The sequence below is a fragment of the Desulfovectis peckii genome (genome assembly GCF_055391705.1).
The window spans coordinates 1,150,634-1,207,863 of sequence record NZ_AP042409.1; the positions used below are offsets into that span (position 1 = coordinate 1,150,634).

General features: G+C 43.1%; 59 protein-coding genes, 1 other RNA gene, 1 pseudogene, 1 CRISPR repeat array and 2 riboswitches (2 of these 64 running past the window's edge). Of the genes and pseudogenes, 15 read left to right on the forward strand and 46 right to left on the reverse strand.

Annotation, left to right across the window (positions count from 1 at the left end; translation table 11 throughout):
* From ACZ5NG_RS05755 to ACZ5NG_RS05770, 4 genes are all read right to left on the reverse strand, one after another.
* A protein-coding gene (locus ACZ5NG_RS05755; RefSeq protein WP_464253030.1) for a glucose-1-phosphate adenylyltransferase crosses the window boundary here: on the reverse strand, positions 1-162 show its 5' end (the start). Its footprint begins 1,017 nt before the window's first position; 162 of the gene's 1,179 nt are visible here — the first part of the coding sequence; it begins with the start codon at positions 160-162; its stop codon lies beyond the left edge, outside the window.
* 18 nt (positions 163-180) lie between these two features.
* Positions 181-2,094 carry a 1,4-alpha-glucan branching protein GlgB gene (gene glgB / locus ACZ5NG_RS05760; RefSeq protein ID WP_464253031.1) on the reverse strand — a complete coding sequence of 638 codons (1,914 nt, stop codon included), beginning with the start codon at positions 2,092-2,094 and terminating at the stop codon, positions 181-183.
* 295 nt (positions 2,095-2,389) lie between these two features.
* Entirely contained in the window at positions 2,390-2,650 is a 261-nt protein-coding gene (locus ACZ5NG_RS05765; RefSeq protein WP_464253032.1) for a small, acid-soluble spore protein, alpha/beta type, read from the reverse strand.
* A gap of 159 nt (positions 2,651-2,809) precedes the next feature.
* A complete protein-coding gene (locus ACZ5NG_RS05770) occupies positions 2,810-3,289 on the reverse strand; it encodes a hypothetical protein (RefSeq protein ID WP_464253033.1) in 480 nt (159 codons plus the stop codon).
* A 283-nt stretch (positions 3,290-3,572) separates the two neighbouring features.
* Between ACZ5NG_RS05770 and ACZ5NG_RS05775 the strand changes: the two genes are divergently transcribed.
* The 3 genes from ACZ5NG_RS05775 to ACZ5NG_RS05785 all read left to right on the forward strand — a co-directional run bounded on the left by ACZ5NG_RS05775 (position 3,573) and on the right by ACZ5NG_RS05785 (position 4,443).
* Entirely contained in the window at positions 3,573-3,941 is a 369-nt protein-coding gene (locus ACZ5NG_RS05775; RefSeq protein WP_464253034.1) for a hypothetical protein, read from the forward strand.
* Between the two features lie 63 nt (positions 3,942-4,004).
* On the forward strand, positions 4,005-4,190 hold the full coding sequence (locus ACZ5NG_RS05780; protein WP_464253035.1) for a hypothetical protein: 186 nt from the start codon (positions 4,005-4,007) through the stop codon (positions 4,188-4,190).
* A gap of 85 nt (positions 4,191-4,275) precedes the next feature.
* Positions 4,276-4,443 (forward strand): hypothetical protein, encoded by a 168-nt coding sequence (locus ACZ5NG_RS05785; protein WP_464253036.1) that lies wholly within the window; start codon positions 4,276-4,278, stop codon positions 4,441-4,443.
* A gap of 516 nt (positions 4,444-4,959) precedes the next feature.
* On the opposite strand, the gene ACZ5NG_RS05790 is transcribed toward ACZ5NG_RS05785, so the two are convergent.
* Entirely contained in the window at positions 4,960-6,612 is a 1,653-nt protein-coding gene (locus ACZ5NG_RS05790; RefSeq protein WP_464253037.1) for an AMP-binding protein, read from the reverse strand.
* Positions 6,613-6,799: 187 nt separating this feature from the next.
* Between ACZ5NG_RS05790 and minC the strand changes: the two genes are divergently transcribed.
* The gene (gene minC, locus ACZ5NG_RS05795) at positions 6,800-7,441 is read left to right on the forward strand and encodes a septum site-determining protein MinC (RefSeq protein WP_464253038.1); all 642 of its coding nucleotides are present in this window, start codon (positions 6,800-6,802) and stop codon (positions 7,439-7,441) included.
* Positions 7,442-7,664: 223 nt separating this feature from the next.
* Here the strand turns inward: minC and ACZ5NG_RS05800 are convergent, their stop codons facing one another.
* Positions 7,665-8,189 (reverse strand): NUDIX domain-containing protein, encoded by a 525-nt coding sequence (locus ACZ5NG_RS05800; protein WP_464253039.1) that lies wholly within the window; start codon positions 8,187-8,189, stop codon positions 7,665-7,667.
* Positions 8,190-8,348: 159 nt separating this feature from the next.
* Here ACZ5NG_RS05800 and ACZ5NG_RS05805 point away from each other — a divergent pair, with 159 nt between their 5' ends.
* The 5 genes and pseudogenes from ACZ5NG_RS05805 to ACZ5NG_RS05825 form a co-directional block, all read left to right on the forward strand.
* On the forward strand, positions 8,349-9,335 hold the full coding sequence (locus tag ACZ5NG_RS05805) for an acyl-CoA dehydratase activase-related protein (protein WP_464253040.1): 987 nt from the start codon (positions 8,349-8,351) through the stop codon (positions 9,333-9,335).
* A complete protein-coding gene (locus ACZ5NG_RS05810; RefSeq protein ID WP_464253041.1) occupies positions 9,328-10,434 on the forward strand; it encodes an acyl-CoA dehydratase activase-related protein in 1,107 nt (368 codons plus the stop codon). Before ACZ5NG_RS05805 ends, ACZ5NG_RS05810 begins: the two co-directional genes overlap by 8 nt.
* A gap of 22 nt (positions 10,435-10,456) precedes the next feature.
* A complete protein-coding gene (locus ACZ5NG_RS05815) occupies positions 10,457-11,419 on the forward strand; it encodes an acyl-CoA dehydratase activase (RefSeq protein WP_464253042.1) in 963 nt (320 codons plus the stop codon).
* An 88-nt stretch (positions 11,420-11,507) separates the two neighbouring features.
* Positions 11,508-11,882 (forward strand): DUF2680 domain-containing protein, encoded by a 375-nt coding sequence (locus ACZ5NG_RS05820; RefSeq protein WP_464253043.1) that lies wholly within the window; start codon positions 11,508-11,510, stop codon positions 11,880-11,882.
* Between the two features lie 574 nt (positions 11,883-12,456).
* Positions 12,457-14,014: a CRISPR direct-repeat array (repeat unit 30 nt; unit sequence GTTTCAATTCCTCATAGGTAGGCTACAAAC).
* Between the two features lie 745 nt (positions 14,015-14,759).
* A pseudogene (locus ACZ5NG_RS05825) lies at positions 14,760-15,164 on the forward strand (cupin domain-containing protein); the annotation flags it as partial.
* A gap of 44 nt (positions 15,165-15,208) precedes the next feature.
* Here the strand turns inward: ACZ5NG_RS05825 and ACZ5NG_RS05830 are convergent.
* The gene (locus ACZ5NG_RS05830; protein WP_464253044.1) at positions 15,209-16,585 is read right to left on the reverse strand and encodes a phage-shock protein; all 1,377 of its coding nucleotides are present in this window, start codon (positions 16,583-16,585) and stop codon (positions 15,209-15,211) included.
* A gap of 286 nt (positions 16,586-16,871) precedes the next feature.
* Here ACZ5NG_RS05830 and ACZ5NG_RS05835 point away from each other — a divergent pair, with 286 nt between their 5' ends.
* Entirely contained in the window at positions 16,872-17,558 is a 687-nt protein-coding gene (locus ACZ5NG_RS05835) for a GNAT family N-acetyltransferase (protein ID WP_464253045.1), read from the forward strand.
* Positions 17,559-17,625: 67 nt separating this feature from the next.
* Here the strand turns inward: ACZ5NG_RS05835 and guaB are convergent, their stop codons facing one another.
* The 8 genes from guaB to cobU form a co-directional block, all read right to left on the reverse strand.
* The gene (gene guaB, locus ACZ5NG_RS05840; RefSeq protein ID WP_464253046.1) at positions 17,626-19,083 is read right to left on the reverse strand and encodes an IMP dehydrogenase; all 1,458 of its coding nucleotides are present in this window, start codon (positions 19,081-19,083) and stop codon (positions 17,626-17,628) included.
* Between the two features lie 112 nt (positions 19,084-19,195).
* Positions 19,196-19,591: an FxsA family protein gene (locus ACZ5NG_RS05845; RefSeq protein WP_464253047.1), complete on the reverse strand. Its 396-nt coding sequence runs from the start codon at positions 19,589-19,591 to the stop codon at positions 19,196-19,198.
* Between the two features lie 51 nt (positions 19,592-19,642).
* Positions 19,643-19,867 carry a helix-turn-helix domain-containing protein gene (locus tag ACZ5NG_RS05850; protein WP_464253048.1) on the reverse strand — a complete coding sequence of 75 codons (225 nt, stop codon included), beginning with the start codon at positions 19,865-19,867 and terminating at the stop codon, positions 19,643-19,645.
* 67 nt (positions 19,868-19,934) lie between these two features.
* Positions 19,935-20,420: a hypothetical protein gene (locus tag ACZ5NG_RS05855; RefSeq protein ID WP_464253049.1), complete on the reverse strand. Its 486-nt coding sequence runs from the start codon at positions 20,418-20,420 to the stop codon at positions 19,935-19,937.
* Positions 20,417-20,740 carry a YtrH family sporulation protein gene (locus ACZ5NG_RS05860; RefSeq protein ID WP_464253050.1) on the reverse strand — a complete coding sequence of 108 codons (324 nt, stop codon included), beginning with the start codon at positions 20,738-20,740 and terminating at the stop codon, positions 20,417-20,419. The genes ACZ5NG_RS05855 and ACZ5NG_RS05860 overlap by 4 nt, the downstream gene beginning before the upstream one ends.
* 62 nt (positions 20,741-20,802) lie before the next feature.
* The gene (eam, locus tag ACZ5NG_RS05865; protein WP_464253051.1) at positions 20,803-22,065 is read right to left on the reverse strand and encodes a glutamate 2,3-aminomutase; all 1,263 of its coding nucleotides are present in this window, start codon (positions 22,063-22,065) and stop codon (positions 20,803-20,805) included.
* A 129-nt stretch (positions 22,066-22,194) separates the two neighbouring features.
* Positions 22,195-22,331, reverse strand: a riboswitch (cyclic di-AMP (ydaO/yuaA leader).
* 148 nt (positions 22,332-22,479) lie between these two features.
* A complete protein-coding gene (gene cobC / locus ACZ5NG_RS05870; RefSeq protein WP_464253052.1) occupies positions 22,480-23,088 on the reverse strand; it encodes an alpha-ribazole phosphatase in 609 nt (202 codons plus the stop codon).
* 28 nt (positions 23,089-23,116) lie between these two features.
* Positions 23,117-23,698, reverse strand: a complete 582-nt coding sequence (cobU, locus tag ACZ5NG_RS05875; protein WP_464253053.1) for a bifunctional adenosylcobinamide kinase/adenosylcobinamide-phosphate guanylyltransferase — start codon at positions 23,696-23,698, stop codon at positions 23,117-23,119.
* A 186-nt stretch (positions 23,699-23,884) separates the two neighbouring features.
* Here cobU and ACZ5NG_RS05880 point away from each other — a divergent pair, with 186 nt between their 5' ends.
* A complete protein-coding gene (locus tag ACZ5NG_RS05880; RefSeq protein WP_464253054.1) occupies positions 23,885-24,412 on the forward strand; it encodes an HD domain-containing protein in 528 nt (175 codons plus the stop codon).
* A gap of 113 nt (positions 24,413-24,525) precedes the next feature.
* On the opposite strand, the gene ACZ5NG_RS05885 is transcribed toward ACZ5NG_RS05880, so the two are convergent.
* From ACZ5NG_RS05885 to rimO, 15 genes are all read right to left on the reverse strand, one after another.
* The gene (locus tag ACZ5NG_RS05885; RefSeq protein ID WP_464253055.1) at positions 24,526-24,807 is read right to left on the reverse strand and encodes a translation initiation factor 2; all 282 of its coding nucleotides are present in this window, start codon (positions 24,805-24,807) and stop codon (positions 24,526-24,528) included.
* A 67-nt stretch (positions 24,808-24,874) separates the two neighbouring features.
* A complete protein-coding gene (locus ACZ5NG_RS05890; RefSeq protein ID WP_464253056.1) occupies positions 24,875-25,699 on the reverse strand; it encodes a PHP domain-containing protein in 825 nt (274 codons plus the stop codon).
* A 25-nt stretch (positions 25,700-25,724) separates the two neighbouring features.
* Positions 25,725-26,690, reverse strand: coding sequence for a dipeptidase (locus ACZ5NG_RS05895; protein WP_464253057.1), 966 nt, complete (start codon positions 26,688-26,690; stop codon positions 25,725-25,727).
* Positions 26,691-26,801: 111 nt separating this feature from the next.
* Complete coding sequence (locus tag ACZ5NG_RS05900; protein ID WP_464253058.1) at positions 26,802-27,062, reverse strand: stage V sporulation protein S; 261 nt, start codon at positions 27,060-27,062, stop codon at positions 26,802-26,804.
* Positions 27,063-27,242: 180 nt separating this feature from the next.
* A complete protein-coding gene (locus ACZ5NG_RS05905) occupies positions 27,243-28,022 on the reverse strand; it encodes a TIGR00282 family metallophosphoesterase (protein ID WP_464253059.1) in 780 nt (259 codons plus the stop codon).
* Positions 28,023-28,034: 12 nt separating this feature from the next.
* Positions 28,035-28,556, reverse strand: a complete 522-nt coding sequence (locus ACZ5NG_RS05910) for a hypothetical protein (protein WP_464253060.1) — start codon at positions 28,554-28,556, stop codon at positions 28,035-28,037.
* 171 nt (positions 28,557-28,727) lie between these two features.
* On the reverse strand, positions 28,728-30,224 hold the full coding sequence (rny, locus tag ACZ5NG_RS05915; RefSeq protein ID WP_464253112.1) for a ribonuclease Y: 1,497 nt from the start codon (positions 30,222-30,224) through the stop codon (positions 28,728-28,730).
* A gap of 330 nt (positions 30,225-30,554) precedes the next feature.
* Positions 30,555-31,019, reverse strand: coding sequence for a regulatory protein RecX (locus tag ACZ5NG_RS05920; protein ID WP_464253061.1), 465 nt, complete (start codon positions 31,017-31,019; stop codon positions 30,555-30,557).
* 59 nt (positions 31,020-31,078) lie between these two features.
* A complete protein-coding gene (gene recA / locus ACZ5NG_RS05925; protein ID WP_464253062.1) occupies positions 31,079-32,113 on the reverse strand; it encodes a recombinase RecA in 1,035 nt (344 codons plus the stop codon).
* Between the two features lie 126 nt (positions 32,114-32,239).
* Positions 32,240-33,475, reverse strand: a complete 1,236-nt coding sequence (locus tag ACZ5NG_RS05930; RefSeq protein ID WP_464253063.1) for a competence/damage-inducible protein A — start codon at positions 33,473-33,475, stop codon at positions 32,240-32,242.
* Positions 33,476-33,656: 181 nt separating this feature from the next.
* Positions 33,657-35,135, reverse strand: a complete 1,479-nt coding sequence (locus ACZ5NG_RS05935; protein WP_464253064.1) for an AAA family ATPase — start codon at positions 35,133-35,135, stop codon at positions 33,657-33,659.
* Complete coding sequence (locus ACZ5NG_RS05940; RefSeq protein WP_464253065.1) at positions 35,119-35,703, reverse strand: hypothetical protein; 585 nt, start codon at positions 35,701-35,703, stop codon at positions 35,119-35,121. Before ACZ5NG_RS05940 ends, ACZ5NG_RS05935 begins: the two co-directional genes overlap by 17 nt.
* Before the next feature lie 239 nt (positions 35,704-35,942).
* An RNA gene (rnpB, locus tag ACZ5NG_RS05945) (RNase P RNA component class B) lies at positions 35,943-36,284 on the reverse strand.
* 65 nt (positions 36,285-36,349) lie between these two features.
* On the reverse strand, positions 36,350-36,886 hold the full coding sequence (pgsA, locus tag ACZ5NG_RS05950) for a CDP-diacylglycerol--glycerol-3-phosphate 3-phosphatidyltransferase (protein ID WP_464253066.1): 537 nt from the start codon (positions 36,884-36,886) through the stop codon (positions 36,350-36,352).
* Positions 36,887-38,221: a 30S ribosomal protein S12 methylthiotransferase RimO gene (rimO, locus tag ACZ5NG_RS05955; protein WP_464253067.1), complete on the reverse strand. Its 1,335-nt coding sequence runs from the start codon at positions 38,219-38,221 to the stop codon at positions 36,887-36,889.
* Between the two features lie 137 nt (positions 38,222-38,358).
* Here rimO and ACZ5NG_RS05960 point away from each other — a divergent pair, with 137 nt between their 5' ends.
* Entirely contained in the window at positions 38,359-38,592 is a 234-nt protein-coding gene (locus ACZ5NG_RS05960; protein WP_464253068.1) for a zinc ribbon domain-containing protein, read from the forward strand.
* Here ACZ5NG_RS05960 and ACZ5NG_RS05965 read toward each other — a convergent pair.
* From ACZ5NG_RS05965 to ACZ5NG_RS05975, 3 genes are all read right to left on the reverse strand, one after another.
* Positions 38,589-39,356 carry a helix-turn-helix domain-containing protein gene (locus ACZ5NG_RS05965; protein WP_464253069.1) on the reverse strand — a complete coding sequence of 256 codons (768 nt, stop codon included), beginning with the start codon at positions 39,354-39,356 and terminating at the stop codon, positions 38,589-38,591. The two genes, ACZ5NG_RS05960 and ACZ5NG_RS05965, sit on opposite strands and share 4 nt — an antisense overlap.
* A 13-nt stretch (positions 39,357-39,369) precedes the next feature.
* Positions 39,370-40,422 carry a tRNA 2-selenouridine(34) synthase MnmH gene (gene mnmH / locus ACZ5NG_RS05970; protein WP_464253070.1) on the reverse strand — a complete coding sequence of 351 codons (1,053 nt, stop codon included), beginning with the start codon at positions 40,420-40,422 and terminating at the stop codon, positions 39,370-39,372.
* Between the two features lie 313 nt (positions 40,423-40,735).
* Entirely contained in the window at positions 40,736-43,006 is a 2,271-nt protein-coding gene (locus ACZ5NG_RS05975) for a DNA translocase FtsK (protein ID WP_464253071.1), read from the reverse strand.
* Between the two features lie 140 nt (positions 43,007-43,146).
* Between ACZ5NG_RS05975 and ACZ5NG_RS05980 the strand changes: the two genes are divergently transcribed.
* Both ACZ5NG_RS05980 and ACZ5NG_RS05985 read left to right on the forward strand, forming a co-directional pair.
* A complete protein-coding gene (locus ACZ5NG_RS05980; RefSeq protein WP_464250914.1) occupies positions 43,147-43,347 on the forward strand; it encodes a ferritin family protein in 201 nt (66 codons plus the stop codon).
* A 14-nt stretch (positions 43,348-43,361) separates the two neighbouring features.
* Positions 43,362-43,718, forward strand: coding sequence for a spore coat protein (locus ACZ5NG_RS05985; protein ID WP_464250915.1), 357 nt, complete (start codon positions 43,362-43,364; stop codon positions 43,716-43,718).
* Between the two features lie 387 nt (positions 43,719-44,105).
* Here the strand turns inward: ACZ5NG_RS05985 and ACZ5NG_RS05990 are convergent, their stop codons facing one another.
* The 11 genes from ACZ5NG_RS05990 to ACZ5NG_RS06040 form a co-directional block, all read right to left on the reverse strand.
* Positions 44,106-44,321 (reverse strand): YlzJ-like family protein, encoded by a 216-nt coding sequence (locus tag ACZ5NG_RS05990; RefSeq protein ID WP_464250916.1) that lies wholly within the window; start codon positions 44,319-44,321, stop codon positions 44,106-44,108.
* Positions 44,318-45,175 (reverse strand): ClpP family protease, encoded by an 858-nt coding sequence (locus tag ACZ5NG_RS05995; RefSeq protein ID WP_464250917.1) that lies wholly within the window; start codon positions 45,173-45,175, stop codon positions 44,318-44,320. The genes ACZ5NG_RS05990 and ACZ5NG_RS05995 overlap by 4 nt, the downstream gene beginning before the upstream one ends.
* Before the next feature lie 201 nt (positions 45,176-45,376).
* Complete coding sequence (locus ACZ5NG_RS06000) at positions 45,377-45,856, reverse strand: hypothetical protein (RefSeq protein ID WP_464250918.1); 480 nt, start codon at positions 45,854-45,856, stop codon at positions 45,377-45,379.
* A gap of 571 nt (positions 45,857-46,427) precedes the next feature.
* Complete coding sequence (locus tag ACZ5NG_RS06005; protein WP_464250919.1) at positions 46,428-47,129, reverse strand: hypothetical protein; 702 nt, start codon at positions 47,127-47,129, stop codon at positions 46,428-46,430.
* Positions 47,129-48,424 carry a sulfite exporter TauE/SafE family protein gene (locus ACZ5NG_RS06010; protein ID WP_464250920.1) on the reverse strand — a complete coding sequence of 432 codons (1,296 nt, stop codon included), beginning with the start codon at positions 48,422-48,424 and terminating at the stop codon, positions 47,129-47,131. The genes ACZ5NG_RS06005 and ACZ5NG_RS06010 overlap by 1 nt, the downstream gene beginning before the upstream one ends.
* A 180-nt stretch (positions 48,425-48,604) precedes the next feature.
* On the reverse strand, positions 48,605-48,970 hold the full coding sequence (locus ACZ5NG_RS06015) for a sigma factor-like helix-turn-helix DNA-binding protein (protein ID WP_464250921.1): 366 nt from the start codon (positions 48,968-48,970) through the stop codon (positions 48,605-48,607).
* Between the two features lie 769 nt (positions 48,971-49,739).
* Positions 49,740-50,507 (reverse strand): Rossmann-like domain-containing protein, encoded by a 768-nt coding sequence (locus ACZ5NG_RS06020; RefSeq protein WP_464250922.1) that lies wholly within the window; start codon positions 50,505-50,507, stop codon positions 49,740-49,742.
* 33 nt (positions 50,508-50,540) lie between these two features.
* Positions 50,541-51,323, reverse strand: a complete 783-nt coding sequence (locus tag ACZ5NG_RS06025) for a hypothetical protein (protein WP_464250923.1) — start codon at positions 51,321-51,323, stop codon at positions 50,541-50,543.
* Between the two features lie 21 nt (positions 51,324-51,344).
* Positions 51,345-52,133, reverse strand: coding sequence for an ABC transporter ATP-binding protein (locus tag ACZ5NG_RS06030; protein ID WP_464250924.1), 789 nt, complete (start codon positions 52,131-52,133; stop codon positions 51,345-51,347).
* Positions 52,133-53,173 carry a FecCD family ABC transporter permease gene (locus ACZ5NG_RS06035; protein ID WP_464250925.1) on the reverse strand — a complete coding sequence of 347 codons (1,041 nt, stop codon included), beginning with the start codon at positions 53,171-53,173 and terminating at the stop codon, positions 52,133-52,135. Before ACZ5NG_RS06035 ends, ACZ5NG_RS06030 begins: the two co-directional genes overlap by 1 nt.
* On the reverse strand, positions 53,170-54,309 hold the full coding sequence (locus ACZ5NG_RS06040) for an ABC transporter substrate-binding protein (protein WP_464250926.1): 1,140 nt from the start codon (positions 54,307-54,309) through the stop codon (positions 53,170-53,172). The genes ACZ5NG_RS06035 and ACZ5NG_RS06040 overlap by 4 nt, the downstream gene beginning before the upstream one ends.
* Positions 54,310-54,476: 167 nt before the next feature.
* Positions 54,477-54,593: riboswitch (molybdenum cofactor riboswitch) on the reverse strand.
* A 219-nt stretch (positions 54,594-54,812) separates the two neighbouring features.
* Here ACZ5NG_RS06040 and ACZ5NG_RS06045 point away from each other — a divergent pair.
* Positions 54,813-55,718, forward strand: coding sequence for a DUF2935 domain-containing protein (locus tag ACZ5NG_RS06045; protein WP_464250927.1), 906 nt, complete (start codon positions 54,813-54,815; stop codon positions 55,716-55,718).
* A gap of 75 nt (positions 55,719-55,793) precedes the next feature.
* Here ACZ5NG_RS06045 and ACZ5NG_RS06050 read toward each other — a convergent pair whose 3' ends face one another.
* Both ACZ5NG_RS06050 and ACZ5NG_RS06055 read right to left on the reverse strand, forming a co-directional pair.
* A complete protein-coding gene (locus ACZ5NG_RS06050) occupies positions 55,794-56,039 on the reverse strand; it encodes a hypothetical protein (RefSeq protein ID WP_464250928.1) in 246 nt (81 codons plus the stop codon).
* Between the two features lie 88 nt (positions 56,040-56,127).
* Positions 56,128-57,230, reverse strand: the 3' portion of a protein-coding gene (locus tag ACZ5NG_RS06055; protein WP_464250929.1) for a copper amine oxidase N-terminal domain-containing protein. 301 nt of this gene lie beyond the right edge of the window; only the last 1,103 of its 1,404 coding nucleotides appear in the window; its start codon lies beyond the right edge, outside the window; the stop codon is at positions 56,128-56,130.

Genomic DNA, 57,230 nt, shown 5'->3' on the forward strand with positions numbered 1-57,230 from the left:
CGTATCTATACCGGAATTAAAGCAGTTGCTTAAGGTGAAATCAATAATGCGGTATTTGCCGCCAAAAGGCAGAGCGGGTTTAGCCAGTTGCTTGGTCAGTACCCCCAGCCTGCTCCCCTGACCGCCGGCAAGCAACATGGCAATACATTCCTTTTTGCGCAAATATCCCACCTCCTCACCTTAACCGTTTGTTTCCATATTTTGGGGTTTAACTGTCCGCTTTAAACAAATTACCGCCAACGGGGGAAGTTTAATTACCAGCGAATACTGCCGGTTATGCCAAGGCAGCGGTTGAGAGGGTAAAAGTCTTTCATTTTGCTGCCCCGATCCCCCGTATACCGTTAAATCGCTGTTCCAAACTTCTTGATAAATTCCCGGCCGGGGCACGCCAATGCGGTAATTTTCGCGTACAACCGGCGTAAAATTGGCTACCACCACTAAAAAGTCATCCGGGTCATAGCCTTTTCTCATAAATGTAATCACACTTTGGCTGTAATCCTGCGGATCTATCCACTCAAAGCCCTGCCATTGGTGATCCAGCTGCCAAAGGGCTTTTTCTTTTAGATAAAAGGCATTTAAATCCCGCACATAACGATACAGCCTGTAGTGCATTTCATAATCCAACAGCTGCCAATCTAATTCTTTCTGGTACTGCCACTCACTGAACTGACCGAATTCTGCGCCCATAAACAAAAGCTTTTTGCCCGGGTGCGTGTACATGTAGCCGTAAAGCAGGCGTAAGCCGGCAAATTTCTGCCAGTAATCTCCCGGCATTTTAGACAAAAGGGATCTTTTCCCCTGCGTGACCTCATCGTGTGACAGCGAAAGAATATAGTTTTCTGAAAAAGCATAGGTAAAGGAAAAAGTCAATAAATTATGATGCCACTTGCGGTGAATGGGATCCATTTCCATATAGCGCAGCACATCGTTCATCCAGCCCATATTCCATTTATAATTAAACCCCAGCCCGCCCACATAAGTAGGTTTGGTGACCTGCGGCCAATTAGAAGACTCCTCCGCAATCATTAAGGTGTGGGGAAATTCCTTAAAAACAACTTCATTCAGCTTTTTTAAAAAGGCTATTGCTTCTAAGTTTTCATTGCCGCCATAAACATTGGGCAGCCACTGCCCGTCATGCTTATCAAAGTCAAGATAAAGCATTTGGCTTACCGCATCTACTCTTAAACCGTCTACATGGTAAACGTCCAGCCAAAATATGGCATTGGAAATTAAAAAGCTAACTACATGCTGCTTGCTAAAATCAAAGCTCAAGGTTCCCCACTGCCGGTTTTCACTGCGCAAAGGGTTTTCATGTTCGTAGAGGGCCTCGCCGTCAAATTTAATTAAACCATGGGCGTCTTTGCAAAAATGCCCCGGCACCCAATCCAAAATGACACCGATGCCATGGCGATGACAGGTATCAACAAAGTACATAAAATCTTGCGGATCGCCATATCTACTGGTGGGGGCAAAGTAACCGGTAGTTTGGTAGCCCCATGAGCCGTCGTAGGGATGTTCGGTTATCGGCAACAGTTCTACGTGAGTATAGCCTAAGGCCGACATTTCTTTAACCAATTGATTGGCCAGTTCGCGGAAGTTTAAAAAATCTCCGTTGCTTTTTCTCTTCCAGGAACCTAAATGCAGTTCATAAATATTCAGCGGTTGATCATACAGGGCGGAAGATTTCTTCTGCTGCCACAAGTCGTCATGCCATTGATAGTCAAGTGTCGCCACCCGGGAGGCGGTTGCCGGTCTTACCTCGGCATGAAAGGCATATGGATCTGCCTTTAAAAAGGCCTCACCGCTATGGGGATGAATTTCGTATTTATATAAACAGCCGGGCTTTAACCCGGGAACAAATATTTGCCATACACCGCTGGAGCCAATTTGCCGCATCGGATGATGTTTACCCTGCCAATGGTTAAAATCACCGACTAAATTAACTGCCCGGGCATGGGGGGCATACACCGCAAAGCGCACCCCATACTGACCCTTATATATTTGCGGATGTGCCCCAAACAATAAATAGCTGCGGTAATTATTGCCTTGTAAGAATAATTTGATCGCTTCGATGATATTATTATTAACATCCATCTTTTATGCCTCTCAATGATTTAAGTACTACTTGAATAGTTACGATATTTTCCATAATTTTCCTCTAATAAAATTTTTAAATTTTTCTGCAAAAGGCAGTATAATTTTACATAATTTTGAGATAATGTTAATATCAACGGCCTAATTGTTTGAGAAACAAATTAGCCTTATCATTTACCCTTCCATACAAAAAGTAAAACCGTCCTCAAAGATTTGAGGACGGTTCCGCTGCAGTTAGGGTTCATTAACCATCTGCCCGTTGCTTTATGATTAATGCCCTTAGCGTATGAGGATGCTATTGCTGTTGAGGAGTTTCTAACTGAACATTTTGGTTGGTAACTTGAGAAATTTGGCCGTTGCTTAATGCTTGTTCAGCATATGCAACCAGTCTCTTGGTCATATTACCGCCAACATAACCGTTTACGCGGCTGGGAAGCTGACCTTTGTCCATTTGTGCATAGTTAGTAATTCCCAGTTCGCTGGCAATTTCATACTTCATTTGTTCAAGAGCACTGGATGCAGCTGCTTTTACAGGTTGATTACTGCTACGAGCCATTTAAAAAATCCCTCCTTTTTTTATTTTTTTATTTTGTTATGCGGCTCTGTCTTTATTATGGCTGTACAGATAAATATAATGTGTGAAAAAATCTAGCATTGATGTCATAACCAAACATAAAAACCTCTGTTTGCATAAACAGAGGTTTTTACAAAACTTTTAAACTACGCGTTTGATAAACTTTTTTTGCCACTTTTTTTTGATGCGATACAACATTAAGTTCCATCGCGTATCATCTATAACAACCTTCTGCACAACGGTAGCAAAGATAATGTTACCGATGCGGCAGGCTGACTTAAGATCTTGCCTGTTTTCCCGGGCGCTGGTCATTACATAGCGATACTCATCCCGCTCCAATAAGGGTAGTAAATCCATCGGCTCAATAAATTCAGAAAAGTCATAAAATAAGTTTTGCAATTCAAGCAGCTTTTTTTTGACGAGCAAAAATGACAAGGCTCCGTTTTTGCCGGCAAAGGGGATTTCTTTATTTTTTGCGGCATTAACAATTTTTTCCGGCTCCAACTCAATGAGCTTGACCACACTTATCTGTTGTAGAATATCTTTGTAATCTCTATTTAATGCAAGCGCAGCCTCTTTAAACTGATGGGCTTTTTCCTGCACGTCTGAAAGAAGTAACACTAATCTCTCACCTTCTTTGGCAGTTAAATTTTATATTACTTCTTCAATGGAAAGTTATTTTTTTCCTTTGGAGAAGCTGACTAGTTTTGTCGCTTGCCTCTACAAAAAAAGTCTAATTATCTTACCCCGGCCGTAACCGGGGTTTTTGTCTTATCACATCATATGAAACAGCTGTAAAACTGCCACTACTTGTATTTAATAGCAATTATTAAATTCAAGTAACAACTTTTTAAAAATTTCGTATCATATAGCATGGCATAAACTGGCGAAAGGAGGTTATTAAGTGAAAGAAAACCAAGATCCACGAGCCGGGCATCGCTATCCACCGCCACCACCCCCGATAAACATAGAACCTCTGATTCAATCCTTAACTATGATGGCCTTGATGAATCACCCGCATCTGGAAAAACAACTGGAACAGGTGCTGAATATAGTTGATTCGCTGACAAACACCATGCGCACACTGCGCATGGGAATAAACTCCTTCCAAACCAGTGTTCAGGAGGCACAACACTATATGTTCAGTTTGCCCCAAACACCTAATTACAACGGATATCAGCAGCAGCCCTTTGGCTATCCACCTGAACAAAATCAGTTCGGGGATGAAAAATTCAACACTAAGCCGGCTAGTGAATCTGAAGCGCAAGAATAATTATTGTTAAAGTATAACATCACACCCAAGCGGAAAAATAATAAAAAACTTGGGAGTGATGTTATGTTTAGTCTGCCGGATAACTACAAATCGCCCTTCGGCCTGCTATTGCATATAGGCAGTATAATTTTGCTGTTAATTTTTATTATCAAAATATTCGCTGGGAAAAATACAGACAGCGGCATAGATAATAAAGCTCATCCGGAGCAGATGCCGATTGATAAAGAGCCAATCACCAATATTAATTAATGTTGGGGTCGGTAAATCCGACCCCAACATTTTCACAGAACCTCTGTAACACTAGCGGCATATGATGCCCTCAGGAGGTGTTTTTATGGATAATTGCAAAGGAATGGATAAAACGGTATTAGATAAAATTGAAATATATATACCACCCAGAGTAACCATAAAAATTGCCACTTTAGCGGCGGAACAGGGAAAAACCCTTAATGAGATTATTGAAGAAGCGATTTGTGATTATATAAAACTCACTCAGCAATGACTTTACTATTGTAAAATTATGGTGTATAATTAGTTAATTAAGTAACAAACTATCCCGAGGTGATATTATGAGGACTAACGCAACACAAAAAATACCATTACCGCAATGCTACTATCCGGTTAAAATCGGCACTCGGGGAAGCATTTGTCTGCGCTTTGGTTGCTCGCCGGTATGTGTAAAATGCAGCTATGCCAAGCCGGCTAACACTCCTGCCTGCTATGCAGCACTGCCCGGCTATCCGGAAGATTGTGTATCATCGTACTATTCACCTAGCTGCAAAAACTTTTGCCTTTACGCTCGGAATGATTAATGAAAATGTGCGCGTAATTAATTATGAATTTTAGATTTGGGCATGCAAAGCAAAATTAATGAATTTTTCTGTTTTTACTATTATTAGCGGCAGCCGATTAAATTTAAAGTTCATAATTAAGAATAAAGAAATATATGGGCTGAAGTACTGCAAACTAAATTCTCGCAGTGCTTCAGCCCTTTTTTGTGTCAGTGGTCAATGAAAAGTTATCTTAGGGGCGGCAGACCTTTTTTCAGCCGCTCCATTTGCCTTAGCTGGACGCGGAGTATTTTACCGCTTACCGTTTTGGGCAGTTCATCCATAAACTCAATTTCTCTGGGGTATTTATAGGGCGCGGTAGTCTTTTTCACATGATTTTGCAGTTCTTTAATTAACCCTGCTGACGGTTCATGCCCCTCTGCCAAAACTACAAATGCTTTGACAATCTCACCGCGCAGTTCATCGGGGCTGGCTACTACTGCCGCTTCGGCAACTGCCGGATGTTCCAAAAGCGCACTTTCCACCTCAAAGGGGCCAATGCGATAACCGGAAGATAAAATTACGTCATCGGCACGGCCGACAAACCAAAAATAGCCGTCTTCGTCTTTAACACCCCTGTCTCCGGTAACATACCACTTGCCGCGGCGGGTAGCCAGTGTTTTCATGGGATCCCGCCAGTATTCCTTAAAAAGACCTGCCGGCGGTTCCGGTTCTATTTCAATGGCAATATCGCCTTCCTTGCCGGGCGGCAGTTCATTGCCCAGATGATCAATAATGGCCACTTTGAAGCCGGGTGTGGGTTTACCCATTGCCCCCTGGCGTACCGGCAGACACAAGAAATTGCCAACCACTACCACCGTTTCCGTTTGACCGTAGCCGTCTCTAATGGTTAAACCGGTATGTTTTTTCCAGATATTAATCACTTCAGGGTTAAGCGGCTCCCCTGCCCCCACACAGTGCCTTAAATGTGGAAACTTATAGCTTGCTAAATCTTCCAGCACCAGCATGCGGTAAATTGTCGGTGCGGCACATAATGTGGTAATGGGGTACTTGGCCAGTAATTCTAACATCCGTTTGGGGTTGAATTTTCCTACTTCATGATGTACAAAAAGACAAGCCCCCTGGTGCCAAGGGCCAAACAAGCTACTCCATGCTGCTTTGCCCCAGCCGGTATCCGACAAATTCCAGTGCAAATCATTTTCTGTCAAATCCAGCCAATACTTGCCTGTTACTTTATGGGCAAAGGGATAGCTGACATGCGTATGCAGTGTCATTTTGGGCTGGCCGGTAGTACCGGAGGTGAAAAACAATAAAGCGCCGTCATCCCCTTTGGTGTTTACTTTGGGAAATTCCGGTGAAGCTGCATTAACTGCCGCATGATAACTTATCCAACCGGGTTTTTCCCCGACGACAATTTTAATTTTTAATGTGGGGCATGAGCCGGCAATTTGTTCAACTTTATCAGCATTGCTTTGATCGGTGATAATTGCCACTGCCTCACTGGTTTTAATTCTATATTCTATATCTTTGGCGGTAAGCTGCACGGTACCGGGGCTGATAATGGCACCCAGACGCAAACATCCCACCATTGTTTCCCACCATTCAATTAGACGGGGTAAAATAACAATTACCCGGTCGCCCTGTTTTACACCGTTGTCTTTCAATACGTTGGCCACTCGACAGGACTGTTCTTTTATTTGCAGAAAAGTTCTTTTTACCTCATTGCCGTTGTCATCCACCCAAAAAAGTGCCTGTTTATTCGGATCTTCTGCCCACCTATCCACCACATCATTGGCAAAGTTAAAATACTCCGGCGTATTCCATTTAAATTGTTGGTATTCGGCATCATAATCTTCCATGTTGTATCGTTGCTGCTCCATGACAATCCTCCGTTTCCAAAATTGAACTGCAGTTAGATAGTAGTTCGCTAAAAAACGCGACTTTCCTCCGTTTAATTTACAAAAGATTGCGGCATTTTAATGTTTTTTATCCACTAAGAAGGAAATATCCTGCAAAAGTCGAAAAATTACATTTAATAAATGCAATATTTTGGAAGGAGATATAGCGGTGGGTGAACTGGTAAGCATCAAGGGAACCCGGCAGGGCTTGGTAATTATGGTTGATGCCAATGCCGATTATGAGCAGGTAAAAGATTACTTACATAAGAAGATGCAATCGGCCAAAGGTTTTTTTAGAGGAGCCAGGTTTTCTCTGGTACCGGGGGAAAATGTTTCCGAAAGTCAAAAAGCTGAACTGCAGCAAATTTGCTCGCAATATGGCTTAATTCATGACGAAAAAGTAAAACTGCCGTCATTTGAACAAAGTTCGCCTAAAACTAACGAAAACCGGATAAATTATGATAAAGAAACTTTTACCAAGCGACCCGGTGAAAAAACCCTGTTAGTTCGCCGCACGCTGCGCTCGGGGCAGTCTATTCAGTATGACGGCAACGTAGTAATCTTAGGAGATGTCAATGCCGGCTCAGAAGTGATTGCCGGCGGCAGCATCATGGTGCTTGGCCGCATTAACGGAGTGGTTCATGCCGGTGCCACCGGCGATACATCGGCTTATGTTGTTGCCTGCAAGCTTTGCCCCAGTCAGTTGCGCATTGCATCGGCAATTGCCACCTCACCCGATGATGAACCGGAATATCCGGAAATAGCCCGACTTAAAGACAACCAAATTATTGTCAGCAGATACAAACCGTAAACATTAAAAGTAAAAGCACAACGAAATTCTCATCGTTGTGCTTTTTTACGTTAAAGGCCCAGGCAGCATGCCACAAGCCAAATGCGGGTTTTACACACAAAGGAAAGGGCAAAGGCAATTCCCGGCAAATTAATTTTTAATTACCGCTGGAGTGCAGACAAACAGCGGTTTAGTTGCAATTATGCGGCACATTAAGAAGCTGCCGCCGCCCTACTTTTTGCTTCTAGCTACTACATGCCAGTATGCCAATAATGGTTTTGGCGTCTTTTATTTTTCCTTGAATAATCATTTCTTTTGCTTTGTTCAGCGGTATTTTTTCTAATTCTACAAACTCATCTTCATCTAATCGCTGCCCTTGGTAAACCAAGTCTTTGGCAACATAGATATGTAATATCTCATTGCTGAAGCCCGGGCTGCTATAAAAGCTAAACAGTTTTTCAAGGCTGCCGGCTACCATGCCGGTTTCTTCTAAAAGCTCTCTTTTTACACATTCATCCGGCGGCTCATTGGCGTCTAATTTGCCGGCCGGTATTTCCAATAAAATTTCCTCTACCGGGTGGCGGTACTGGCGCACCATCAGCACTTCGCCCTCTGAAGTTATCGGCACTACCGCTACCGCCCCTTTATGTTCAACTACTTCTCTGGCAGCGGTTTTGCCGTTGGGCAGTTCAACCGAGTCAACTCTTAAGTTAACAATTTTACCTTTGTGTAACATCTGGGAAGATATTACCTTTTCCGTTAAGTTCATATTAGATCCCTTCCTAAACGATAGATTGTATTGTTGATCTACTTTGCAACTTACAAAGAAGGATTTAAATTTAATTATGTAGAATATTTGTTACCAACATTATAGCATAACATTCCTTCACTAGCACATTTATACAACGTTAACAGAGGGGGATATTATTTGACCACTAAGATCGGTGTTCCTCGTACTATGTTTTATTATAGGTATTACCCTATGGTAAAAACTTTTTTTGAAGAACTTGGTGTTGAAGTGGTTACTTCGCAAAAAACTTCCCGACAAATTATTGATGCCGGTGTCCGCGAGGCACTGGCTGATGCCTGTGTGCCGGTAAAAATTTTTTTTGGCCATGTTCAGGCATTAAAAAATAAGGTTGATCTTTTATTTATTCCCCGCGTTTACTGCCTTAACGGCAAAACCATCTATTGCCCGAAGTTTCTAGGGGCACCGGACATGATTAAATATGCGCTGGACGGATTGCCGGAAATAATCGATACCAGTATTGATGTGCGCAAAAAACGTTTTGCCATTTGGAAAGCCTTTAAAGAAATTGGCAGCAGATTTACCGATAACAAGTGGGCTATATTAAAAGCTTACCTTAAAGCTAAACATGTATTATCCCGTTATAATAAATATCTGCTTAAGGGGTTCCCTCCCGAGCTGGCAATGAAAAAATTAAAAAACCCTAAACTGGAGCTAAAGCCACAGCCCAAAAGCTTGCGCTTTGCCGTACTGGGCTATCCCTACATAGTTCATGACGGTTATATCAGCGTTAACCTGTTAGATAAGTTACATCGCTTAGATGTTGACACCATAACAATAGAACAGATCCCAAAGCACCTTATTAACAGGCAGCGAAAAAAGTTACACAAAAATATGTTTTGGACCTTTAGTGATTGGGTAATGAGATCGTCATTGCATTTCTTTGATAAAGGCAATATCGACGGCATTATCCATGTTACCGCTTTTGGCTGCGGCCCGGATGCAATGGTAGATAAATTTATGGAACTGGAATCGAAAAAAAATCCCCATATTCCGTATATGAGCATTTGCATTGACGAACACACCGGTGAAGCGGGCGTAGGCACTCGTTTAGAAGCTTTTGTAGACATGGTAAAACGAAAAAAAGAGGCGAAGCGTAATGCGTAAAGTGACATATCCGCATATGGGGCACTCATACATTGCATTTAAAATGCTGCTGGAGGATTTAGGCAACGAGGTAATTGTGCCGCCCCGCCCCAGCAAGCGTACCCTTGATCTCGGTGTAAAGTATGCGCCGGAATTTGCCTGTTTCCCCTACAAGGTTCTTTTGGGAACGTACTTGGAAACTGTCGAAATGGGTGCAGATACAGTAGTTACATCCGGGGGGTACGGTCCCTGTCGTGCCGGGCTTTATGCCAGTTTACACGAAGCTATCTTACACAGTCTAGGCTATCCGGTTGAATTTATAATTTTTGAATCGCCAAAACAGCATCCGATTAACTTTATCAAAAACGTAAAAAAATTAAACAATGCCAAGTTATCCATCCGCGCCATTGTTGACGCCATTAAGCGCGGTTGGAGTAAACTCAAAGCCTTGGATGAAATGGAAAAGTTAAGTCATCGCATCCGCCCAAGGGAATTAAAAAAAGGCACTACTAGCAGAGTATATCTGCAAGCCCAAAAATGGCTGGATGAAGCACGCACGTTTAAACAAATTGAAGAAGCCAGACAAGCCGGTATCAAAGCATTTAATGATATTGAGCAGGATCCGGAAAGACAAATTGTTAAAGTGGGATTGGCAGGCGAAATTTATGTGCTTTTGGAACCGGCCAGCAACTTGGAACTTGAAGAAACCCTCGGTCACATGGGTGTAGAGGTTGAACGCTCAATGTTTCTCACCGGTTGGACGCAAGATCATTTAAACAGCGGCACAGATGAACACCTGACTGTTGCAGAAGCGGCCAAGCCTTACATACCCGATATGATCGGTGGGCACGGGCGTGACACGGTGGGTCATGCCGTGCTTTACGCCAAGCGGGGGTTTGACGGGATGATCCAAATTGCTCCCTTTACTTGTATTCCGGAAATTGTTGCTTGCACGATATTAAATAAAGTGAGCAAAGAGCATGATCTTCCGGTATTAACCTTCTTTCTTGATGAACAAACCGGTAAGGCCGGTATGCTTACCAGATTGGAAGCTTTTGTCGATTTACTGAAAAGAAAAAAATATCAGCAAGGCGGCCGCCTGGCCACCGAAGTATCATAAAGTAAAGAAAGGGACTTGAAAGATGAAAGCATACTTGGGTGTAGATGTAGGCTCTGTAAGTACAAATATAGTAGTAATAGATGAGCATGAACAAATACATGTAAACCTTTACCTACGCACGCAGGGACGGCCAATTGAAACCATTCAAAAAGGCTTTAAAGAGGCCGGTGAATTACTAAAAGGCAAAAATATAGAAATTGTGGGCGCGGGTACTACCGGAAGCGGTCGTTATCTGGCGGGTGTAATGATTGGTGCAGACGTAATTAAAAACGAAATTACCGCCCATGCCATTGCCGCATCAAACAGCATTCCCAATGTGCAAACGGTATTGGAAATTGGCGGTCAGGACTCAAAAATTATTATTATTAGAAACGGCATTGTCACGGATTTTGCCATGAACACTGTTTGTGCCGCCGGAACCGGTTCATTTTTGGATCAGCAGGCAGCACGCTTAAATATTCCTATCTCTGATTTTGGCGCGTTAGCTCTAAAATCAAAGAACCCTGTGCGCATTGCCGGCAGGTGCACAGTTTTTGCTGAATCCGACATGATTCACAAACAGCAGATGGGTCATAAAATCGAAGATATTGTAAATGGCCTGTGTGAAGCCTTAGTGCGCAACTATTTAAATAACGTCGGTAAGGGCAAAGAAATTCTTGCCCCGATATCCTTCCAAGGCGGAGTGGCCGCCAATGTTGGCATTAAAGCAGCCTTTGAGCGGGAACTGGGGCTGCCGGTGATTATCCCTCCCTACTACAATGTAATGGGTGCGATCGGTGCCGCCTATTTAGCTAAAGAAGAAGTAGAAAGAACCGGTCATACCAAGTTCAAAGGCTTTGCCATTACCGATATCGAATATCATACATCAAGTTTTGAATGTGACGGCTGCTCCAATGCCTGTGAAGTAGTGGAAATTCTGGAAGGGGGCAAAGTTATCGGCCGCTGGGGTAACCGCTGCCCGCGCTGGGACATTGTTGAAAATTAAAATTTACTACAATCGCTAAATCGCAACGACACACATTTGCATATTACCAAGATATATTGTAATATATCTGGTAAGGAGGTTTTGAGCTATGAACAAAAAGTTGCTTACAATTATTGCAGTCGTTGCGATTTTTGCATTGGCAATTCCCGCCTTTGCAGCCAATGTAGCCGGCCTTAACAGCGAACAAGCACAAAAAATTAATGCCTTGCATCAACAAATGATTAAATTACGCATGCAGATGATAGATGAATATCAAGCAGCAGGGCAAATTACCGAAGAACAAGCCGCACAGATGAAAAACAACCTGCAAAACCGCTTAAAATACCTTGAAGACAACCCGGATGCATCATTCGGACCCGGTATGGGACGCGGCCCGGGTATGGGCTTTCGTCAACATGGTTTTGGCGGCGGTTTCTGCGGCAACTGCCCTTATAACACCCAACAGCCTGCTGCTCAAAACTAACCTTAAATTAAAACAGGAGTATCGCATTTGGCGATACTCCTTTCTTTTTTCCTTCTACCCTATTCTTCCCTGCCTAATGCCCACCTGCCACGAAAACATATCTTTTGACCGGCCGGCAGCTATAGATGGGCCACAAACCATTTACTTTTACCCGGCAATAACCCCTGAAGAACCGGAATTGTTAGACACCATTAACCAATTCCCCTCCGCCGCCCGAGCCAAAAATACTTATTTGTCCAGTCAGTATCACCGCCTTGCTGCAAGACGCGGAGCGAACGGTGCTGCCGTTGCAGTTGCTCATAGCATTTTAACCATCTTCTACCACATGCTTAAACGCAAGCAACCTTTATATTGGGCTTGGTCCTACTTATTATGAAGAACGCAAAACTATTGTCAATCAATCCATCAAGAAGCTGAAATCCCTTGGATACAAGGTCACCGTCGAATTAAATGCCTAGCCCTTGAGTCAGGCTTGGTACATTATTGTCTTTTTGAGGAGCAGTACATTTTAATTTTCAGGACAGGTAGGCTACAAACGAAGGGTACACCGGGGCAGAATTAGAGGCACTCGTATGTTTCAATTCCTCATAGGTAGGCTACAAACGGAGGGAGAACACTATGAGTGACTGGAAAAGAAAACGTTTCAATTCCTCATAGGTAGGCTACAAACCTAGCCCTCCAACATTCCGGGCTCCATTCGTTTGTAGTTTCAATTCCTCATAGGTAGGCTACAAACGAGGATCTCTTGCGTTGCTGGCCAGCCACTCTACAGTTTCAATTCCTCATAGGTAGGCTACAAACGCTGATGACGGTACGCCGGAGGCGTAATAAATGAGGGTGTTTCAATTCCTCATAGGTAGGCTACAAACCCTAACGCATCTGGGTCATCCAGTTTAGATATTACTGGTTTCAATTCCTCATAGGTAGGCTACAAACAGTCGTTTCTTCTGGTTGTATTTCAGGAATGGCCAAAGTTTCAATTCCTCATAGGTAGGCTACAAACCTTGGGTGTCTGTCAACTTAATTCCAAGCTGTTCCATGTTTCAATTCCTCATAGGTAGGCTACAAACTCGCATTGTTCCACCGAATACCCACCTTGAGTGCAGTTTCAATTCCTCATAGGTAGGCTACAAACTCCTCCATATTGGCACTATAAAAACCAAATACTCTGGTTTCAATTCCTCATAGGTAGGCTACAAACCTCTGCCTGCTGTGGTATTCGCTAATTTAGCTCGAATGTTTCAATTCCTCATAGGTAGGCTACAAACTTGCTCATCTACTCAACCCCGCTTTCAAGGATTCTAAGTTTCAATTCCTCATAGGTAGGCTACAAACTTTAAGTCCAGTGATGAAATATTGTTGTCACCTAAGTTTCAATTCCTCATAGGTAGGCTACAAACGCAACATATTGGAGCGTACCAATCGCCTTATCAGGACGTTTCAATTCCTCATAGGTAGGCTACAAACGCTATTTCAAGCTGGTTTACCAGCATGCCTGGCAAAAGTTTCAATTCCTCATAGGTAGGCTACAAACCTGGTTGAGGAATGGGTTTCGGTTCTGCTTTTTTCTTGTTTCAATTCCTCATAGGTAGGCTACAAACGGCGCCCCACTGGTTGGCCAGTTTTGCCCGTTGGGAGTTTCAATTCCTCATAGGTAGGCTACAAACTCATAATTGATTTGAAGAAAGATTATACACCTTACTTGTTTCAATTCCTCATAGGTAGGCTACAAACGAGCAAGTCAAGCCGTTATCCTTGAAAGATATAGCAAGTTTCAATTCCTCATAGGTAGGCTACAAACGGCTGAGCAGATGCAGGATAACCTCAAAGGCCGACGTTTCAATTCCTCATAGGTAGGCTACAAACGTTGGATGAAAGTTCAATGGTTCAAAATGAAAAAGCGTTTCAATTCCTCATAGGTAGGCTACAAACTATGAAAGAAGATTTGAAAGTTGATATTCAAAATTGTTTCAATTCCTCATAGGTAGGCTACAAACTACTCGTAGTTGTGAATAATGAAAGTTATTTCAGGTCTGTTTCAATTCCTCATAGGTAGGCTACAAACCATAGTTCCCGGCAAGGATATTGACGAGCGCAGCGTTGTTTCAATTCCTCATAGGTAGGCTACAAACCCATTTTTCGGGGTGTTTTAGCTGGTATTTTTCCTTATTAGGGTGTTTTAGCAACAAAAATCACTCATATTTTCTATATAAAACGGCACTCTACATAGAATAATAGCATTTTTTTGGCAATTTTTCTATAGTTGGGGGTATTTTTTTCCGTCGATCGCCTAGGGTTTTTGCGCTACTGCAGGTCGACGGAAATTTATTTTGCTCTTGCGGGCGGTTTTTTCTGCGAATCCACAACCGCAATAAAGGTTCACGAATAGACTATAGATCATTTCCACTACTTCGCATTATTAGTCTAATTCGCAACAAATATCGTTATCCCAGATAAGGTCAAGGTAAATTCACCTATATCTTAGAAACTGTGTTCGTTTCTACACTTGTCGATGCCACCATTAGATCCATCGGATTTAAAAAATAACCCCATCACCTTCCTTCACATTTTCTGCCTAATGTGCACTTTCAATTCCTTATGGTTTCGCTACAAACAATACCCGATTTTTTGTCGTGCACGCATCATATGGCACCCCCTTTTTTATTTTTACCGGAAGGGGCCATAGTTTTGCAGTGTTTTATGAGGTTTTCTCCGACCACGCCGGCCACGGAAACGAACCGGTAGCCTGCCCCAGTAGCCGGTAAAGTAACCGCCATCCCCCACCCTGCACAGTTTCTAAAGCAAAGCATAAAATATTTGATAGATAAAAAACACATGGAAGGAAGATTGATTATGTCTTCAAATTTTTCTCCGTTTAGGGATTATGGGTCACAGCCCTTTGTGATTAACATTGAGGATGCTACTTTACTGAACAATAATTTTCGCACCGCTTTATGGACCGGGCGTTTTTTGCAACTTACCCTAATGAGCATTGACGTTGGCGATGATATCGGTTTAGAGATGCATCCCGATGTCGATCAGTTTATCCGAATCGAGCAAGGTCAGGGTCTGGTGATGATGGGAGACCGCGAAGATGACCTGTATTTCAGGCGACGAGTACATGAAGATGATGTAATATTAATTCCGGCCGGTGTATGGCACAATGTGATCAATGTCGGCTGTACACCGCTTAAATTGTATTCTATCTATGCGCCGCCTGAGCACCCCTTTGGTACGGTGCATAGAACTAAAGCAGATGCCAGAAATCACCACCATCGGTAAGGTACCTTTATTGTGGCCGCTTATGCGGCCACCGGTACCTGTTTTTATCTAAACACGCTGACCAGTTTAATCATTAATCTTACCGGCAGCGGCCGTATCATGTTTTCCAGCTTTTTCTTCTGCTCCTGTAAGCGTTCTATCTGTTGTTGCAGCAGTTTAATTGACTTTTGTAGTTCTTCAACATTTTCCAATGATTCCTTCAATTCATTGGACATTTGGTTAATATCCTGGTATAAGCGGCGTTCTTCATACTCTGATTCTTCCTGCACCCGCTCTAATTTTCTTTTCAGCTCTACAATTTCCGTCTGCAGTTCGGCAATTCGGTTGGTGTAATTATCTTTTAACTCAGCAATTCTGCTTTTATTTTCTCTGTCCCGCTCTTTGTACTGCTGCAGTTTGGTAAACATTGTTTCTAAAGCGCGCTGATTTTTGTCGTTGTATTTTTTCAGGTTTTCTACTTCTGCTTCTGCCTCCCGGGCCCTTTTTACCCACAGGCGGCACTGATGCAGAATGCTGTTGGCTTTTGCTTCCATTTTTTTCAGTTGTTCGCGATAGCGAAGAATTTCTTTTTTGCGCATTGACAGCAGCAGATCTTTTTCAGAAAGCTGGGTAGATAAATGATGGTACTGATCCATAATAGAAACTCTTTCCGCCATGGCCGCTGCAACTTCCCGGTGCATGGCCGTTACTTCCTCCAGCTGCTTTTTAAGGTTGCTTACTTTAATACTCCAGCGTTCCCTATCGTACTGCCACTTTTGCTTTTGCCGCCGCAGTATGACCAAGTAGCGCTTTACCATTTGATCGTGCAAATAATGCAGTTTGGGATCGTATTGATATGTATTTTCATCCACTCTTTCAAAATAAGGATATTTTTTTATAATCTGCTGCACTGCATCAATAGTTGTCGAACGCCATTCCTGCACCTCTTTCAATACCTGCTCTGCTGTAAGGGGAAAATTATTTATTTTAAAGGCTTTGATTACTAAGTGCTTTAATGAATACTGCTGGGGTTCAAGGCACCATTCCGTTAAGCCCCAGTTGCCGTCGTCTAACTGCACAAAACGGCCGTCAGTAAGCAGGCTTGCTTCTTCTGCCAGTTTTTTTGTTTTGCTTTTTTTGCTTGATGAACTTTTGCTTGCGGCGCGCAAGCTCATCGGCTCGTTCTTTTTTAACAGCATTTTATAAAAGCTGTCGTTTTCTTTTGAACCTTTGGTATCTAAATGCCACATTTCATATTCATCCATGATAAAACAAGGATTTTGCTTTAAACACAGCTTTACTTTTTCTTCCACCTGCGCTAAAGTATAATCCTGCAGCATCTTTTGATGTACATAGGGTGCAATATCTGAGGCCGATATACCGTCAAAAAACAGTAATGTCTTTTTTAGTACATCAGTTAAAGAACTAAGTTTGCCCTTCACAGTACCATCCCTTCCTGAGTAGTATATAAATTGCATATTTTCCAAATTTAACCTATTATTAATATTCAATTTCTGCTAAAATATCCCTGCGCCAACCGCTACTTTTTTTCCAAAAATTTCCTACACCTTTTTACATAATTATTTCCCTTTTAAAAATAAAGTATTTGTTTAGTTGCCTAATTTTACTGCCGGCAGGCAAACAGGTATTGTATTTGCCTTAAGATATCGAATATAATAGTAAATAAGTGGGAGAGTATTAAGTTGGCCTGGCAGGGTGTTATTATAGGTGAAAAAATTCACGAAGGTGATGGATTTGAGTACTATTTATGATCCCGGTGAAAAAAATAATGATAAAAGTGATGTGCAGGTTGCCAAAGGAATAGTTTTTACTCCGCAGGGCGTGATTCATTTAGAGGGCCCAGTAACCGGGGAATATATATTAAGATTAAAGATGCATGAGGGGTTAAACAATTTCCGTCCTGCAAAAAGGCAACAGGAAGCTTTGTCGACAATACCCTCCTTACCTAACGGCCGCTTGTTTATTGCCCGTCATGAAAAAGAAATTGTCGGATACGTAACATTTCATCACCCGGATGAATACAGCCGCTGGTGCAAGCATCCGTGGGTTTTGGAATTAGGAGCCATAGAAGTAACTCAACCCTGGCGAAAATATAAGATAGCCAATCACTTGCTTAAGGAGGCTTTTAGTAATCCTTTTGTCGAGGATTTTATCATTATTACAATTGAATACTGCTGGCATTGGGATTTGCAGGGAAGCGGGTTATCGATGTGGGATTATCAAAAAATGTTAACTAGGTTGTTCGGCAGTGTCGGCATGAAAAAGCGGGCTACTGACGATCCTGACATTATTGAGCATCCCGCTAACGTGCTGATGGTCAGGTACGGAAGAAATGTTCCTAAAGAAGCTATCCAGAGGTTTGAGCAGTTAACTTTTCAAAGTAAATACTTCTAACGCTAATTTAATAATCAGGCATACTTAAAAGGGCGCGTCATAAAACGCGCCCTTAATGTTTAACCGCTTATTTGCTGTAGTTTGATGCCTCTTTGGTGATTTGTACGTCATGGGGGTGGCTTTCAACTAAACCGGCTCCGGTGATGCGTACAAATTTAGTGTTGTTTTGCAGTTCTTCAAGGTTTTTGCAGCCGCAATAACCCATACCTGCCCGTAATCCTCCTACTAACTGGAAAATCATTTCTGAAAGCGGGCCACGATAGGGCACGCGCCCTTCTACACCCTCCGGCACCAGTTTTTTGGTATCTTCCTGGAAGTAGCGATCCTTACTGCCTTTTTTCATTGCCGCCAGTGAACCCATGCCACGGTATGATTTGTAGCTGCGCCCTTGGTAGATTTCAATTTCACCGGGGCTTTCCTCGGTACCGGCTAAGATGCTGCCCAGCATTACTACACTTCCACCTGCGGCAATTGCTTTGGTAATGTCACCGGAATATTTTATGCCCCCGTCGGCAATAATCGGTATGTTGTATTTCTTTGCCTCTTGCGCACAATCATAAATGGCCGTTATTTGCGGCACTCCAACTCCGGCAATTACCCTGGTGGTGCAAATTGAACCCGGCCCGATACCTACTTTTACTGCATCGGCACCGGCCTTAATTAAATCGCGGGTTGCTTCCGCCGTGGCCACGTTGCCGGCAACAATGTCAATGTCAGGGTAATGCTGTCGGATGTATTTTACCGTATCCATCACCGCTTTGGAATGACCGTGAGCGGTGTCTACAACAATCATGTCCACGTTAGCCTCAACCAGGGCAGCAACCCGATCAGGTGTATCGTGAGCTACTCCGACTGCCGCAGCAACCACCAACCGCCCACGCTCATCTTTTGCCGAATTGGGGAATTGTTTGTTCTTTTCAATATCTTTTATGGTAATTAAGCCTTTGAGCATGAAGTTTTCATCGACGATCGGCAGTTTTTCCACTTTATGCTTCATGAGAATTTCTTTAGCTTCTTCCAATGTAGTGCCCACCGGTGCGGTAACTAAGTTATCTTTAGTCATGAACTTGCCAATGGGCTGGTTATAATTGGTAATAAACCGCATGTCCCGGTTGGTAATAATACCGATTAGCCTGCCGCTGTCGTCAACAATCGGCACACCGGATATTCTGTAACGGGACATTAACATCTCAGCGTCATTGATGGTATCTTCCGGCTTTAAATAAAAGGGATCCCAAATGACACCGTGTTCCGAACGCTTTACCCGATCCACTTCTAATGCTTGCTCTTCAATGGACATGTTTTTATGAATGACACCAATACCGCCTTCCCGAGCAATGGCAATAGCCAATCGCGACTCAGTAACGGTATCCATGGCCGCACTCATGATGGGAATATTTAACTTTATTTTTTTGGTCAGACGCACCGACACATCTACATCTTTCGGCAGAACCTCAGACGCAGCAGGAATCAGAAGCACATCGTCAAACGTAAGCCCTTCTTTTTGGAATTTTTCCGGATACATATTTATTCCTCTTCCTCCCACCGATAGTTTAGTTTTGTATTTTGTATAATGTTGTATATTATAACATAAATGTCAAGGTGAAAAAGTTAAAAAGAGGTTAAAATTCTATCGTTTACCAACGGCGGATATACCAGCGTCCGGATCTGAAAAATCTGTTGATTAACCACGGAGTGACTGTTTTGCTAATTCGCTTGCGGGTGGCCGGAAACAGCAATAGTAAAGCTGCCACATCGGAAAGCAGGCCGGGAATTATTAGTAATACCCCCCCAATGGCGATGTATAAACCGTCTAACAGCGTCTGTGCCGGGGGCACACCGGTATTGACCTCCTGCCGGATTTTTGCCAACAGGGAAAATCCCTGCATTCTAATCAGCACAAACCCCAGTACGCCAATGAGGATCAGCAGCGCTAACGTAAGCCAAAAACCTAGGTAATCAATTAAACGAATTAAAATAAAGATTTCCAAAAAGGGTATCAGAATGAGTAATAACAGTATGCGGCCAAACATGCATCTCTCTCCCCAATGTTAAAGCATGAAAAAGGGGCACGTGGCCCCTCCCTAATCTTGTCCCATAGTAGAACCTACGCCGTGTGTCATAAAGTGTTCTCGTAAATAGCTAATGGTTTTTTTCGTCACCCCGAATTCTTCCGCCATTTCCGCGTCAGTTTTGTCGTTTTTCAGGCCTTCAATAAATTTGTCAAAGTCGATCCCCACTTCTTCCGTTTTGGTTACCAAACTGGGCTCGGTAGTCCAGGGTACACGTGCACGCAGGTATTCTTCCACAACTATCACTCCTTATCCGGTGTATATCAGATATTTTGTCCAAAGGAATGACAGTTATGTCTAACAGTTAGTTTTCTTTTTGTATGCTGGCAGTGGCAAAAATTTGCAATTCATCGACAATAATTACCACGTCTGTCTTTAATATATATCTTTTACCGTCACAAGTAAATTCCCTGCCGTCGATAATTCGCGGTATCAATTTATAATTTACATTATTGATTTCCTGATAAAGCAGCGGTTCCAGCAGTTCTTGAATTTTTTTCTTTCCGGCTGATTGAATGCTGGCCGCTTCAAAGCTGGGGATATCATTCAGCTGTTGATCAATGTCCACATTGGCGGTGATATTGGTAATCACCTTTTTCTGCTGCTGTTTATACAAATATTTTTTCATTTCCTCCAAATCGGCCTGCTTGCTTTCTAATTCCTCCCGCAGCAAATGATTGTCGGCCGTCAGTTCTTCAAAATCGCGACTGATGTGTAAACTCATGCCGGCACTGCCGATAATTATTCCCATTAGCAGCGCGGAAATAATCTGCAAGACGGTCTTTTTCAACTTTTGCCACCCACCAGATATAAAATGAGGAAATAGCCCAGCTGCGCGCCGGCAAAGCCGCTAAGCAAATACAGCAGTTGTTTGATTACCGCCTTGATTTCACCTTCAAATATGCCGGATTCCAACACTTCAATGGCGGTAAAGGTGCCGCCGATAGCGGCAACTATTGCCCATATCTTTATTTCACCGGCTAAGCGCAGCATGGTGGTCAGCGGCGGCTGGCGCACTAATACGGCAGATGCGGCACCTATAATTGATGCGCCTAATACCACGCCTAAGGCGGTAAAAAAAATGATGACCATTTTTTGTTCAAAGGTCATCGAAACCCCTCCCCAAGCTGCTTTGTAAAATGTTATTAGCCGGGAAGGGGTTTTATGCGGCTTTAGTATTTGTTTTGGTAATGGATAATTCTCTTTTCCCAGGTGCGTAGAACTACTTCGTCTTCATTTTTATTCAGCAGGTATTTCGGTAAAACCGGCGTTTTGCCGTAACCGTTAGGCGCGTTGATAATGTAGGTGGGTACGGCCAAGCCGGAGGTATAGCCGCGCAGTTTTTCCATAATGGCAATTCCTTCGTCAACGGAGGTAATAAAGTGGCCGGTACCGGTAACTTGTTTAGCATGGAAAATATAGTAGGGTCTTACCCGAATGCGCAGCAACTGTTGATTTAATTTTTTCATTACATGGGGATCGTTGTTTATTCCTTTTAAAAGAACCGCTTGGTTTCCTAAAACCACGCCGGCCTTAACTAACATATCGCAGGCTTTTTTAGCTTCCGGGGTAATTTCTCTGGGGTGGTTAAACTGAGTGTTAATATAGATTGGCGGGTGTTTTTCTAAGACAGCGCACAATTCCGGTGTAATGCGCTGCGGCAAGGTGACAATTGTTCTGGTTCCCAGTCTTTTGATTTCCACATGTTCAATCTTGTCCAGTTCACCCAGTAGCCAATCCAGCATTTTGTCCGACAGCATTAGTGCATCTCCGCCGGTAATTAGCACATCTCTGATTTCCGGGTTTGCGCGGATATAATCCAATGCTTCTTCCAGCATTTCTTTCGGTTTGTGCCGGTCCACTTCACCGATGTTACGGCGGCGTTGACAGTGGCGGCAGTACATCGCACATTGATTGGTCACGTTAATAATTAAACGGTCGGGATAGCGGCGGGTAATGCAGGCAGCCGGAGAGGTAAACTCTTCTCCCATTGGGTCGTCCAGCCCGATTTCATCCTTTAATTCCAACTCTGAGGGTACAGCTTGCATCCAAATCGGGTCTGCCTCATCTGTATAATCCATCAAACTGGCATAATAAGGGGATATTGACCAGCGAAACCTTTCCCCTACTTTGGCAATTTTTTGGGAGGTTTCTTTATCTAAATCAAAAATCGCACTTAGAACTTCCGGTGTCTTTATGCGGTTAGCCATCTGCCATTTCCAGTTAGCCCACTGTTCTTCATCGGCATTAAAGTAGTTGAGTATCCTTTCTTTGCGCTTTTGGATCTGCTCTTGCAAATCAAAGCCCGTGTATATTGTATCCTTATCTTTTAGGTAGTCGCTGATTCTGCTACGAAGCTCAGCAGCACGTTGCAAAGCAATTAATCGCTTGTCCCTTTGGTCTAAGTATTTGCCTGGCACCGAAAATATTGCCATCTACAAATCCCCCCTTAATAGTTTTTTTACCAAAGTTTGTCAATCAAACGAAATAAAAAAACACCTTCCCGCGTGTGAGAAGAAGTGTTTTTAGGCATCACTAACTATAAGTACCCTTTTAGGTACCTTCAGTTTTTCTTCCCACGCTTGCGAAGTTAGCTGACGGGTTAGGGTTGGAAGATAACCCCTCCTTGCTTACAAGGATTCACCCCATTTAATTGGTTCCTCCGCTTCTTAATTAAATAAGAATTCAGCGTTTTTGATAATATTTAGTTATACTTTAAGCAAATGAATTATATCATATTTTTTAGCTAATTACCAGTACTAATTAACAGTATATGTAATTTTTTTGCGCTAATTATAAGTCACACTTAAAAAAAGGAAAGAAAGGCAAGAAAAAAGGGCTTAAAGCCCTCAATATACGGCGTTATACAGTTGTAAAAGGCCGTTATTAATATTATTGTCCGGAAAATGAATAATGCTCAGCGAACAATTATCAAGATACATGCGCCACAGTTTATTTAAGTCTATGCCCATAATACTGCAGATAATTGCTCTGATTGCCGCACCGTGGGAAACAACCAGCACATTTTTATTTGGGTATTGATCAATAATTTTTTGCACCGCCGCCGTTGTTCTTTCCGCCACCTCACTGAATACTTCCCCGCCGGGAATACGCGTGTTTAACGGTTCTTTACGCCACTTTTGCAGTATTTCCCCGTATGAGGCATTGATTTCATCATATGTTAAGCCTTCCCAATGGCCAAAATTGATTTCTCTCAAATTAAGGTCAGTGATTATTTCATCAGCCGGCTTTCCGCTGACAATTTGCGCTGTTTCCAGTGCCCTTTTTAAGTCACTGGCCAGCACCACATCTATCTTTATGTTTTTTAAATACTGAGCCAAGCGGGCCGCTTGCCTGCGCCCCACCTCCGATAAGGGCACATCACTGTGTCCTTGAAACTTTCCGACTGCATTCCAGTTAGTTTCGCCGTGCCTTACTAAGTACAGTCTTAGTCCCATATGTTCCTCCTAAGTTAATTATCTTCATTTACAAATTCAGTTTTTTAGCAGCCAGTGATTTAATTTCAATCGGCAATCCGGCCACCGTAAGATAAACTTCATCGGCAGCCTTGGCGATAATTTGATTGGCCACCCCCGCTACATCACGAAATGCCCGACCGATGCGGTTATCCGGCACTATGCCAAGGCTTACTTCATTAGCCACGATAATTACCGTTGCCTCAACTTCACCGGTTACTTCCGCCAGTCTCTTTACCTCATTGATAATAAAGCTTTCTTTTTTCGCCCACGGAATACTTGATTTCAAACGGTTTTCGTCCAGCAGTAAGTTAGATAACCATAAAGTTAAACAATCTATCAACAAAACATCGGTTTTCGAGCCCCACTCTTTAACGGTATTTACTAAATAAGTAGATTCTTCAATTGTACGCCAATTTTGGGGACGGGCAAAACGATGTATGACAACTCGGCGGAACATTTCATCATCCAGCGTTTCTGCAGTGGCAATATAAGTAACATCTTCACTGATACTGGCGGCCAACTGCTCGGCAAAACTGCTCTTTCCGCTGCGGGCACCGCCGACAATAAATATTAACTTACCTCTACCCATCAGTTTCACCTTCCTGATTTACTTGGTGAGTAGAAAAAACAGTTTGTACCTAAAGTAACTAATTCAAAAGTTCAATATATAAACACAAATTCCTTCTTAATTTGGGAATAATTTTGTTATACAAGCAGAATTATTGTTTTTATTATATAATTAAGTTGTAAACAAAACAGTATTGTGGGAGACATTATGTTTACAACGAGAATAAAACAGTTTATTTCGGCAACTACCGGCAAAATTACTGCTGAAGATAAAAAGTATGTTAACCGATATTTAAATGACGCTGAACAACGGTTATTTTATCAAATGGATATTCCGACACAAAGACATGCGTTAAATGTAAGCTATACCTGCCAAAAGCTGGCAAAGGATTATCCCGAAATAGATGCCGATTTGTTAATTAAAGCCGCCCTGTTGCATGATTGCGGGAAAAAGGCCGGCGAAATTAAAACCATTCATCGGATAATTATTGTTTTGTCACAGGCACTGCTGCCGCCTATCGCCGCTTTTTTAGCTAAAGCCGGTGCTAAGGGTAAATTTCGCAGCCTTGGCAAAGCTTTTTACATCCAAAAAATTCACTGTCGGCGCGGGGCGGCCTTTGCGGAAAATATTGCCGTCGATGAAAAGATTTTATTTTTAATCCGCAACCACCATCAAAAGATTAAAAATCCGCCGGCGGAATTGATATTACTGCAAAAAGCGGATGATTTAAATTGAATAGGGCAGAAAATAAAAAAACCTTGGTTTGGAAATCCAAGGTAAAAAATATGGCAGGTTTTTTTATTATTAACAGTTTTTAACAGAATGTGTATAAATCTGTGGATAAAGTATTAATTGCTGTTTTTTAGTGAAATCTCGGATAATTTAGATTCCAGCTCAACAATCCGTCTGTTCTTATGTAAAATTGACCTGGCATATCGATAGTTTGATTTAGTCAGTTTTTTGTTTTCTCTCTCCAACTTAGATAAAATGCTGTTTTTTTCTCGTTCAATTTTTTCCACTAAATTCATCAGTACACGCCTGCTCAATCTCAATTGATCAACTTTATTTTCTAATTCTTGAATCCGATTCTGCAGGTAGTTGATATACTCAATATATTCTCTTTCGTTCATAACAACGCCCCTTTGCTACCGGCATTTACACAATAGTATATGCGGCAAAACAAAGGAATAGACTTGTTTAGCCTAAGGCATTTTTTATCAGCGTTACTGATTCCATTGGTGCGGTAAATGCCCCCAGGCGATTGCAGGTTTTATGTTTGGCACCGTGATAATCGGAACCTCCGGTGGGAATAAGCCCCATTTCCTTTGTCAGCTTTAAGTAGTACTCGCTTTGCAGCAGTGAGTGGTGCGGGTGCCACACTTCTACCCCCTTTAAGCCCTGTTCGGCAAGTTCCCGCAAAAGCTCAACACTGCCGGCGGCACCCGGATGGACAAATACCGCCACCCCTTTAGCCCGGGAAATTAACTTTATTGCCTCAATTGGGGTTACTTTCTTGCGGGGAACAAAAGCCGGGCAGCCCCGGTCAAGATATTTTTTAAAAGCTTCTTCCCGATTTGACACCAAACCTTTCTGCACCAAAGCATCGGCAATATGGGGGCGACCTACTGAACCTTCGCCGGCAATTTCAATTATTGTCTGCCAGTCGAGCTCAATTCCCATTTGTTTAAGCTTGTCAACAATCAGCTGTCCCCGTGTCACCCGAAAGCGGCGCATCTCCGCCAGCACATGAGTCAACTCCGGGTGTTGAGGCTCGGCAAAATAGCCCAGAATATGAATTTCTTGCTCGTCAGCAAAACAACTTATTTCTACCCCGGCCAGTACTTCTATATTTTTATCCGCCGCCTCATCCTGGGCGAAAAAATATCCGTCAATAATATCATGATCGGTAATGGCTATTGTTTTTAAGCCTAATGCCAGGGCATGATGGACAATTTGCCGCGGTGTTTCCGTGCCGTCCGAAATTGTGGTGTGAATATGTAAATCTGCCGCCAATAGGTTCACTCCTTGTAAACTTTAGTTTTACAACTCATCCGATTACTTCATCCATTACCCGGAGAAAATTACCGCCTAATATACCGGCAATTTCACTGGGCTTAAAGCCGCGTTTAATCAGCCCCTCGGTAATTTTGGGCAAGCCGGAACAATCGCTTATTTCGCAAAGCACGGTGTCTGTGCCGTCAAAGTCACTGCCGATACCGACATGGTGAACTCCTGCCAAATTGGCGATGTGCTCAATGTGATCTAAATATTTTGTTAAGGTCGGCCGGTGATGAGCAATAAATTCCGGCACTAAGGTAACACCAATTACCCCGCCCTTTTCGGCAATGGCCTTAATTTGTTTGTCGGAGAGATTGCGTGGATGTTCACAAAGTGCGGCACAATTGCTGTGGGTAGCAATGATCGGTTGCTCGGATACAGCCACTACATCCCAAAAACCCGCTTCCGCCAGGTGGGATACATCTATTAACATGCCAATTTTGTTCATCTCCTGCACAACTTTCACGCCAAATGACGTTAAACCGCCTTTACTGCGCCTTTCGCCCACACCGTCGGCAATGCTGTTGCGGCCGTTCCAGGTAAGGGTCATACAGCGCACACCCAAACGATAGTATATCGGCAGCATGTATAACTTGCCGCCTAATGCCTCGCCACCTTCAATGGCTAATACGGCCGCTATTTTTCCCTGCTTTACCGTTTGCAATACTTCCTTTATCGAAACCGCTAAACTGATGTGCTGTTGATTGGCGGCACACTGGGCAAAAAATATATTAATTAGTTCCATCGCCCGGGCAATGCCCCGCTCTTCACCGTACTTTGGGTGGATAAAAGCGGCAAAAAACTGTACGTTAACACCGCCGGTTTTTAGCCTGGGCAAGTCGATATGTCCTAATTTTGCTCTATCACCCAAATTCCGTTTTTGTTCCGGCAGTGCAGACAAGGTGTCGCAATGGGCATCAACGACAATTGATTGATCGTGCAGTAATTTGCTCATTAATTCCGCTCCTTTATCGCATCAGTACCATAATATAATAAAACTGCAAATAAAACAAAAACCTGTTCATAAGCACATGAACAGGTTGCTTAGTAACTAATTGATTATCAACTACCTCGGTTCTACAATCAGCTTAATAGCTGTTCTTTCTTCCCCATCAATAATAATGTCAGTAAAAGCAGGTATGCAAATAAGATCGATTCCGCCGGGAGCTACAAAACCTCGCGCTATTGCTACTGCCTTTACTGCTTGATTCAGTGCCCCAGCACCTATAGCCTGTAGCTCTGCACTGCCGTTCTCCCTAAGCACCCCGGCCAGAGCTCCAGCAACAGAATTTGGATTGGACTTTGCTGAAACTTTTAATACATCCATTTTATCAAAGACCTCCCTTAAAGGAAAAATTAATAGAGTTTATAGAATTGCTGATCTATATTTTTATATATTTATATATGTATTTATATTCTATAATTTTAAATTAATTCCTGCTTTTATTTGTTATTTTTTTTACTAAGTCGCTAAGTTGTGGCTTTTTACGGTTAAGGGAAGAATTGATTATTCTATATTAAAAATGCGTTTAATTTCCAGCGCTTCGCCGGTGGTTTCATCAATATCTATAACCACCGCATTAAACTGATAGCTTGTGTTTGCCGTTTCAAAACGCTGTGGCAGGCCGGAAATGAATTTTTGCAAAATAATATCTGTTTTAACGCCAATTACTGAATCTCGCGGGCCGGTCATGCCCACATCGGTGATATAGGCCGTTTTATTGGGCAAAATTCGCTCATCTGCAGTTTGCACATGGGTATGCGTACCCACCACCGCCGATACCCGGCCGTCTAAATGCCAACCCATTGCCACTTTCTCCGAAGTTGCCTCCGCATGAAAGTCAACCAGTATTACCTGGGCTTTATCTTTTATTTCTTCTAATATTTTATCTGCCTCGCGAAAAGGGCAATCCATATCCGGCATAAACACTCTTCCTGACAAGTTAATTACGGCCACACTGACCCGGTTATTGGCGGTATAGATTTGGTAGCCGCATCCCGGTGTGCCCGGCGGGTAATTTGCCGGACGAATAATTCGCTTTTCTGTGGGCAGATAGTTAAATATCTCCTTTTGGTGCCAAACATGATTGCCCATTGTCATCATGTCTATTCCATAAGAGAAAAGCTCGTTGGCAACTGCTTTGGTAATGCCTTTGCCACCGGCGGCATTTTCGCCGTTTGCGACCACGAAGTTCAAATCCAGCTCATCAATCAAACTGGGCAAGCAATCTTTTACGGCACGGCGACCGGCCCGGCCGACTATGTCTCCTATTACTAAAACTCGCAATACCGGTCCTCCTTATTGTATATTATACACCATTACCCGGCCTTCTTCGCGGAAGGCAAAAATGGTTTTATCTTCCTGACACCATTCAGTGTTATTTAATATGCTGTCAATCATATCTTCCTGATACTGCAAATCCTCTTCTTCATAGTGTTGAACATTTTCGGCAATAATTGCCGTGCCCACCGCCTGCTGAAGAGTTTGCACAATTAAAGAAATTTCTTCCTGTACCAGTGTATCCAAGTCTCGTATAATCTCAATCATAATAAACTCCTGGAAATTTATTATTGAAACCACTGCAGTCAGTACAGGGCGTTTTTTCAGTTTATTATATACTTCAATACTGTCTGACAGCAACTTTTTGAGAGTAGACACTTCTTGAGGGCTGATTTGCCTGCTGATTAGAAATTTTAACTTGATTTCATTTTCTGCCGGATTGTATTCCACATTTAATACTTCGGGATAGCGAACTAAAATAGAGGTTACCAGGCTAATACCGTTAATTAAATCTTTACCGTTTTTATAAACCACATTCAACTACAGCCACCACCTAAAAAATACAGTTATATTTTATTGTTAACTTAATAAGTATTCTTTTTTGATATTTTTTCTCCTGCTTATTTGCAACACAATTTTAGCTGTTAAAAATATTCCATTTATGTAAATTAAAAACGACTTCCTTAAGAAGGAAGCCGTTTGTTTTCGATTTTATTTAGCGTATTCTACTACCCGGGTTTCTCTAATAATCGTTACTTTAATTTGCCCAGGGTAATCTAATTCGTTTTCAATCTGCTTAACAATTTCTCTGGCAATTTTTACCGAACCTAAATCATCGACTTTATCCGGCTTAACCATAATGCGAATTTCCCGTCCCGCCTGAATGGCATAAGACTTGTCCACACCTTCAAAAGAGTTAGCAATTTCTTCTAGCTTTTGTAGGCGCTTTATGTATGCCTCTAAGGTCTCGCGTCTGGCACCCGGTCGGGCAGCGGAGACAGCGTCAGCCGCTTGAACCAATACAGCTTCAATGGTTTTTGCCTCTTCATCGCCGTGGTGCGCGGCGATAGCGTGAATGACTTCAGGTGATTCCTTATACTTCTGGCAAAGGTTAACCCCTATGGTGACGTGCGGCCCCTCCACTTCATGGTCTACAGCCTTGCCGATGTCATGAAGCAGCCCGGCACGTTTGGCCAAATGTACGTCTATCCCTAATTCTGCAGCCATTAGCCCGGCCAAGTGGGAAACTTCAATGGAGTGTTTCAGCACGTTTTGTCCGTAGCTGGTACGGAACTTCAGCCGACCTAACAAGCGGATTAATTCCGGATGCAAGCCATGCACACCGGTGTCAAAGCAGGCTTTTTCACCGGCCTCGCGAATTTGGGCATCAACTTCTTTTTGGGCTTTTTCAACCATTTCTTCGATGCGGGCCGGGTGAATCCGCCCATCTAAAATTAGGCGCTCTAATGCAATGCGGGCCACTTCGCGCCGTATCGGATCAAACCCGGACAGAATTACCGCCTCCGGCGTATCATCTATAATTAGATCTATACCGGTTAAAGTTTCAAAAGATCTGATGTTACGCCCTTCTCGCCCGATAATTCTGCCTTTCATTTCATCGTTAGGCAGCGCTACCACGGAAACAGTGGCTTCCGCAACATGGTCGGCCGCACAGCGCTGAATGGCCAGTGAAATAATATCCCTGGCTCTTTTATCCGCTTCTTCTTTGGCCTTTTCTTCGATTTCTTTAATGAGCATTGCTGCATCGTGGCGTATTTCTTTTTCTACATCAGCCAGCAGCTGATTGCGGGCCTCTTCGCTGGTTAATCCGGAAATGCGTTCCAGTTCGGCTATCTGCTGTTGTAGCGTTTTGTTAACTTCATTTCGCAGCTTTTCAAGTTCCTGTTCTTTGCGTTGCAGAGCTTCTTCTTTTTTTTCGTTTTGCTCTGTCTTGCGTTCAAGGATTTCTTCCTTCTGCACCAAACGCCTTTCTAAGCGCTGCAGTTCATTGCGGCGTTCTTTATTCTCCCGTTCCACTTCATTGCGGTATTGGAGAATTTCTTCCTTGGCCTCTAAAATTGCTTCCCGTTTCTTTGCTTCCGCTTGGCGTTTGGCTTCTTGAATAATCTTTTTCGCCTCTTCTTCAGCGGCAGCAATTTTCGCTTCGGCAAAGTTTTTCCGCAGAATATATCCGGCAGCTATACCGATAACAACACCGATTATAGCAGCTAGTATTGTCAAAGCGTCCACTTTCTGTATTCACCTCCTGTACAAATATTTTCTAACCTACAATAAAAAAAAACCGAAAATAAGTTCGGCAGAAAAAAGATGTTTATTTCCTTGTTAAAGAGACATAATAAAACATTATGTCTACTTCAAGGCAAGATAACAATATAATTATTTAAATACAAGTTATTTATAACAAGGAAACCAGAAGTATTAACCTGTAATTTTATTATAAACGCTAAAATAGCGAAAACAATCCTATTTTCTGCCATTTTAAATTGTACAATTTTTTAATATACGTGTCAAGCAGCGTTAAATTAGTTTGAAGTCAGATAATACCTCGCGCACTATATCGTAAGCAAAGCCTCTTCTTTGCAGTAAGCCGGCAACGCTGCGCGCAGATACTTTGCCGCCGCTTTTTATTTTTTTCTCAGCCAGTTTTTTAGCGAGCATAATTTCGGTGTTGCGGTCTAGGGAAGAAATTGCTTCGGCAATAATTTCTTCAGCAATGCCAAAATTTTTAAGCTCCTGTTTAATTAACAGTTTGCCCCGCGGCCGGTTGCCGGTGCGGTATTCTACCCACTGGGCGGCAAAGAGGCCATCGTTAATATAATTATACTCCTTCATTAGGTTGACAACATCATTAATAACCTCATCGGAGTATTTTTTTTGCTTCAGCCTGCTTATCAGTTCACTTTCGCTGCGCATGCGGTAGGTTAAAAGGCGCAGCGCATAGTTTCGCGCTTTGATATATTCTTTATCGTTACTAATGTTCATCACACCCTACGGTTTATTTCGCTAAAAATAAAACCGGGATTTACCCGGTTATTTTTTTCTTATCCTAAATTGTTTTCAGCAGGATTGCCGTTTTCTTCTTCCGGCGGTTGTAGGTTAAGTTTCACCCTTACCTCTTTTTCTATTTTCGCGGCTAATTCCGGATTTTGCCGGAGATATTCTTTAGCATTCTCCCGCCCCTGGCCTAAGCGTTCTTCATTGTAGGAGTACCAGGCACCGCTTTTTTGAATAATACCCAGCTCAACGGCAACGTCAATAATACTGCCTTCGCGGGATATTCCCTCACCGTACATAATGTCAAATTCCGCCTGTTTAAAGGGCGGGGCTACCTTGTTCTTCACTACTTTAGCTTTTGTGCGGTTGCCCACAATATCGGTGCCTTGTTTGATTTGCTCAGACTTGCGCACCTCAATTCTCACAGAGGCGTAAAACTTTAATGCGCGCCCACCCGGAGTTGTTTCCGGATTGCCAAACATCACCCCTACTTTTTCTCTTAACTGGTTGATAAATATAACCGTGGTATTTGATTTGCTGATTACAGCGGTAAGCTTGCGCAGTGCCTTAGACATTAAGCGCGCCTGCAGGCCGACATGGGCATCACCCATCTCACCCTCAATTTCTGCCTGGGGCACCAGTGCCGCTACAGAATCCACAACAATTATATCAACCGCACCGCTTCTTACCAAAGCTTCGCATATTTCTAATGCCTGCTCGCCGGTATCCGGTTGAGAAATAAGCAGATTCTCAATATCAACACCTAAAGCTTGGCAATAGCTCGGATCCAAAGCGTGTTCCGCATCGATAATGGCAGCAATGCCGCCCGCTTTTTGCGCCTCGGCAACGGCATGTAAAGCCAGCGTTGTTTTACCGGACGACTCCGGGCCGAATATCTCCACTATTCTGCCGCGGGGCAGTCCGCCAACTCCTAAGGCTAAGTCCAAAGACAGGCAGCCGGTAGAAATGGTTTCCACTTTAAATTTGGCGTTTGCCTCGCCCAGTTTCATAATTGAGCCTTTGCCAAACTGACGTTCTATATTGGTTAAAGCTAAATCCAAGGCTTTTTGTTTATCTGACAAGAAATTGCCCTCCTTAATATTAAAGGCCGCGCCCTTAACCGGTTTTATTTTAAAAAAAGACCGCACGCACGTTCGCCCTCAGGCTGTAATAATTATAGCCCCGATTTTCGGGGCTTGTCAATAAGTTTATTTATGCTCAAAATAATGACGCACCATTTTTAATGCCGAATTTACCACGCCTTGACGAATGGCCATTCGCCGACCGGGCAGTTTATATTCCCGACAGTACACGTTATCGGGGGTGGCCAGCGCAACGTAGGTTGTGCCGATTGGTTTGTTTTGAAAGGAAATGTGATCAACCACGCCGTTTACCGCCAATCCCAAATCAGCACCCATTATTTCGCGAATTCTTTTCGCCATTTCTATGGTAGTCCAGGCGCTGATGGTGCCGTTGGCTTCAATGTCTTTGGGATCCATCCCCAGCAAGTCTGCCTTTACTTTATTATGTGAGCAAATTATTCCGCCCTTTAAAAAACTGCTGCAGCCGGCAATTTCACAAAGGCGAGCCTGTAATAAACCGGCAGTACAGGCTTCGGCAACCGCCAGCGTCATGTCATGCTCTTTGAGCAGATCAGAGACCACTACTTCGATTATTTCGTCATCAACGGCAAAAATATAATGTTTCAGGCGTTTAGCCACTTCTTCCCGCAGCGGTTTAACCATTTCATCCGCTTCTTCAGTAGTTTTAGCATGAGCACTGATGCGCACATGTACTTCACCCGGCCGGGCAATATAAGAAATTTCCGGGTTGCTAACACCGTCTAAATCGGCTAACATTTCTTGCACGTTGTCTTCTCTGATACCGGTTATCTTAATGGTGGAAAAGCGCGTTACTTCGCCCCGCCCGGGCAAAGATATTAAATACGGGCCTACGTAGCTTTCGTACATTGCTTCCAGTTCCCAGGGCGGACCGGGCAGGATAATGACAATCCGGTCTTTAACTTCGATTATTGCCCCCGGTGCCACGCCACAGGGATTGGGTATTACTTTGGCTCCTTCCGGAAAATATGCCTGTTTTAAGCTGCTGTTTGGGACTTTGTTTTTGCGGCTTTTAAAAAACTCTTTAATTGCCAGCATGGATTCCTCATGTAGCATCATTGGCAGGCCAAGTACTTCGGCAATTGTCTCTTTGGTTAAATCATCAGATGTCGGACCAAGTCCGCCGGTGGTAATGATAATATCCGATCGACCCAGCGCCCTGACAAATATTTCTTTCATGCGCTCCCAGTCGTCTCCCACTGTTGTATGTAAAATTACCTCAATACCAAGATCAGATAATTTGCGGCCTAAATACTGGCCGTGAGTGTTTAATATTTGGCCCATTAAAATTTCTGTCCCAGTAAAAATCAGTTCTGCTTTCATATCAATACCTCATTATAAATAATTTAACTAATTCACGTATAACATTATAACACTTATTATAGATAATTTAACTAATTCACATATAATATTATAGCACTTAAATATGTGAAAAAATTTACTTACTCCTTCTTTAATTTTAGTCTAAAAAAAGAAGGCTGACAAGTAGTCAGCCAAAAAAAAATTAATTTTTTCCTCCAATTATTTCCTGCAGTTCAGGGCCGCTGATTTTTTCCACCTCTAACAACCGATTAACTATACAATTAATTTGTCGCTTTTTGTTTTCCAGGTAAGCGGTTACCCTTTCTTCCTGCTGTTTAAGAATGTTCTTTACTGAACTAAGTCTTTGTTCTGGAGATAGATTTTTCCAGTCTATAATCCCTAATTCGCTTAGCCCGCTTTTAACTATTGTTTCTGCAGCCTGCACGGCTTTTTCAAAGTCATTGCTCGAGCCGGTACTGCGGTTGCCGACAATTAATTCTTCTGCCACCGCACCTGCCAGCAAAATGGCAATTTGATCTTCTAAATGCTCTTTAGTATACAGATAGCTGTCTTCATCTTCGTTGTTTTGGCGCATATAACCTAACGCACTGCCGCGCGGCGTAACCGTTAATGTAGCTACCGAACCGGGGCGCACCATTTCACTGATTAACGCATGACCGGTTTCATGCACCGCCACCCGATACATTTCCTCTTTAGCCGGACGGCGCTGTAGTTTTTCTCCCATAATTACTTTATCTACCGCTTCCTGCAGATGACGGTAGCTTATTTGCGAACAATTTTCCCGCATGGCTAAAATGGCGGCTTCGTTCATTAGGCTTTCTAAATGGGCACCGGAAAAACCAAAAGTTTCTTTGGCAATCACATTTAAATCCACATCCGGAGCCAGGGGTTTATTTTTGGCATGAATATGCAGAATTTCTAAGCGCCCCTGTCGATCCGGCAGTTCTACTTTTACCTGCCGGTCAAAACGCCCCGGGCGCATTAAGGCGCTGTCCAGCATATCCACCCGGTTTGTAGCGGCAATCACTAATATGCGCACTGAATCATCAACTTTCAGCCCGTCCATTTGCACCAACAGTTCATTTAAAGTTTGATCGTATTCCATGTGACTTGTGTTTTGGCCGCGCTTGGCACCTAAAATTTCTACCTCGTCGATAAAAATGATCGCACTTTTTTTGCCCATTTTTTTGGCTTTGTCTCTGGCTGCGTTAAACAGCTTGCGCACCCGGGATGCACCCACACCGGCATACATTTCTACAAAACTGCTGCCGCTGGTTGCTTCAAATACGCTGTCAGTGTAATTGGCAGCAGCCTTGGCAAGCAGGGTTTTTCCCGTCCCCGGCGGGCCGGTGAGCAGAATTCCTTTTAACGGCCGGATACCCAGCTGCTTAATTTTTTCGTGATGAATGATGAAATCAAGGGCCTCGCGCAGTTCTTTTACGGCAGTGCCCTGACCGCCGATATCTTCAAAGGTAATGTTGGTGATATTAGCGCTGTCGCTGACGGTTTCCAGCTTCTTTACCAAGCCTTTGTTTTGGGCGACAAAATAAATTGCCGCACCGAAAAGCGCCAATATAAACAACGGGATAATGTCATAGCCGGCAACAAAGACAAAAATAACCAATGCGGTTGTTAAACCTAAGCTAATTTCTTTCAACACCGGCTACACCTCCGTTGTCGGCAACCTTACCGGTTACCATAAAGTTTTGCCGAGTGATTACTTTTAGCATGTTGTGACCGTCATTCTTCTTAAGCAGCACATATACATGGCTGCGGTCGACGTAAACCTCGGCGTGAATGCTGTTTTGCCCGGCAATAATTTGAATTTGCTCGGCCATTTCAGAGAAATTTCCGCGCATAATTGCTTCTTCTATTAAATATTGACTTTGCCGCCAAACATTTTTGATTTGTTGATCGGGCTTATCTTTAATTTCAATACTGTAAGGCCTATTACCTAATAATTCGGCAATTTCTCGGTTTAAATCCTGATACATTTCGCTAAAATTTAAATCAGTTTGTTGAATATTTAGTTGAACGCTAATGTTAAATTTATCTGCTTGTCTTTCTACCGTAAAGTTTTGCACATATTCTTTCTCTTTAATTAATTCTTCCAGCGGTGTTTCAATATTGTATTTACTATAGGCATACTGCCCGCCAAAGAATAATATCAAACCTACTATAAAAGAAATTATAATAATCGGTATGCTTAACCCATGCCATTTTTTCATTTCGGGCAATCACCCTTTCTAGTCTGTATAAACGCAAAAAAACGCATATAGCACCAATAATTTTAACATAGGTATATACAAATATCATTATGAAACGGTTTCCATGGATAATTGTAGGACCGAAACAGGGGACGCCGTCCCCTGTTTTGTGGAAGCCGGCCCCACACAAAAAAAAGGCTGAAGCACAACAAACTGTGCTTCAGCCTTTTTAATTATGCACTTTAAGAGCACAAGAGTACAGCTGTAAGCGAGATTCTGTTTTAGACAGTCATCTATCTAAGGGGATATTTCCCCTTCCCCGCATAGCGGGGCGCCCCTACCCGCGACTGGCTTAAATAAGCCTTCGCCTATTTGGGTTGCGCACTGGAGGAGTTTACCCTTGCACTCACCGGTCGCCCGGTGACCTAGTTTCTGTGGCACTTTATGGCTACTGGAAACTCTCGCGAGTTTCTTTTGCCGTCGTCAGGTCGCCCTGCCCCAGTTTGCACTGGGCTCCATACTACAGCATATGACATGGCATATGCTGTGTGCGTCTCGACTTTCCTCTACCTGCATAACACAGGCAGCGACTGTCCGCTGTACTCTTGGACTTTTAATTATAACATAATTGGCTGATAAATCAACATCCAATTATTGACATTATCAGCTATATACCGCCTTTGCGCACTGTATGCCAATTTTTTGCAAAATAATCCACACCGGACCAAATTGTAAAAATCACCGCAATAGTCATTGCTATTAAACCCGGATAGGGATAAAAGGGCAGCTGTGGCAGAAACATCACCACAATGGCGATAATTTGGCTTACGGTTTTAAGCTTACCTAATTTACTGGCGGCAATTACCGAACCTTCAGCGGCGGCCACGGCACGCAGGCCGGTAACGGCAAACTCCCGCCCGATAATAATTACCGCTACCCACCCCGACAGCCTTTGCAACTCAACCAAACTAATTAATGCCGCCGTAATTAAAAGTTTATCGGCCAGCGGATCCATTATTTTACCGAAACTGGTAATCATTTTGTTTTTGCGTGCAAAGTAACCGTCCAGTCCGTCGGTACTGGCGGCTAACACAAATACCGCAGCGGCCAGATAGTCTCCGTGAGGAATTTTGATGGAAACTATCAGCAGAAATATCGGTACCAGAAATATTCTGACCATTGTCAATCTGTTCGGCAAATTCATTTATTTCAGAACTCCCGTCAAATCATACTCAGTTGCTGACTTTATTTGTACATTTACTAGTTCTCCGAAGTGCACTTTTCTTCCTGCCTTAAAATAAACTAATCCGTCAACTTCCGGCGCATCTCCCCGGCTGCGACCGACATAAACTCCCGGCTGATCCGAAAGTTCGCCTTCAACCAACACTTCCAGCCTGCGCCCAATTTTCTGTTCGTTAAGTTTTTGCGATATCCTCTGCTGCAGGGCCATGGCCCGATGATAGCGCTCTTCTTTTATTTCCTCGGGAACCTGGTTGGGCATTAATGCAGCCGGGGTGCCTTCTTCTAACGAGTATTTAAACACGCCGACCCGATCAAACTTAATTTCCTGCATAAAATCCAACAGCTGCTGAAAATCTTCTTCTGTCTCCCCGGGAAATCCGACAATAAAAGTTGTTCTTAAGGTTAAATCAGGAATCACCCTGCGCAATTTGGCAATTAAATCTTTAATTTGTTGAATACTGTCGCGGCGGTTCATGCTTTTCAGTATTTTATCTGATGCATGCTGCAGGGGCAAATCTACGTATTGACATATTTTCGGCTCACTTGCCATCACTTCAATTAGCCGGTCATTGAAATGGGTAGGATAACAATATAAAACACGCAGCCAGGCTAAATCAGGAATTTTGCACAGCCGGCCGAGCAGTTCCGCCAGCATGTAATCTTGATAAAGATCGTAGCCGTAGCGGGTGGTGTCCTGGGCCACAAGAATAACTTCTTTCGCCCCTTGCCGCACCAGTTGCTGTACTTCCTGTTCAATAATTTCCATTGGCTTGCTGCGATAGGGCCCGCGAATGGCCGGAATGGCGCAGTAGGCACAGCGGTTGTTGCAGCCTTCGGCAATTTTTACATAAACCGTTTGCCCGGGATTTGACAACACCCGCGGCAGCAGGCGATTAATTTTACCGTCGGGGGCGCAAACTGCATCCACCCGCTCTCCGCTAACGGCCTTTTCCACTACCTCGACTACCCGCTCAATGTTTCCTGTGCCGATAATAGCGTCTATTTCCGGTATTTCCTGCAGCAGCTCGTCTTTATATCTCTGGGCCAGGCAGCCGGTAACCACCAGCTTGCTGCCTTTTTCTTTTTTATAGCGGGCTAACTCTAAAATTGCATCAATAGATTCTTCTTTGGCCGATTCGATAAAACCGCAGGTATTTACCAGCAGTAAATCTGCCTGCATTTCATCGGTAGTTAATTGATAGCCTTTTTCCGCCAAAAGGCCCAGCATGTTTTCCGTATCCACTAAATTTTTGGCACATCCTAAGCTTACTACCGCCACTTTTTTATTTTTTGTCATTAATATACCTCCATAAATACATCGTTTATAAGTATAATGTAGCGCTTATCCCCTGTCAAAATATTTTCTTTGACGATAAAATTTAAAGGACTGCAGCCGGGCAGTCCTTTATGCTATAATGTCAATGGGGTGATTTTATGCACTATTTAATAATGCTGATAATTACAACTTTTGTGATATATATGTTTAAAAAAAAATTATTTCAATTGTTTACCAATGTTGCAGGTAATACAACCTATTATCATAAAAAAGAAGATACACCGATTGATATTACCAATGAATCTATGATTGCCTGCCGCAAATGCGGCAAGTTTCATCAAGGTGACGCTGCTTTTTGTCCCTATTGTGGGGTAAAAATAAATGAAGATTAGCTTTTTTCGGCGGTGAATTCTCTTTCGATTACCTGACCTCCTCCAGCCAGCTTGCCGAGGTTTTCACCGTTAACCTCCACATCTACCGCACCGGCATTGCCCAGTTTAATGTAAATTCTTTCTTCTCCCTGATAGGTTTTCACCTCACCGGGATTGGCAATTCCGCTGAAAGCAGGTTGACCGTCAACATTGATCTCCATCCAGCAGGGGGCATCGTTTACATTTAGCACTAGCTGCACGCCTTCCACAGTTGCCTCGTTATCGTCATTAACATCCGGCTCGGTAATATCAGCCGGATTATTATCTTGCTGTTCTTCCGGCGTCTCTTTGTTTTCATCCTGCTGCACAATATTGGGTTGACGATCGGTGTTAGGTGTCGAATCATTGTTGGTTAAATTTGTAGCCAGCGCTATTACCAGCACTGCCGCAGCGGCTGCCAAAATCCAATTTTTGCCTTTGGATTTTCTCTCCACCCGCCGCCTTCTGACTTGAGTGTTGCTTTCGGTTTCTTCTTCATCCACACCGCCGCTTAGCAAGGCACTGTATTCTTTGTATTGCTGAACCAAATCATTGTCGTCTAAACCTAAATAACGGGCATAATTTCTGATAAAGGCAATGACATATACTTTACCGGGCAGCGCGTCAAATTGTTCATTTTCCAGTGCCTCCAGGTATTTAGAACGTATTTTGGTTGCTTCTTCGGCATCTTGTAAAGTTAAACCCTTTGCCAGTCTTGCATTTCTTAGTTGTTCTCCGATATTCAAGCATTATCACCCCTTATATATGTTTATAGCCGGGTAATTTTATTATGTAATCATAAATTTTTTGGGCAGCCAAATCTAAATCTTCACTGTCTACACATAAATCGTAACTGTCATCATGAGTCTCTGGGTATTTATACAGCTTATCGTAATAGTTTACCAGTAAATAAGTAAATACTTCTTCAAAATTACCTGCGGCCAGCATACTGTTTAACTCCGCCACTTTTTGCCGGCCCAAATACTTCACCAGTTTGGATGTAGAAACCTGCAGTTCTTCAATATTGTGGTTCGGGCCGACGGTATAATCTTCAATGATGCGCTGTACTCTAGTCCTTAGTTTAGCATAAATCAAAATTTTGTAACCGTCTTTTAATGTATTCATTACCGCAGGCGGCACATTTAATTTGCCAAGGCGTTTGCTTTCGCATTCAGCAATAAAATAATTGCTGTTTTCAAACTTTACCAGTTTTTCGGCGATACCGGATTCAAACTTCTTTTGCGAGGGCGACGGAGGCATGGCTATTTTGCCGTAAACCGACCCGCGGTGATGGGCAAGGCCTTCTAAATCTAATACCGGCGCCCCCATCTCTTGCAAACGTTCTAAAATGTGCGTTTTGCCTACGCCGGTTAACCCGTACAGCACCACTGCCCGATGCGGCAGCCGCTCACCGTACAGGTAACGATAAACCAGTTTACGGTAAGCCTTGTATCCACCAATGATGCGCCTTACCGGCACCCCCATGCTGTCCATTACACCGGCGGCAAATTGACTGCGCATGCCGCCGCGCCAGCAGTACAGTACCAAGGGCTTTTCTTTAGACAGTTTTCTCATTGTGACGTAAAAACTTTTTAATTTCGGCCCGAAAATTTCCAAACCCAGCTGTTTTGCCGCTTCCGGGCCTGCTTGTTTATAAGTGGTACCAATTTGCGCCCTTTCTTCATTATTAAAGAGCGGCACATTAATCGCACCCGGCAGTGAATCTGTTTGATATTCTTTTTCTGAACGCAAGTCTATGTAATGAACCTTTGATAATTTTAAGGCTTCTTCCACAGAGATGTCTTGATACATGGTTAATCCTTCCAATTTATTTCTCTAATAGATATTAACATTCCTGCTCTGTTATTTAAATGTTTATGATGCTACATATGGGGCAAATTATCCCTCCGTAGGAGGGTTAAGCCACACTCCTTATTTATCATATTTATCATAACATAATATCTTACCTTACAGGTAACTTTCCTTCATTATGTATCGCCCTTAGCGGTATCAATTAGGCATTTGTTTAGCGAACATTTAGTTGTTTTCGCAAGGGATTATATCACTTTTTATGATATAACTCAATAAAGCCGCATAATGAGCGGCTTTATATAGCTTCTTTAAGCTAGGATTTGTTTTTGTTATCGTCCTGTTTGTTTTCGTTTTTAAATACCTGATTGTACTGCTCCATAGTCATTAAAATCTGCCGGGGTTTACTGCCTTCATAGCCGCCGACAATCCCTCTTTGTTCCATCGCATCAATTAGGCGCGCCGCCCGGGCATAGCCAATATGCAGCCGCCGTTGCAGCATTGAGATCGACGCTTGTCCGGCCTCAATCAATATTTTTACCGCCTGGGGCATCAGCTCATCTTCAAAGGCAGGCTGCTGCTCTTCTTCCGGCACAGCTTGCACTACTTTTTCATCATAAACCGGTTTGGCTTGCTTCTTTAAGAAGTTAACCAGTTCTTCCACTTCTTTGTCGGAAAGGTAGGCCCCCTGCACCCGGGCCGGTTTGGACGCCCCCACCGGGTAAAACAGCATGTCTCCTTTGCCCAGCAGTTTTTCTGCACCGGCCATATCTAAAATGGTGCGAGAATCTATCTGGGAAGATACCGCAAAGGATATGCGGGAAGGAATATTGGCCTTAATTAGGCCGGTGATCACATCTACACTGGGCCGCTGGGTGGCAACCACCAGGTGAATGCCTGCCGCCCGCGCCATTTGCGCAAGCCGGCATACTGCGTCTTCCACATCGGCCGGTGCCACCATCATTAAGTCGGCAAGCTCGTCAATAATTACCACAATTAAGGGCAACATTTTATGCTTTGAGTCCGGCGGCTGTGACTTAAACATGTTGTTGTATCTGGTAATGTCGCGCACGCCGCTTTCAGCAAACAAGTTATAGCGGCGCTCCATTTCTTTTACCGCCCAGCGCAGCGATGCCGCCGCCTTTTTAGGATCGGTAACCACCGGCGACACTAAATGGGGCACACCGTTATAGTTGGCCAGTTCTACCATTTTGGGGTCAATCATTAACAGCTTAACTTCGTTTGGCGTGGCTTTATACAAAATGCTGCAGATGATAGTGTTTAAGCAAACGCTTTTACCTGAACCGGTTGCTCCGGCAATTAATAAGTGCGGCATTTTACTTAAGTCTGCCACCACCGAATTGCCGGCTATATCTTTCCCTAAAGCAATGGTTAACCGGGAAGCCGATTGAACAAATTCCCTGCTCTCTAATAAATCTCTTAAATGCACCATTGCTATTTCTTTATTGGGAATCTCAATACCGATTGCCGCCTTGCCGGGTATGGGCGCTTCAATGCGCACATCCGGTGCGGCCATAGACAAGGCAATGTCATCGGCCAGGCTGACAATTCTGCTCACCTTCACCCCTACCGGCGGTTGAATTTCAAAACGGGTAATGGCCGGCCCACGGGAAACATGAATGACTTTGGCCTTAATGCCGAAGCTTTCCAGGGTCTTTTCCAGTTTGTCGGCCTGTTCCTTAATTTCTTTGGCGCTGCCGCCGCTTTTGCCGCGGTTGGGACGGGAAAGCAGGGTTAGCGGCGGCAGTTGATAGCTGGGAGTATCTTCAATTGACAGCTTGGTATATGTAACCGGCGGTTTATCGCTATCCCAAGCTTCCGCTTCATCGTCATTTTCACTGCTTTCCGCTACGGTAATCACTGAGGGCGAATCGGCAAGGGCAGTAGATTTATTTGGCTCTGCCGGCTCGTCCTCTTGCGACACACCGTCAATAAAAAGCTTTCCCGGGGGGATGGTATCTTGTTCATGGTCAGCTTCCTTTTTTTTCTTGCCGGTATCTTCCTCTACTTCTTCCTCGGTAAACAAAAAGTTAATCAAAGAATCCTTAATGCCGGTTAATCCGTTTTGACTGCGTTTAAACAACCCACCCACCAGTGCGGTAAGGGGTTGATTGGTAATTAAAAGCAGCGCTACCAGTGTAGCCGCCGTTAAAATAATATAACTGCCGGTTTGTCCAAAAGCTTTTTGCAAAACATAACTAAAAGCGGCACCGATAATACCGCCGCCCATTCCTTCATAACCAAGGGCAAAGGCCTGCTCAAGGGGATACTGCATATGCATTACCGTTAAGGTAATGAAAAACAGCATTGCGGCACCGTATACCTTAACGCTTATTGTAGAACGGGAGCGCTGCAGCATTAAACGCAGGCCGAAAACACCCAATATTAAAGGAAAGATGATGCGCCCTTCCCCGCAGATGCCTTTTGATACCCGGCCGATAAAGTTGCCGATTGCTCCCAGGGAAGGATTATAAAAGCTGGCCAACCCCAGTATTGCCAGAGCCAGCAGTGATATGCCCAATATTTCATATTTTAGCTCGTCTTTTAATATCCTGAGAAGCCGCAACAAACGCACCCCCACGTGTATATTATACTACAAAAATTACCAGATTCCTTTTAGCTTAAAGTTTTGCCCGGATTTGCATAATTAACCCAAAATGGCACATATTACAGTTGTGACCAAGCTTACATTCGGAAAGGAGGGGCATGATGCACCAATTTACCATACGCGAACTAATAGACATGCAGGATCATCTGCGGCTGGAATCAACTAACATTGCCAGTTTTCAGCACTATGCCCGGGAATGTGTAGACCCGCAGATGAAAAACCTCTGCCAGCAAATGGCTCAGCGCCGCATGCAAGCATTTCAAATGTTAAGCCAATTTATCGGCCCAAATATGCACTAAAGGAGGGATAAGAGATGGGTCAAACAACGGATCAAATTCGGGATAAAGATTTGGCCATGGCAATGTTAATGGATTTAAAACATACCTGCGAATGCTTAAACCAAAAAATTTTAGAAGCCAGCAACCCGCAACTGCGGCAAAGCTATATAAACATCCTTCATGAAACCTATAACGAGCAGCAGCATTTATTTAACTACATGCAGCAAAAGGGTTGGTATCCGACAATGACCGCCCATCAGCAGGATATCAGCACAATTGCCGGCAGCATTAGCCAAATGCAGCAAGAAATAACACAAAAGTTAAATCAAACAAACTACAACTATCAGCAGCAGCATTCAGGACAAAACTACTACAGTAATCAAAGCTATTAAAGTGCCAATAACCATCGGAAAGCTTTTCCCCGATGGTTATTTATTTTGCAAGCAAAAAACAATGGCCTTAGGGCCGATAACCAATAAGCCCAGGGCTATGCGGAAACGGCGATAAACCCTACTGCCGCTGAAGAAACCCGCTGTTTATATCAGCCAGGGCGATATCTTTTAGTTGCAGCACACCGGCGCCAAAAATAATCGGTGTGGAAATACTTGCCATTCAGTCAAGCTACCGCCTCTAAAACCCTGTTCGTATCAACCGAACATGCGTATTATATCACACCGTAAATTGTCTTCAAAGAAAAAGGTAAAAAATAGCGATTTTTAATTTAAATATATGCCGCCGCCCCAAAAAAAGAACCGAGGAAAAAAACCCTCGGCTCATGCTTACAGGCGCACTAACGCACCCGGCATATAATCGGGACGCAGGTAATCATAAGGATTGGTTGATATTAAACGCACCACACTGGCGGTGCCGTCTAAATTATCCTTTACAATCAGCTTGCCGTTGCTAATGGGTATTTCTTTTTGATTTTGTTGGGCGGTTTGGCTTTCAAAGCCTTCCAATACCAGCTCTAACTGCATCGGGGTGTATAAAATCATTGCAGCGGCAAGCCTCCCCCCTGCTTGCGCTGTTCAATCAATTCTTTAAGTTTTTTCACCGCTTTGCCGACACCGCCCACCTCATCAATTAGGCCCACTTTCACCGCATCCTTGCCGATTAACACGGTGCCGATATCCCGCGCCAACTCACCTGTGCGGAACATCAGCTCGCGGAATTTCTCTTCACTGATGTTGGAATGTTCTACAACAAATTTAACCACGCGATCCTGCATTTTATCTAAATACTCATAGGTTTGCGGCACACCTATCACCAAGCCGTTGAGCCTAATGGGGTGAATAGTCATGCTGGCGGTTTCGGCAATAAAACTGTAGTCGCTGGCCACCGCAATCGGCCCGCCGATAGAGTGGCCGCCGCCCAATACTATACTTACCGTTGGCTTGCTCATGCTGGCAATCATTTCGGCAATGCAAAGCCCGGCCTCAACATCGCCGCCGACGGTGTTGAGAATTACCAGCACCCCTTCCACCTCATCATTTTGCTCTAAACCTACCAGTTGGGGAATAATATGCTCGTACTTGGTGGTTTTATTTTGCGGCGGCAGGGTTAAATGCCCTTCAATTTGACCAATGATGGTAACTACATGAATATTGCTTTTTAATTCCGGAACTTCCGGCGTACCCAACTCACGGATGGCATCTAAAGTGCTTTTGCTTTTGCCAACCACGCGTTTTTTCCCCGGTTCGGCGGCGGGCTCCGGCGGTAAATTCCCCGGATGTTGCCCCGGAACCTGCGGCCCCGGATCCGGCATTGGGTTGGTACTGGGGTTAAAGCCAGGCCCCGGCTGCTGTTGAAACTGATTAGGAAAACTGTCGAAAAAATAGCGATCTGACATACTGGATCACTCCTTAACAAAATTCATGTATAGTATGGCACTTTATCCAGAAAAATACACAAAAAATATGGGGCGGGGAGGCTTCCTTGCTCTTACAGCCGCCAGTCAACCATCAATGTAATGTTTCTTAACGGGCAGGCAGGTTAGCCCGCCCCTGTGGAGGAAGGAACTGAAAATACACAAAAAAAATTGGCTGTTGCACTACACGCTTGCAGGTACGCTTTCCTTCCCTGCATAACCTTGTGCAACAGCCTCATGAAGAGAAGAGGTATTGATTTTAAGGGTCCAATTGGGTGGTAGGCTTAACTTGTGTTTTAGGGCCAAATATTTTATCAACAGCTCACAGGTTTTATAATAAAGCTGACGGCATTGTAGCTCGCCGGCAATACAATAGCTGATTAAAGCAATTAATCCGCTGTCTTCGGCACTGTCAGCGGCAATGTTTTTCAATTGATACCTTCCTTTGCCGCGCAATCCCGGTTTCACCTGTACCGGGCGGATTATTTCTATGCCCATGCTTTCAATATCGTTAAGATAGCGGTAAACATTTCGCGTGCTCACCCCGCACAATGCTGCCAGTTCGGTAATTGTTGAACCGCCATGGGGAGTTGTTCGATGTAATTCGTTAATAATTAAACTAATATTATTTATGCGCGCGTTTTTTCTTTTTTGCTTAGTCACTGCTGCGCACCTCCTAAACTACGGCCGCTCTCCGCGCCCAACAACAATATATTGCCAAGATATTTAACCCTTGCCGGTTCATTCAGAGAATATTATTAACAGAGGATTAGTACCGAGGATGTTTGAGCGTTAAGAATAAAAGTAATGTAGTGTAAAGGCCTTGGCACCCTGTTAAGAAACGCTACTTTTTTAAAAAAGGGGCAGGGGTGAGGGGTGAACCTGCCCCTATGATGAAGGGGAACTGAACGATAAATTGTAGGAGACAGTCTTGGCCGCTCTACCTTGTTTAGATAAGTAAAAGCGGTCAAGACAGTACCCTACCTGATGCTAACTGCAAAAATTGCTAACCGGTTGTAAAGGTCAAGTGCTTTACAGCCCATAAACAAGGTTACTTTTTGTAAAAAAGGGCAGGGGTGAACCCTGCCCCTGCAGGCGATGTGTAGCAGGGATGCCAATATCCCCTGTGGCGTCATATAAAATCCCTGCCAGTGATTGATATTTAAAGATCGCCCGATTAAAGAGCGACCCTTGAGATAAGGTGCGTCGCGTCCTCAGGCAGATATATGCAAATTTAACTTGCTTTCTTTCCGCTTGCCAAGATGCCTACACCTTCAAAGAGGAAGTAAATGGCATAGCCAAGCAGTACAGTGTAGAAAATGTAGAACACCATCGCGAAAGTTGCTATTCCGGTAGCCTCAGATATAGGCCGTCCTTCAATGCCGAAATAGTTGTAACCGGGTTCCGGCCCTTTAACCTTTACATCGTTAATAAATTTTGACGCTTCAAATTCCCCTCTTGCTTGTAAATCTTTGTAGATTTTATCCAAGGATAACCACCAGGTGTACAAGGCTTCTTTGGCATCTAAACCGTATTTGTTTTCAAAGTAAGCGGCGTTATTGCTAAAGCCCTGATCGCTATCTTGCAAAATGGCTTTAGTAATTAACCCGTAGTCTCCGGATATATTAACCTTAACCTCTTCTGTAACTTCCGCCTTTGCCCCAATTCTGTCAAACATGGCTGCTATGGTTTGGGCCTGTTCCGGGTCGTCTGCCTTTACTGTCGCGTTTAGCTCCGTCCCGGTTTTTTCTTCAGCCTGGTTTATTAAATCCGGAATTTGGTAGCAAGAAGCTTTAGAGAGCTCGTTAAATAAATTGTCAGCGTAGTCAAAGGCATTCATATTGTTAAATGACGGTGTCCACATGTAAGCAAATATGGCTAAGAACACTACAAACAGAACTATGCCAATGTAAAATTCTTTCTTATGGACTATCATTATTGGCTCACTCCCTTCCCGGTGCCTGGGCTAAGCCCACTTTTGGCTATGGCATCCGCCCGCAGCCGGCCTACATTAGCAAAGAACTTAGCAAACACCCATAGGCCGAAGAAAGTGATAATCCCGAAGAATAACACATTACCTACTGTGTTAATCATGTTTGCCGTTCCGGCACTCATTTCCAAATAGCCTAAAGATTGCATCTTGCCGGGCAGGGCGCAAAAACGGTTAACAAAACCGGCTAAAATAGTGATAGCATAAAAGCCTTTAATAGTACTGCCGGAAACTACTTTAGTGGTAATGGCACCGACTTGCACACCAATCAGTGAGCCAAGCAGCATACCCATAGCCAGGGTATAGAATACATAACCATAGATGGCATATTGGATAATGGAACTATAACCGGCTGTAAAGATAATTTGGAATACGTCGGTACCTACAGTTGTACTTGTGGATACACCCAAGCCGTAAACAAAAGCCGGGAAGGTAAGGAATCCGCCGCCAACACCCATCATAGCGGCGCACAAGCCAACGGCAGCACCTACTATAGCGACAAACCAGAAGGAAATGCTTCTGCCGCCGGGGAATTTGTCTTCGTCAAATTTAACTATTGGCGGCAACTTGATGCTTTGCAACCATCTGGCTAAGCCGGTCAGTCTTTCTTGCTCAGCGCTTGTTTCCGGGACTTTTCTGTATTTCAGGTAGTCGGCCATGGCATAAATACCCAAAAAGCCCAGTATTAACGCATAAATGGTGCTGATCACTAAGTCACTGACTATCGGGTTGTAATTATACAGTGCCCGGTTAATGTAACCCCCTAAGGTTACCCCAATAAATGAACCGACCAAAAACGATATTGCTAATTTAACGTTGATGTTGCCGAGCTTCTTGTGCACGGCAGAGCCCATGATGGCTTTGGCAAAGATGTGGAACTGGTCAGTACCGACTGCCAGGATACCCTTCACCCCAAAGCTCATCAGCGCCGGTGTAATAATGAAACCGCCGCCGGCACCGATACAACCGGTAATTAAACCGGCACAAAGCCCGACTAATATTGACCCGTAAAATATTTTAGGGGTGAAAAAAGCCGGGGCATAGGCCGCTTTGCCACCCAAGGATTCAGGCAGCAATGAAGCTGCATGAGCCATAGCCGGAATTATAACCGGCAAGCACATTAACAGCAGCAGAAGCAGCCGCTTTTTATTGTGCAGGATATTCATCGAGCACTCATATTCCCAACGGGCATAGGCTCTTGTTGCCTGCATGAGCCCGGTATAAATTGCTCTCCCGCTCATAGGTAAACCTCCTTAACTTTAAAAATTTCTCCAACATAAGCTAAAAGCACGTATATGGATTAAAATTTTTTATCTAACCGCTAAATTAAGGTGCTTTTTGCCCTTTGCTTCCCCCCTTTCTGATTAACTATTTATGTTAAATAAAAAGTGCACTCTTCAGAAAACCGAAGGGTGCACCTTTTATTCACCTAAGTCCGGTGAAATATTTATTAAGTTGCTCAAACTGATTAATAATTTGTTCATGGCACTGTCGCGAATGCGAAAGCAACTTTGAACACTGCAGCCCATTTGCCTGGCTGTTTCCTGCATAGTATTTTCGTTTATATAGCGAAGCTTAATAAATTCCCTTTCATCATCAGGCAATATTTTTAATGCTTCATCTATGGAATTAACTATTGCTTTGTAAATACTTAACTGTTCCTTAAGGCGGACGTTATTTTTATTTATTGCCACTTGGTCTAAAGACAGTTGAATATTTTTCATTCCTGTTTGGTATATTTTGTAGTTATTCAAATGCTTGACAATGATTTTTGTTTTGTTTTTCATTAAATTACACCCCCGCTATATCGTTTGTTTTTTAGTTCCCTTATATTAAAGGGGGTAGTTAGTGCCTTGTGTAACAATAGAAAATAGCTAGTGTTTTGGGTCACAATTAAGATTTAAAAGCACCTCCGTGCCTCGGAAGTGCCTTTAATTTTTTATCGTTTTCTGTAATTTTTGTTTATTTTTGTATCCCGGTTACCTGTTAGATAGCATATTAGCATACTTTTAGAGAAAAAACTTACACTTTTAATATGCAAAAATTAAAACAAAACTCTACCAAAACTCTATTAAAACTTTAAGGTGCTAATTGGACTGGCTAGTGTTATAAGTCACAAGCAGAATTAAAAAAAACACCTCCCGATGTTTAAAAATGCCTAGGACCTAAAACAAAAAACACTTCCTTATTAGAAAGTGTTTTTTGTTTCGGGGTTTCTTATGTACAATAATTAAACTAAAACTTTACAGGAAATTTATTAAAACCATACTGGACATCTACTAATTGTCTGTTTTATTTTTTTTACTATTTTGTTGGATAGCATATTACCATATTTTTAGGGAGAAAACCTACACTTTTAATATACATAAAATAAAACAAAAATCTACTGAAAATCTACTGAAACTCTACTAAAAATTGAAGGGCTGGAAAATATGCCTAAATGGCCTTGGCTACAAGGTGCCGGTTTCTAGGCCGTCCCATAAAGAGCCTATAAATAAATGTTGCATTTATAGGAACGGGCAGGGTTAACCTCCCCGCCCCGGGTTCGTTTATGCTCTACTTTACAGCAATCGCTTTTTTAAACATATATTCTTTAAGGGGTTTTATGCCTCCGCCAAGGGAAATCAGCTTAAATATTTCTTCCTTATGTTCCTTATCCCAGCAGGAACCGGCAAGACGAGTTACAGGAGTGTCTTGCCAGCCTTGGGGAAACATGGGGGTAGAAGGCCCCACCATAACAATTTCCCGCGCGTTGGGGCATAACTGCAACAGGTAGTCGATAGTGCCGTTAATAGTAGTAGTGCCGCTTAAAATAACTATGTCACATTGGGGTAACAGTTCCGGCTGTTTTTCCATCCCATACAACAGTTCATTATCCTGATCAAGGGACATAGCCTTATCGAAGATAATTAATTTTTTCACCGATTTGGATATTTGGGCAGCTAACGGCTTAATAAAACCGACCATACCGACAACGTCATCAGATTTCATCTCTATGCCAAAAGGCATATCTTCTATGTTGTCATCAGGTAATTGTTGGGCACAGGAAGCGGCAGTAAGTACTGATGTGCCGATTGCCCTTTGCAAAGCGTTTTCTCCCGAGATAACCCAGCCGGCAATCTCTGTTGCCGCTTTGCCAATCACCTCTTGTGCAAAAGGAAAATTTGAACACCCACAAGAAATCTCTTCACGCAAAACATAAGATACACCTACGTTGCCGTCGCTAAGTTGGCAACCGATTAAAGAAATACCAACCACTAAATCGCTGACTGTTTTGCCGGCCAAAAAGGGTTCGGCATAAGCCAGCACTTTTTTCATTATCATAAACTTTCCTCCTAAGGGGTTTATTCAAAAAGCCTATTCCTCAATAGGTTGGATTAAAATTAGGTCATTTAATTTACCGCTTGCTATTTGCATGCCCGGAAAAGAAGCATTGATCGCACCGGAAAGAGTACCTCTAATTTCGCCGTTAGCACTTTCTTCCGGCTTGACGGGAATATGGAACTTATCGGTAGCAACAAAGCGATAATTTTGTTGGGTATCCCAACCGACATTGGCAATAACTTCCGCCGCATTATGGGTAGAACCGCTAACAACAGAATAAATAGCTTCCCCGCCTTCTGTGGTGGCAAAAAGAAAATCATTAATTTCTGTGCCGCTCTTGGGGTTATAAAGTACCGGAGCTGCATCTGAAGTAAAATCAACAATCACATAAAGACCGGAGAAATCTTCAGCGCTGATTTTTTGTGTACTGCCGTCATTATTGGTAACGGTAACTTCCCCGGTGCAGCCCTTTGTAAGAAAATTAAGCGCATAGCTGATTGGATAGGCAGCCACGGTATTGCCCTTATATTCAATGTTTTCTGTAACCGGCTTATTATCGGCATTATAAAAACCTTCACGGGAAAAATTTAAAGCATTTTGCAGGAACACAATATGTTTAGCAGCGGGCAATTCATCATAAGGTACCATTGTTGCTTTATAGTTTGGCTTGTTTTCTTTATCTTTGGCAGCCTCATCGCCGGCAGTTTCTACAGAATTCGCCGGTTTTTCCGGATTGGCCCCATTATCGGTACCACAGGCAGTAAGAGTAAACAGCATTACTACTATAAGCAACATAGAAATTAATGTTTTTTTCATGTTAATTCCCTCCCAATATTGTTACTCTATATTCGGCTCACAAAAACGAATACGCTTAGTACCCGATTTAGCCTCGTAAATTTTAACTTCTAACCCATAGGTTTTACTGAGATTTTCTTCAGTCATTACCTCTTCCACCGGGCCGTGAGCTACCATGCCTTGATAGCTCAACATGGCAACGCTGGTGCCAATCTTCCAGGCGTGGTTGGGAAAATGGCTGGTCATCACGATAGTCATTCCCTTTTGAGAGAGCTTTTTAATAGTGCGCAGCACCATAGCTTGATTTTTAAAATCTAAATGAGATGTAGGCTCATCAAAAAGGATAATCTCCGGCTGTTGGCAAAGGGTACGGGCAATCAATACCAGTTGACGTTCACCGCCCGAAATATGAGTATAGCTTTTACCCGCCAAATGAGCGATGCCCAATTCTTCCATGATACTGTAAGCCAGTTCGGTATCCTTTTGAGAAGGGGTGTCAAACATGCCTAAATGGGGAGTGCGGCCCATCCTTACCACCTCTAGCGAAGTGTACGGAAAAGGCGCACTGTGCTCTTGAAAGACAACGCCCATCGTTTGTGCCAATTCAGTAACAGAATAATCTTTGATATTTTTTCCGTTCACATAAATAGAACCGGATTTTAAAGAATAGCTACCGTTAATGCAATTAAACAAAGTAGTTTTACCGCATCCGTTGGGCCCAAGCAGGCACAAACATTCACCCTCTTCAACATCGATATTTATATTCTCCCAAACCGGTTTACCGTCATCGTAAGCAAAGCAGGCATTTTTAACAGAAAGCTTAATGCTCATCAGTTCCAGCCTCCCTTGGTCTTACGGAGCAAATAGGCAAAAACAGGGGCACCGATTACTGCGGTTAAAATACCAAGGGGTATTTCAGTGGTAGACAATAAACGGCAAAGGTTATCGATCATAATTAAATACCCGGCACCAACGATCATCGTTGCCGGAATGAGAACTTTATGATCCGGCCCCACAATCATGCGGCAAAAATGGGGTATTACCTGCCCCACCCAACCGATAATGCCGCAAAATGCCACTGCAGTGGAAGAAATGACAGTGGTGCAGACAATAATGATTAACTTAATCAGCTCATTATTAACACCCAGTGCCCGGGATTCCCGATCGCCCATTGATAAAACATTAAGCTTCCAGCGCACCAGATAAAGCCCGAACATGGATATACAGATGGGGATAGTAGCAATGGGCAGATCATCAAGACTTACGCTGCCGAGACTACCCATTAACCAAAAGGTAATGGCGGGAAGCTTTTCATCATCATCGGCGATAAATTTAACCAATGATAACATGGCCTGGAAAAAAGCCGATACCACCATCCCGGAAAGAACCAGCATCAGTATGGGGGTAACCTTATAAATACGGGCCGTAGTATAAGTGATGGCAACAGCTATGATCCCGAAGATAAAAGCCAGCCCCTGAATGGCAAATGCAGGTAGTTCCAGCACCAGACCAATTGCGGCGCCAAAACTTGCACCCGCAGAGACACCTAAAATAAAAGGGCTGACCAGCGGGTTTTGAAACATCCCCTGGAAGGCCGCTCCCGACATGGATAGACCGGCACCTACCAGGGCAGCCATGATGGCCCGCGGCAGACGTACTTTTATTACTACAGTTTCCGCAGTCTGATCCCAAAAAGGTTCAATTGGTAAACCAAACACTTTATTAGCCAATATAGCTATAACTTCAGCCGGCGGAACAAAATAGCGACCTAAAAAAAGTGATGTAATAAAAAGGCATACCGGAAAAACAGCCATCATCAGCCACTTAAAAAGAGATGGCTTTTTTTCTATATTTTTTACGGCGTTAATCATAGCTCAGGTTCTTCCCCAACTCTTTCATACCATCCGTCCAGAATCTTCTGCGCTTGTTCATCAGTTAATTCATACTCATAAAACTCTTGATAGTAGTATTTAACTTCCTCAATCATATCGATATCAGAAAACAATTCAGGTTGCAGTATTGTTGACAACCAAAGCAGCATTAAAGTAGAAGTGGTTCCTTTATCCATAAAGAAAATTCCGGCGGGTATGCGGTAAAGCTGTTTATTTTTCACCGCGCTTAATGACGCCCATATTGAATTTTCTTTATACATGCTCTCGATAACCAATTCCGGATAATTACCATGGTTATCAACTAAAATTACGTCCGGATCCCAATTAAACAGTTGTTCTTTGGTAACTTCCGGGAAATTACCGCTTCCGGATTCAGGGCCAACTAACTTACCGCCACAAAGCCAGATCTGATAAGCCAGATTGGTTACCGGGTAGGAAGCAAGAATGTTTTCTCCCCAGGTATTTCCCCAAAAGACCGTTTTGCGCTGTTCATCGGTAAGTTCATGTGTGCGTTCATAAATCATGGTTAATTTTTCGGTGCAATATTCTGCCCAGTCTTCCGCTTCCTGAATGGCTTCCCCACCTAAGATCTCAGCCAAAGTTTTTACCGCTAAAGTAGAATTGTGAATATATTGATCTAAACTTTGTGACATCACTTCTTCTAAAGAAGTAATCGGATTGGTGTTCAAAGTAAGCACAACAGCCGGAATATCAACGGCTTCAAACTTCTTAAGTTCATTATCGTTGTTATAATAAATAACCAAATCAATATTACGGCTTATATAATCTTCAATATTTACTGCAGAGCTGGGGTTGGCACCGATACCGTCATAATTGGCTAAATCCGGGTTGGTAAGCAAGGCCAAAGGATAATTAGTAGTGTGGCCGCTTTTCACCATGGCAATGCGATCATGTCCACCCAACATAAATACCATCTCATAAGAGGGGCCGGTCATGGCGGCAATGCGTGTCGGATTAGCCGGAACGGCTACCGTTCTGCCGGCCAGATCCGTTATTACTTTGGTATTGGTATTGGCAGATTCCTCTGATTGACAGCCGGAAAAAAGCAATAAAGTTAAGATTATTAGTAAAGATAAAGCAAGCTTTTTTTTCATAATTATCTCTTCCTTACCAGTTGTTTGCTGTGCTCTTTTGAAATTTTAATCATACCAAAATATAAAGTAACTTGAACCCGCAATAGCTTTTAGGTAAAATCTGCGCCCTCAATTACGTTAAATACATAAAAAAAGCACCTCCTTTAAGAAGTGCCAAACATAACAGATGCAATTTTGTTGACACTCCTTTTCAAACACGGAAGGCAGCACAGTTTCCCGTACTACCCAGCGGCTAAACATTCATAGTTACCCGTAGAATGTTTAGCTCGGAGTAATTATGTGATTAACTATTTAACCACATAATATTCAGTGTTATTTAAATTGTCAAATTAGAAATATTTTTTAGATCGTGCCCACTAGTACAATCTAATTTTTATCTATATCGCCTGTTGAAGGCAGTCAAACAAAATAAGGGATAAATACATATTTACTGCTTAAAGAACACCTTTCCTTCCCCTTTCATAATATGTTCTAAGGAAAATATTGTTAAAGGGGGATTTTTTATGTTATCAAGGCGGGAGTTTATTAGACTTTCTTTGGAAATAAACCTGTTTTTTCAGCGGATCATGAAAGAGCATTTGTTTTTTATTGAAACCAATTTGCAGCCGGTTGAACCTAACTATATTACAGAGGCCAATACACTAAAACAAAGTTTTGAAGAGCTTTTAGCGCAAACGGTATTTTATGCCAATGGGGTGGTATCCAAAGATGCCGTAAGGGCAAATGAATTTGTCACACCATACACTTTAAGAGCGGAAAAATTAAACTCAAAATTAACCGGAGCCAGTATTGATACCGAAATTACCCAGGCGGAACTGGAATTAGCCGGCGATGAAGATAATTATTACTGCCGGCTAGAAAAGATAGTATGTGATTTAAATTCCAGATCATTAAATCTGCTGCAAGAGGTAATTGACTTTCAAAATGAACTGATAGACCGGGTGCAGGAGTGTGAAATATTTATTGGCTTATATCCGGAAATGCTGATCCACGATATACTGGAAGCAGAATACTACCAAGAATTATTAAATGCGCTGCAAGCCAGAAGAATGCCCAGAAGGCTTCAATGCTCAGAGCTAAATTTCTGGAATCATATCATGGCCGAACACGCACAGTTTATTGACGGAATGCTGGACCCCACAGAAAGAGATTTAAAGGAAACTGCCGCCAGCTTTGCCGAAATATTTGAAAGGCTGGTTAACAAATGCATAGAATCGGCGGAAAGACAAATAGCCCGAAAAAGCCTGGAAAATACCGAGGATCTTAGGGACTTTAAAAGAACCGCTACCCAGGGACTGTTAGATTGCGAAATTAAATCCGTTATTCCGCCCCTTTTGGCAGATCACGTACTGCGTGAAGCCAATCATTATTTAAGACTGTTGAGAAGCATGCCCTGTCAGCAAGACTGATTTAAAAAATTTGCCGCTCTGATGGGCACTTCATCAGAGCGGCATTTTTTGCCCCATCTGCTGCCAGCCCTCTTTTTAATCATAAATTCGCTGCAACAACCAGCGATCATCTACTTTGCGCAAATCGGCTACCAAGCCCTGACGCGTTATGCAGCGGTATACCGGCGGTTTTGGCGGTTTCCACCATTCCGACCAGTTAGGCTTTTTTTCAATTACCGAGCAGCTGATAACCTGAAAAAAGTGCCTGCGCCAAATAAATTTCCGGGGCCGGCCGGCGGCATCCAGATGCACAATTATCGGCTCGTCATACAGCTTGGTCATAAAACACATCACCCAGCTATATTATAACAGAACATTTGTTCGTGTTGCCGGGTGATGTGTTTTAAATATTAAAGTTACTTATATCAAGCTATTTACAAATCACTATTTGCTGAGATTCTCCGTTGTAGGTTACTTTTGCCCCTAACGACTCACTGATAAAGCGTACCGGTAAGAAAGTTCGATCATACATAACGGCAGCCGGGCAATCTAAATATACTTCCTTTTGATTAACCAGCGCTTTGTTTAATCCGATACCGAACCTTAATTCATTTGTTCCCTGAGTTATAATAACCGACTTGCTGTCTTTAATATATTTCACCTCAGCTCCCAGAGCTTCGCTGACAAACCTAACCGGAACCAGTACCCGATTAGATTTGCTATTTAAGTAGGGTTCTGCATCCAATAAATATCTTTTGCCATCCACCAATGCTTCCCGTTTATTTAAGTATAACGAAATTTCCGTTGGCGGAAGCTTGATAATGGCAAAAGTACTAAATTTGCTTACTTCAAATTCCAATGCTGCCGGCTTACCGCTATCGGTATATAAAATGTTAGGCTTGATTATTCTTTTTTCACCGTCACTATGAATTGCTAAAATTTTAAGACTGTTTAAGAAGGAATTTCTCTCTTTCAAATCCTGAGGTATATCAATATCTGTTAATGGAATGCTTACAATTGTGTTGCCAACCAATTTAGTTTTAATAGATGTGGGTTTACCTATAATTAAAGCATTAGATATTTCCGGTATTTCTGTTAAAGCTTCTTTGACAGCGCCAACTTCCTCATGTTTAATTTCTATCGATAAGCCTGCTGTATCCGTGCTGATTGTTTCAACAAGTTCTTTCGGCAATTCCAATGATACCTGGTTAGTTATTATTTTAATTCCTCTATCCTTGAAAATATCAAACACCGCATGCGGAATATTTACTGAGACAACATCCGGTAGAGTTTTCGACTTTTCTCCTACATCTATTTCAATAATGTTTTTCTTCTCGTTACTGTTAGTTAACTGTTTTAAACTGTCTGCATTTATGGTCACGGTTTCAACGACTTCGCCACGTTCATTTATGGCAACGGTTTTACTTACATAGTTATCAGACTTATTCTTCACACCACCGCCACCACCAGAACCGCCACTTGAAGAATTGTCGGGGGGCGGTTTTTCTACCACAAAATTACCGGTAGCGTATT

Coding starts and splice junctions, on each gene's coding strand:
- ACZ5NG_RS05815 (WP_464253042.1), top strand. CDS start 10,457: ATGAAAGCATACTTGGGTGTAGATGTAGGCTCTGTAAGTACAAATATA.
- ACZ5NG_RS05930 (WP_464253063.1), bottom strand. CDS start 33,475: ATGAAAGCAGAACTGATTTTTACTGGGACAGAAATTTTAATGGGCCAA.
- ACZ5NG_RS06050 (WP_464250928.1), bottom strand. CDS start 56,039: ATGACCAAGCTGTATGACGAGCCGATAATTGTGCATCTGGATGCCGCC.
- cobU (WP_464253053.1), bottom strand. CDS start 23,698: ATGGGTAGAGGTAAGTTAATATTTATTGTCGGCGGTGCCCGCAGCGGA.
- ACZ5NG_RS06025 (WP_464250923.1), bottom strand. CDS start 51,323: ATGAAAAAAACATTAATTTCTATGTTGCTTATAGTAGTAATGCTGTTT.
- ACZ5NG_RS06045 (WP_464250927.1), top strand. CDS start 54,813: ATGTTATCAAGGCGGGAGTTTATTAGACTTTCTTTGGAAATAAACCTG.
- ACZ5NG_RS05800 (WP_464253039.1), bottom strand. CDS start 8,189: ATGAACTTAACGGAAAAGGTAATATCTTCCCAGATGTTACACAAAGGT.
- ACZ5NG_RS05920 (WP_464253061.1), bottom strand. CDS start 31,019: ATGAACATTAGTAACGATAAAGAATATATCAAAGCGCGAAACTATGCG.
- ACZ5NG_RS05880 (WP_464253054.1), top strand. CDS start 23,885: ATGTTTACAACGAGAATAAAACAGTTTATTTCGGCAACTACCGGCAAA.
- ACZ5NG_RS06010 (WP_464250920.1), bottom strand. CDS start 48,424: ATGAGCGGGAGAGCAATTTATACCGGGCTCATGCAGGCAACAAGAGCC.
- pgsA (WP_464253066.1), bottom strand. CDS start 36,886: ATGAATTTGCCGAACAGATTGACAATGGTCAGAATATTTCTGGTACCG.
- ACZ5NG_RS05960 (WP_464253068.1), top strand. CDS start 38,359: ATGCACTATTTAATAATGCTGATAATTACAACTTTTGTGATATATATG.
- ACZ5NG_RS05810 (WP_464253041.1), top strand. CDS start 9,328: ATGCGTAAAGTGACATATCCGCATATGGGGCACTCATACATTGCATTT.
- rimO (WP_464253067.1), bottom strand. CDS start 38,221: ATGACAAAAAATAAAAAAGTGGCGGTAGTAAGCTTAGGATGTGCCAAA.
- ACZ5NG_RS05820 (WP_464253043.1), top strand. CDS start 11,508: ATGAACAAAAAGTTGCTTACAATTATTGCAGTCGTTGCGATTTTTGCA.
- ACZ5NG_RS06040 (WP_464250926.1), bottom strand. CDS start 54,309: ATGAAAAAAAAGCTTGCTTTATCTTTACTAATAATCTTAACTTTATTG.
- ACZ5NG_RS05940 (WP_464253065.1), bottom strand. CDS start 35,703: ATGAAAAAATGGCATGGGTTAAGCATACCGATTATTATAATTTCTTTT.
- ACZ5NG_RS05785 (WP_464253036.1), top strand. CDS start 4,276: ATGGATAATTGCAAAGGAATGGATAAAACGGTATTAGATAAAATTGAA.
- ACZ5NG_RS05985 (WP_464250915.1), top strand. CDS start 43,362: ATGGGTCAAACAACGGATCAAATTCGGGATAAAGATTTGGCCATGGCA.
- ACZ5NG_RS05765 (WP_464253032.1), bottom strand. CDS start 2,650: ATGGCTCGTAGCAGTAATCAACCTGTAAAAGCAGCTGCATCCAGTGCT.
- cobC (WP_464253052.1), bottom strand. CDS start 23,088: ATGGGACTAAGACTGTACTTAGTAAGGCACGGCGAAACTAACTGGAAT.
- ACZ5NG_RS06015 (WP_464250921.1), bottom strand. CDS start 48,970: ATGAAAAACAAAACAAAAATCATTGTCAAGCATTTGAATAACTACAAA.
- ACZ5NG_RS05885 (WP_464253055.1), bottom strand. CDS start 24,807: ATGAACGAAAGAGAATATATTGAGTATATCAACTACCTGCAGAATCGG.
- ACZ5NG_RS05895 (WP_464253057.1), bottom strand. CDS start 26,690: ATGAGCAAATTACTGCACGATCAATCAATTGTCGTTGATGCCCATTGC.
- ACZ5NG_RS06030 (WP_464250924.1), bottom strand. CDS start 52,133: ATGAGCATTAAGCTTTCTGTTAAAAATGCCTGCTTTGCTTACGATGAC.
- ACZ5NG_RS05995 (WP_464250917.1), bottom strand. CDS start 45,175: ATGTCAGATCGCTATTTTTTCGACAGTTTTCCTAATCAGTTTCAACAG.
- ACZ5NG_RS05790 (WP_464253037.1), bottom strand. CDS start 6,612: ATGGAGCAGCAACGATACAACATGGAAGATTATGATGCCGAATACCAA.
- ACZ5NG_RS05900 (WP_464253058.1), bottom strand. CDS start 27,062: ATGGATGTATTAAAAGTTTCAGCAAAGTCCAATCCAAATTCTGTTGCT.
- ACZ5NG_RS06035 (WP_464250925.1), bottom strand. CDS start 53,173: ATGATTAACGCCGTAAAAAATATAGAAAAAAAGCCATCTCTTTTTAAG.
- ACZ5NG_RS05845 (WP_464253047.1), bottom strand. CDS start 19,591: ATGTTTGGCCGCATACTGTTATTACTCATTCTGATACCCTTTTTGGAA.
- ACZ5NG_RS05860 (WP_464253050.1), bottom strand. CDS start 20,740: ATGACCTTTGAACAAAAAATGGTCATCATTTTTTTTACCGCCTTAGGC.
- mnmH (WP_464253070.1), bottom strand. CDS start 40,422: ATGTATCAAGACATCTCTGTGGAAGAAGCCTTAAAATTATCAAAGGTT.
- eam (WP_464253051.1), bottom strand. CDS start 22,065: ATGGCAATATTTTCGGTGCCAGGCAAATACTTAGACCAAAGGGACAAG.
- guaB (WP_464253046.1), bottom strand. CDS start 19,083: ATGTATCCGGAAAAATTCCAAAAAGAAGGGCTTACGTTTGACGATGTG.
- ACZ5NG_RS05780 (WP_464253035.1), top strand. CDS start 4,005: ATGTTTAGTCTGCCGGATAACTACAAATCGCCCTTCGGCCTGCTATTG.
- ACZ5NG_RS06005 (WP_464250919.1), bottom strand. CDS start 47,129: ATGATAGTCCATAAGAAAGAATTTTACATTGGCATAGTTCTGTTTGTA.
- ACZ5NG_RS05980 (WP_464250914.1), top strand. CDS start 43,147: ATGATGCACCAATTTACCATACGCGAACTAATAGACATGCAGGATCAT.
- ACZ5NG_RS05990 (WP_464250916.1), bottom strand. CDS start 44,321: ATGATTTTATACACCCCGATGCAGTTAGAGCTGGTATTGGAAGGCTTT.
- ACZ5NG_RS06020 (WP_464250922.1), bottom strand. CDS start 50,507: ATGATAATGAAAAAAGTGCTGGCTTATGCCGAACCCTTTTTGGCCGGC.
- glgB (WP_464253031.1), bottom strand. CDS start 2,094: ATGGATGTTAATAATAATATCATCGAAGCGATCAAATTATTCTTACAA.